Origin of the sequence: Streptomyces sp. M92, from assembly GCF_028473745.1 — a bacterium.
Lineage (GTDB): Bacteria > Actinomycetota > Actinomycetes > Streptomycetales > Streptomycetaceae > Streptomyces.
The window spans coordinates 5351421-5408073 of sequence record NZ_CP101137.1 but is presented as its reverse complement, the minus strand read 5'-3'; the positions used below and the strand labels follow the sequence as shown (position 1 = coordinate 5408073).

The window sequence follows — 56653 nt, the reverse complement described above, 5'->3', positions numbered from 1 at the left end:
TGGCCGAGGTCGTCCGTCGCCATCGAGATCCGCTTGACGTTGTCGAGCGTCTTGAGGAACGGGTTGGTGGCCTGGCTCGCGAAGTTGAACGGGATGTGCTGGACGACCCGTTCGGGCACCCGGTCGGCGCCCGGCGGGCGGGTCATGGCGTTCCGGTGAGCGATGGCGGCGTCCTGCCAGTCGACGGCGGCGTCGCCGTTGGCGTCCGCGGCGAGGACGACGGTGGTCCTCGGCAGCTCGTAGCGGGCGACCCGCGGGTCCGTGGCGCCCTTGGGCGCGTACGTGTAGGCGCCGACGGACAGTTCGGCGCGGCGTGCGCCGTCACCGGCGTCCACGATCCGTGACTGGAGCCGGGTGTTCCAGTTGTCGTTGCTGCCCTGCGCGGAGTCGTCGGTGGCGTTGGTGATCAGCCCCGCCGCCAGCCCGTCATGGGACACGAAGCCGTAGGGCGTGCCGATCGGCCCCTTGTCGGGCTCGGTGGCGCCGGTGATGTCGACGAACCGGTCCGCCGTCGTCGTGGAGTCGGTCGAGATCCTCGTACGGGCCAGGCTCGCCCCGCGGTCGGCGGAGTCGACCGAGACGAGTGACTGGCCGGGTACCGACAGCTCGTTGACGTCCGCCGCGGCGCCGCCGGAGATCTTCTCGACGGCGAAGACCACGGTGCGCCGGTCGGTGACCGTGATGCTGGAGGTCAGGGTGAGGTCCGGCAGATCGGCGAAGGTGGAGGTGTAGGTGGCCCGGTGCCGGTTCGCCTTCATCGTCGTGCGGGCCTTGTAGGGCTTGCCGTTGACGGTGAAGGTGTCCAGGACCTCCGCCTTGCCGTCCAGCCGGCGGCCGTCGAGGTCGTACGAGACGACCTGCGGGAACTCCTCGGCGACCCGCACGGTCAGGCCGGCGCGCGACAGCGCGACGGGGGTGGCCGGGTCGTCGGGCTCGGGCGGCGGGACCGGCGCCCACGCCGCGGCCGCGTCCGCGGGCGAGGCAGGGGTCCCGCCGTCCGCGTGGGCCGGTATGGCAGCGGTCGACAAGGCGCTCACGACCAGCATCGCGCCGACCGCGGCCGCCGCGCCCGGTCTCCACCGGGCCGTACGCCTCGAAGGCGGGAGCACGGGTGTTGGTGACGGCCGGGGTGTTCGGGGTTCTCGCAGGTTCATCGCTACCATCCAGCGGCTCCTCGGGACGGCCGGCTCCGCCGACCGGAGAACACGGGGACCATAGTGGAGATGGCATCGATAACACCAGGGTGCGTCACGGGACGCGATGAGATTCGGTGGCGTATCGGGTCCGCACTGGTATGACACGCATCATCGCGGACATCTCCGTCTCTCTCGACGGCTTCGTCACCGGTCCGGATCCCGGCCCGGAAAGCGGTCTGGGCACCGGCGGCGAGGCCCTGCACACCTGGGCGTTCTCCGACGACCCCGACGACCGGCGGGTCCTGCGGGAGGCGACCGCCCGTTCGGGGGCCGTCGTCCTCGGCCGCCGGCTCTTCGACGTGGTCGACGGGCCGCAGGGCTGGGACGACACGACCGGCTACGGCGCCCACGAGGTCGGCAGACCCGCCTTCGTGGTCGTGACGAGATCGCAGCCCGAGGCGGTGCGGCTCGCCGGCCTCGACTGGACGTTCGTCACCACCGGCCTGCCGGATGCCGTCGCCGCCGCCCGCGAGCGCGCCGAGGCGGCGTCGGCGCGCGGCGGCGAGGATCTCGACGTCGTACTCATGGGCGGCGGGGCCACCGTCGGCTCGGCGCTCGACGCTGGACTGCTCGACACGCTGACGCTGCACCTCGCGCCCGTGGTGCTGGGCTCCGGGACGCCCCTCTTCACCGGCCGGGCGCGGCGGACGCTGGTGCAGCGCCGCGTGACCGCGACGACCACGGCCACGCACGTGACCTACGACGTCCTGTGACGCTGGTGCCTCAGGTGCCTCAGCCGAGGGCGCCCGTGCGGGCCTGCCGCCACAGGTCGACACCGGCGACGGCCACCGCGTGCTTGTCGATCTCGGCGAGTTCCTCCTCGCTGAAGGAGAGGTTGTCCAGCGCGGCCACGTTCTGCTCCAGCTGCTCGGTGCGGGAGGCGCCGATGACCAGCGAGGTCACGCGCGGGTCGCGCAGGGCCCAGGCGAGCGCCATCTGGGCCAGGCTCTGCCCCCGGCGGGCCGCGATGTCGTTCAGGGCGCGCAGCCGTCCGAGCGTGTCCTCGGTGAGCCAGTCGGCGGTGAAGGACTTGCCCTGGGTGGCGCGGGACCCGGCGGGGACCCCGTCGAGGTAGCGGCCGGTGAGCAGGCCCTGGGCGAGGGCGGTGAACCCGATGACGCCGAAGCCCTCGTCGGCCGCCGCGTCGAGCAGGCCCTCGGTCTCGATCCACCGGTTGAGCATGTTGTACGACGGCTGGTGGATCAGCAGCGGGGTGCCCAGTTCGCGCAGGATCGCCGCGGCCTGCCGGGAGCGCTCGGCGTCGTAGGAGGAGATGCCGACGTAGAGGGCCTTGCCCTGGCGCACCGCGGTGTCCAGCGCCGTCATGGTCTCCTCCAGCGGCGTGGAGGCGTCCAGGCGGTGGGAGTAGAAGATGTCGACGTACTCCAGGCCCGTGCGCCTGAGGGACTGGTCGAGGGAGGCGAGGAGGTACTTGCGCGAGCCGCCGCCCTGGCCGTAGGGGCCGGGCCACATGTCCCAGCCGGCCTTGGTGGAGATCACCAGTTCGTCCCGGTACGGTGCCAGGTCCTGGCGCAGGATCCTGCCGAAGTTGGTCTCCGCGGCACCGTAGGGCGGGCCGTAGTTGTTGGCCAGGTCGTGGTGGGTGATGCCGAGGTCGAAGGCGCGCAGGGCGATCTCCCGCTGCGTCTCGAACGGCTTGTCGTCACCGAAGTTGTGCCAGTAGCCGAGCGACAGCACGGGCAGGTCGAGACCGGAACGTCCGGTGCGCCGGTACTGCATCGTGCCGTCGTACCGGCCGGGGTCGGCGACGTGGTTCATGAAGGTTCTCCGTGTTGCTGAGGAAGCCGGGTGGTCCGTGACGACGGACGTCGCGTCATCATCGCGCGAGGTCGGTGCGGCCGTCCAACAAGAACGGCTCATGGCATTGAGCACTGTCGTTTCTCGACGCCGGCCGGGTTCCGGGCCCACACTCCCGCCTTTTCGGCCGGCCCGCCCGGGGAACACGGTCGCTGACTTCGCCGTACGACACTCAGGAGGCCGACGTGGCGAACGACCAGCGGGACCCGACCGACGAGTACCCCCGCCCCGACTTCCCCGCCCAGGACCAGCCGCACCCCGGCTGGAGCGGGCCGATGGACCCGCCGCCCGACCACGGTGAGGAGTCCTACCGCGGGTCGGGGCGGCTGCGGGGCCGCAGGACCGTCATCACGGGCGGTGACTCGGGCATCGGCCGCGCGGTGGCCCTGGCCTTCGCCCGGGAGGGCGCCGACGTGCTGTTCACCCACCTCGCGCAGGAGGAGGACGAGGCACGGGAGACGTCGCGGCTCGTGGAGGAGGCCGGGCAGAAGGCCGTGGCCGTCTCCTGCGACATCCGTGAGGAGGACGACTGCCGGTCGCTGATCGGCCGGGCGGTGTCGGAGTTCGGCGGCATCGACGTACTGGTGAACAACGCGGCGTACCAGATGGCGCAGCCGGACGGCATCGAGGCGATCCCGACGGAGCAGTTCGACCGGGTGATGCGGACCAACCTCTACGGCATGTTCTGGCTGACCAAGTTCGCGCTGCCGCACATCCCCGCCGGCGGCAGCGTCATCAACACCACCTCGGTCCAGGCGTACAAGCCCAGTCCGCACCTGCTGGACTACGCGATGACCAAGGGCGCGATCGTGACCTTCACCCAGGGGCTCGCCCAGATGGTCGCCGAGCGCGGCATCCGGGTGAACGCGGTGGCGCCGGGCCCCGTGTGGACTCCGCTGATCCCGGCGACGCTGCCGGACACGGTGGAGTTCGGCAAGCAGAGTCCGCTGGGCCGCCCCGCCCAGCCGGCCGAGCTGGCACCGGCGTACGTCTACCTCGCCTCCCAGCAGGCCGGCTACGTCACCGCGGAGATCCTCAACGCGACGGGAGGGACACCGCTGCCCTGAGCCGCGGGCTGCGGGCTGCGGGCTGCCTGCCTGAGCGCCGCCGTCTCAGGTGCCGCGCGTCGAGGCGCGCCGGGCGTCCAGCGCCTCGACGACCTCGTCGTCGTCCACCTGGTCGAAGTCGTCGTACCAGAGGCCGACCGCCCGGAAGTCCGGCGGCTGCCGGAGGCAGACCACGTCGTCGGCCTCCGAGCGCATCTCGGCAGCGGTCTCGGGTGCGCCGACGGGGACGGCCAGGATCAGCCGGCCGGGTCGCAGCGGGCGCAGGTGGCGGAGGGCGGCGCGTGCGGTGGCGCCGGTGGCCAGGCCGTCGTCGACGACGATCACGGTGCGGTCCCTGACGTCGGGCGCGGAGCGGTGCCCCCGGTAGAGCAGGGTGCGGCGTCTCAGTTCGTCACGTTCGCGGGCCACGTCGGGGGCGAGCCGGTCCTCGGTCAGACCGAGCATCTCCAGGGCACGCTGGTCGAACAGCGGCGGGTCGTCGCCCACGACGGCTCCGATGCCGGTCTCCGGCCGGCCGGGAAGGCCGATCTTGCGTGCGACCAGTACGTCCAGTGGTGCGCCGAGCGCCTGGGCGACCTCGGCGGCCACCGGTACGCCGCCGCGGGGCAGCGCGAGAACGACGGGCCGGAGGAACTCGCGCTCCGAGGCCCGCTCCATGAGCCGGAGACCGAGTTGCCGGCCGGCTTCCCGGCGGTTGTGGAATCGCATGACCGCTCCGCCTGTCTGCTTGTGAGTGTGGAAGGCTGTCACTCCGTGGGCCGTCCGGGAGAGTCCCGGCCGGAGCCCCGGTCGACTGCTCCCTCGGTCAGGTGCGCACGGAACCAGTCGGCGGCGACCTCGGTGACCTCCTCCAGGGCACCCGGTTCCGGGAAGAGGTGGGTGGCGCCCGGCACCACATGAGTGCGGTGGGGCGCCGGCAGTTTCCGCGCCGCCTCGCGGTTGAGACCGAGGACAGCGGCGTCGTCGCCGCCGACGACGAGCAGGACCGGTGCGGCGACCAGGGGCAACGCGTCGCCGGCCAGGTCCGGCCTGCCTCCCCTCGACACCACCGCGCGCACCCGCCGAGGCCGCTCCGCGGCCGCCCTGAGGGCCGCGGCCGCTCCCGTGCTCGCGCCGAACAGGCCCACGGCCAGGCCGGCCGTGTCCGGGCGCCGCTCCAGCCAGTCGACGGCGTCCGCCAGGCGCCGGGCCAGCAGGGTGACGTCGAAACGGTGGCTGCCCGTGGCGGCGTCCTCGCGTTCCTCGTCCTCGGTCAGCAGGTCCAGCAGGAGCGTGCCCAGCCCGGCCCGCCGCAGACCGGCGGCGACCGCCCGGTTGCGGGGGCTGAGACGCGAGCTGCCGCTGCCGTGCGCGAACAGGACAAGGCCCCGAGCCCCGGCGGGGGCCGTGAGGTCGCCGGTCAGGGTCACCGCTGCCGAGGGCACCCGTGCGGTTTCGGAGACCATCGTGCTCACATCCCGGAGGCCGGCCGTTCGCCGCGGACGGGTACCCGGAGGGAGAAGCGGACACACCCCGGCCCGGGTGCGGGCGTGCGGAGGCCGGCGCGCGCCCCTCGGAGGGGGCGTACGCCGGCCGGTCGCGCTCGAGGGGTGGGGAGCTCTAGCAGGCCCCGAGGTCTTCCCAGACGCCCCACTCGCCGGTGGTACCGGGCTCCTCGCCGGTCACCCACCACTTCGCCCGCCACGTGTGGCCGCCGTGGGAGACGGTGTCGCCGCCGTTGTAGACGTTCCCGGCGTTCCAGGCCGCCGCGACGCAGTCGCCCGGTTCACCGTCGCCGCCGCCGTCACCGCCACCGTCGCCGCCGCCGGTTCCGCCGATGTTGACGTCGATGCAGGAGTAGAAGGCGTTGCCGGTGTCCGCGACGTTCCAGACGGCCAGCACCTTCTGCTTGCCGGTGAAGCCGCCGAAGTTCACCTGGTGGCTCACGTCGGGGGCGGGCTGGGCGCCGTTGCCGTCGAACTCGGCGACCTTCTGGTTGCCGATGAAGTACTGCCAGTTGGCGGTGGCGTGCCGAGCCGTGTGGTGCCAGGTGAAGGTGTGCGTGGAGCCGACCGGCGTGACCCGCCAGCCCTTGCTGTCGTCGTCCAGTTCGGCGAACTGGGCGTTGCCGCCGCTGCAGCTGTTGAGTCCCTTGGGGCCCTCCACGCTCTGCGGCTCGTACTTGATCTGACCGCAGTCCACGACGCCCGCGGCGCACTGGTCCTGCCGGCTCCCCGGCGACACCACCCAGCCGTGAGCGCTCGCGGAGGGCGCCGGAAGGCTCACGGCGATCACCGGAGCGACCAGAGCTCCCACGGCGACAGCGACTCTTCTTTTCATGCGCATGACATCTCATTCCCTTCGATCCACGCGGTCCGCACCGGACCAGCCCGCCCCGGCTCACGACGTCACCGGCCAGTACCCGAATTAGGTCTAGACCTTCACCTCGCAGGTCTAGACCTTAGCGGCAGATGAGGGGGCGTCAAGGGGTTGGGCACAGGCAACCGCCGGGCAGCCAGGACCCTCTCGCCGCGCGCTCGCGGGCGGCCGGACCACATGAACCCCCCTGGAAGGACGGCCTCTCGCGGGCGGCCGGATCACATGAACCCCCCTGGAAGGACGGCCTCTTGTGCCCGACGGGACCCTGTAGTGAGCTGTGGCCCATGAGGACGACAAGCATGGCGGCGCTCACCGCCGCCCTGGCCGTGGCACCGCTCCTGGCAGCGGGCGTGCCGGGCCATCGTGCGGTGGCCGCCGAGCCCACCGCGTCCGGTACCGGCGTCTCGTCGGCCGCCGCCGAGGCCGCGCTCGTGCGCGGGGTGGACCTGGACACGGTGACGATTCCCGAGTTGCAGGAACACATGCGGCGCGGGTCACTGACGTCGTACCGGCTGACCCTCGCCTACCTCCGGCGGATCGAGGCCGTCGACCCGACGGTCAACGCGGTACTGCGCACCGACCCGACCGCGCTGCGTCAGGCGGCCGCCAGCGACGTACGGCACCGCCTCGGCCGGACCCGCGGCCCGCTCGACGGCATCCCGGTACTCCTCAAGGACAACATCGACACCCGGGACATGCCGACGACCGCCGGATCGCTGGCCCTGACCGGGAGTCCGCCGGCCACCGACGCCGCACTGGTGAAGAGGCTGCGGGCGGCCGGCGCGGTGATCCTCGGCAAGACCAACCTGTCCGAATGGGCCAACTTCCGCGCGGCGAAGCCGACCTCGGGGTGGTCGGCGGTGGGCGGCCAGACGCACAACCCGTACGTGCTGGACCGCAATCCCTGCGGCTCCTCCTCCGGCTCGGCCGCCGCGCTCGCCGCGTCGCTGGCGCAGGTGGCGATCGGCACCGAGACCGACGGTTCGATCGTCTGCCCGGCCGGGATGAACGGCGTGGTCGGCCTCAAACCCAGCCTCGGGCTGGTCAGCCAGTCGGGCATCGTCCCGATCTCCGCCGAACAGGACACGGCCGGCCCGATGGCACGCAACGTGACCGACACCGCTCTCACCCTCTCCGTGATCACCGAGGACGGCAGCGGCAACGAGGCCGGCGGGGAGCGCGCACGGCAGCTCAGGGATGCCGCCACCCGGCCAGGCGCACTGCGCGGCAAGCGGATCGGGCTGTGGCGACTGCCGTCGCTCGGCTCGGAGGTGGACGCCCTGATGACCCGTACCGCGGCTGACCTGCGTGCCGCGGGAGCACACATCGTCGAGGTGACCCCGCCCTACCAGGAGCGACTCGCCGAACTCGAGTTCCCGGCCCTGCTGAGCGAGTTCCACCGGGACATCGACGCCTACCTCACCACGCGCGACGGGCCTCAGGACCTCACCGAGCTGATCGAGTTCAACCGCACCCACCCGGCCGAACAGGCCTGCTTCGCCGGCCAGGAACTGTTCGAGCAGGCCCTGGCCGCGCCGCCGACGACCGACCCGCGGTACCGGGCGATGCGCGCCGAACTGCGGGACCTCTCCCGGCGGTCCATCGACGAGACCATGGCCGAACACGGCTTGGACGCCATCGCCGCCCCGACGAACCCGCCCGCGTGGACCACCGACTGCGGGCGAGGGGACGACGACGTGATCCCGTCCTCCACGCCCGCCGCCGTCGCCGGGTACCCGTCCCTGTCCGTGCCCGCCGGGTTCGTCGGCGAACTCCCGGTCGGCCTGCTCCTGATGGCCGGCGAACACCAGGACGCCGGACTGCTGGCCCTCGGTGCGGCGGTGGAGCGCCGGCTGGGCGCCTGGCGAGCACCGGCGTACCTGCCCACCCTGCCGTCCGGGGACGCGCACTGAGCCGACGGTCATGGGGGAAGCGCCACGCCGACCCGGTCAAGGGGTGGCGCGAGCGTGCTCGTGCGCGTGGTCCGCCCTCCGGTCGGGCCCGAACCGGAGGCGGAGGGACCTGACCAGGGAAGGCCCTCCGCGAAAGCACCACAGGGCGATGACCGGATCGCAGATCGCGCAGGCGAGGGACGAGTCGTGGTGGAAGGGCAGGATCGGGTTGCCCTTGAGGTGGTGGACCACGTCCCAAGCGGTGTGCAGCAGCCAGCCGACACCGATGAACGTCCAGGAGTCCAAGCCGCGGTAGGCGATGTAGGCCACGAGCGCGACGAACGGGAGCTCCCAGGGGCCGAAACCGCCTCCGCTCAGATACGCGGCACCGGCTCCGCCCACGATGACCGCGTTGAAGCGGCGCCGGTGCGGTTCTTTGATCAGGGACATCAGCAAGCAGAAGACGATGCCCACGAGCACCGGTGACACAAGGTTCATGAAGGGCTGTCTCCTCGATTTCTGTCGGACAACTCCGAAGTCAACCGGGTGTCACCGCGGCAGCCCATCGGCATCAGCGACGCAAGTGAACGGATTAGTGCCAGGGGCGGCACCAGCCACCGGGACCGCTGGATCGGCCGCGTTCTGGAACCTGTGGGCAGTGCCGCCTGTCAGGACGGTTCCGTCAGGAAGGCCAGCACGGCGGTCAGGAACTCGGCCTGACCTTCGACGTTCGCCATGTGCACCGTGGGCAGCACGGTGAACCGTGCGCCGGGAACGGTCGCGGCGAGTTCCTTCCCGTGCTCGGCGGACGTGACGGTGTCGTGCTCACCCGCTACGACCAGCGTCGGACTGTCGATGAGGGCGGCCGTGCGGCGCAGGTCGTAGTCGCGCACCGCGGCCCAGCTCCCGGCCACGCCCTCGCGCTCCGTGACGAGCAGGGTGCGGCGGAAACCCTCGACGACCTCGTCGTCGCCTCGCAGCATGCGGGCCGGGAACCAGTTGCTCATGAACATCTCCGTGGTGTCCCGCATGTCGGGGGCTGCCAGCAGTTCGGCGATGGGGCGGTCCCATTGATTCGCCGGGCCCAGGTACGCGGCGGTGTTGGAGAGCACCAGGCGGTCGACACGCTCCGGGACGTGGATCCCCAACCACTGCGCGACGATGCCACCCAGGGACAGGCCCAGCACGTGCACCCGCCGCAGCTTCAGGGCATCCAGCAGCTCCACCACGTCGCGCCCCAGCCGGTCCAGGGAGTACGGGCCGCTCGGGACGTCGGAGGCGCCGTGGCCGCGCGCGTCGTACCGCAGCAGCCGGAAGTGCTCGGTCAGAGCCGGCACCTGGCCGTCCCACATGTGGAGGTCGGTACCGATGGAGTTGGAGAGCAGCAGTACCGGCTTGCTCCCGTCTCCGTCGAATCGGTAAGCGATACGGACGCCGTCGCCGGTCGTGATGGTGGTGGTACGGGTCGGAGAAGTCATGCCAGCTCCAGTTGTCCAGCGGTTGTGTGCCCAGCCTATGGACGCCGTTTGCAGACTTCTATTACAAAAACTGGAAGTACTCTGTAGGTTGTCGGAACAATGTCGAACTTCACGCTCCACGAGTTGCAGTGCTTCAACGCCGTCGTGCTCCACGGCGGTTTCCAGGCCGCCGCCGAGCGGTTGCACCGCTCGCACCCCTCTGTGTTCGCGGCGGTCGCCAAGCTGGAGCGCCAGCTGGGGCTGGCCCTGCTGGATCGCTCGGGCTACCGGGTCCAGCTCACCGAGGCGGGCCGTGCCTTTCACCGCAAGGTCCGCTTCCTGCTGCACGAGGCCGAGGAACTACAGACCTACGCCACCCAGTTGGCGATGGGCGAAGAGGCCGAACTGCACGTGGTCGTCGGGGACCTGTGTCCGCTCCCACCGGTGCTGGAGATGCTCAGCCGCTTCTTCGCCTCACACCCGCAGACGCGGCTGCACCTCCAGTTCGAGACGGTCACGGGCCCCTGGGAGCGGCTGCTGGAGGACGAAGCCGACCTCATCGTGCACCGCGTCCCCAAGAGCGACGTGCGGATGGAATGGATCGATCTCGGTCGCGTGGCGGCGGTGCCCGTCGTGGCACCCGGTTTCCTGCCCTTTCCTCCGGACACCGACATCACGCCGCAGCGGATGCAGCCCTTCACCCAATGCGTGATCCGGGATTCGGCGCGGCATCCGTCCGAACAAGGCCATTTCCTGGTCGAAGGCGCGCCCCGGACCTCCGTTCCTGATCACCTCATGAAAAAGGAACTGATCCTGCACGGCATGGCGTGGGGACACGTGCCGCGTTTCCTGATCGAGACCGAGTTACGTGACGGGAGCCTGCTTTCCATCGCCGGACGGCACTTTCCCGGTGTGGTCGAAGAGCTCTCCGCAGCTCGCCGACGCGACCGGCCTCACGGACCGGTCGCCGACCAGCTGTGGGCATTCTTGGCCCGCCATGCCCCGGTCCTGCGGCCTACGCTGGGCCGTGTGCCCACGGCGGACGGAGCCTCGGAACACCACGGCTGACGCCGGTGAGGGCGGCAAAGGCGCGGCTGAAGCCGAACGCGGTCGCCGCAGGATGTCAGCGCGCCCTTCGTCGCGGTTTCAAGGGCGCGTTCGGCAGTTCCGGCGCGGGCAGCGGAGCTCCGTCATAGCCGTGCACCTCGCCGAAGCGGTCGCCCTTCATCCAGTCCTCACGCGCCTGCACTATCTCGTCGTGCGACCGTCCGACGAAGTTCCACCACATAGCGAGCTTCATCGACGTTTCCGCAGTTCAGAGGCGTGTCGAATGCCTGACGGTCAGCAAACTGTCAGTTTCAGTCGTGGGAGTCGGCGCGACGCGGCTGATGCACCGGCTCGGCTTCAGTCCGCAGGTGCCCGCACGCAGGGTTGCCGAGCGCGACGAGAGGGCCGTCACCGTGTGGAGGGAGGCGACCTGGGCGGAGGTAAAAGAGCCCGGGCGGCCTGCGGGGGGTACATCTGCTTCGAGGACGAAACTGGGTTCACCCGTCGGCCGCCCCGGGGACGCACCTGGGGCCGGCGCGGAGTGACTCCGCGGGTGACGGTGAGCGGCCGCCGCTCCTGTCCGTGGCCGGACTGATCGCCATGCGGCCCGGCTCCCGGGCCCGGCTGTGCCACCGCCTGCGCGTTCACCGAGCGGGCAAGAACACACGCCGCCGCATGGGCGAGCGGGACTTCATCGCGCTGATCGACGGCGTCCACCAACTCGTCAAGGCACCCATCGTGCTGGTCTGAGACCGGCTGAACACCCACGTCTCCCACGCCATGGGCAAGCTGATCGCCGAGCGTGCATGGCTGAAGGTGTTCCTCCTGCCCGCTTACTCACCTGACCTCAACCCCGTCGAGTGGGTATGGGCGCACGTCAAACGCAGCCTGGCCAACCTCGCCGTCGTCGCCCTCGACCGGCTCGAAGCACTCGTACGCAACCGGCTCAAGCGCCTTCAGTACCGGTCCGGCACCCTCGACGAACCAGCCTCACCCTGACGAGCCGAAATCAGTACGTGCACTGTGGGCGTTTGCGTGCGCGAGTCTGACGCACGCAGCCAAGGATGCTACTTGCCAGTACAGGGCTTGGTTCCGCCAGCGCGATGTCCTTCTGACTGACCCGACGGTGGAACCCACCGTACCCTCAAGGACGACGGTCGGGCGTGAACTTGGCGGTTTCAGGAACAGTCACAACACGGATGAGGGGCCCGCGCACTTGCGATGGTCACGGCGCCGCGGAAGCTGTCCGGCGCGTGGGTGGACATCATGTCGAGCGCGGTGTCCGGGACGGGCAGCAAGTGGGCGTCGAGCCAGGTGTCCCCCGTCGCCGTGTTGGCCCATGGATCGTCGATCACGAGGGCGCCCGGCACTGCGCCGTGACAGAGCACCCAGTGCGGTACGTCGAACCCGAGCATCGCGTCGAGCGAGATGAGGAGCAGTACATGTTCCCGGCGTTCGACTGCGGCGCGGATGGCGGTCATGGGGAGGCGGTCCGGGTCGACCGGGACGCCGGTCTGTTCCGCCTCCGTACGCGAGGTCCGCTGGAGGATCGCGCGCCACTCTTGTTCGTGTTCGGGGAGGTGGCCGAGGAGGACGGGCCGGTCGGTGTCGAGGTGGACCGTGACGGAGGACGATGGCCAGGCTCGGCGTACGGCGACGCCCAGTCCGACGGGTTCGCAGGCGGGGAAGTTGGTCGCGCCGCGCCAGAACGACAGCTCTGCGCGGCGGTCGAGTGCCTCCCGGGATACTTGGCCCGCATGTGTCTGGGCGACGAGGGCGGTGACGGCACCGCAGGTGAAGTGGGTTGTCTGGCCGTAGTACGGGGGCGGGGCCGGTGTCCCGTCGCCCAACCAGAGCACGTATCCCGTGGTGGGTCCCGCCGTCTCCTCCCCCTGCTCGACTCCCTGACCGAGCGGCGGGCGCAGTGCGGTGAAGCCCGCTGCGGCGGCGTCCTCGGGACTCACCGTCCAGCCTTCCCACTTGACCTGCGCCAGGCCCTGCCGACGGGCATGGTCGACGACCGCGGCGACGACCACCCGTACGTCACCGACGGCATCGACGATCTTCAGGTAGGCCGCCTGCGGACGCGCCGTCACGAGCGCGGCGGCGGTCCACTCAGTACCGTCGTCCCCCACGACGGCCACGATGTGCGGGTGGTGCGCCGAGCGGTCGACCGCGTGCCAGCGCTTCGGCACCTCGTGCCGGCCGACGGGCATTCCGGCCTCGAACGGTACGACGACGCTCATGACCGGCGTCTCCTGCTGGATCGGCATCCGGTGCTCCCGGGGGTGAGGGAAGGGTGGGTGGGTGTCAGGCGCGGGACTGCCGGAGCACCCAGACGAAGTACGGTGCGCCGGCCAGTGCGATCATCAGTCCCGCCGGTACCTGGGAGGGTGCGACGACCGTGCGGCCGAGGGCGTCGGCCGCACAGACCAGTACGCCGCCAAGCAGCATCGCGACCGGGATCGAGCGGCCGTGCCGGGCGCCCACGAGGGACCGGGCGAGGTGCGGGGCAACGAGACCCACGAAACCGACGACGCCGACGGCGACCACGCTGAGCGCCGCGAGTACGGCCGCAATTGCCAGCACGAAGATGCGCGTGCGCTCCACCTTGACGCCGACTATGCGCGGGGTGTCCTCGTCTACCGCGAGCAGGTCGAGGCGGCTGCGCATGGCGAGCAGTACGGGCAGTGTGAGCGCCAGGGCGACCGCGACCGGTAGGACATCGGGGAACGTGCGGCCGTACGTGGTGCCCGAGAGCCAGGTGAAGATGCGGGGTGTGTTGTACGGATCGGCGCGCAGGAGGAGGAAGGTGGTGACGGAGCTGAGTCCGTAGCCGCAGCCGATGCCGATCAGGACGAACCGGTCGGGCAGGAAGCCGCCGCGCCAGGACAGCAGGGCGATCGCCCCGAACGTGGCGAGCCCCGCCGCGATCGCCACCACGATGAGTACCGTCCGTCCGCCGGACAGGCCCGACGTGACGACGCCCGCCGCTCCCAGTCCGGCGCCGGCGGTGATGCCGAGGATGCCGGGTTCGGCAAGGGGGTTGCGTACCGCGCCCTGCACGACGCAGCCGGCCAGTCCGAGTGCCGCTCCGGCGACGACGGCGGCGGTCACGCGCGGCACCCGGTCGTCGAGCGCCATGCCGATGAGGTCCGGGGCCGACCCCTGGAGCCACAGCACGACGTCCCCCGTACGCAGCCAGAGACTCCCCGCCAATACCCCTACGACGGCCGCGGCCGCCAGAAGGACAACTGCGGCGAGCACGACGAGGAGGTACTTGCGCGGCGACCGTGCGAAGACCCTCGCGTGCGCCGCGCGCGCGACCTGGCCGGTGTCCCGCAGGCGCAACGCGAGGACGACGATGACGACCGCGCCGAGCAGCGCGGTCGGCACTCCGGTCGGGATGGAGGCGGCGCCGTCCGCGCCCTGCACGGCGCGCAGGACGGCGTCTGCGAGGAGAATGAGCAGCGCGCCAACCAATCCGGCCGCTGGTACCGCGTACAGATGCCGACGCAGTGCCCGGACCCGGCTCGCGATCAGGCGTACCAGGACAGGGGCGCCGAGACCGACGAAGGAGATGGGGCCCGCGAGCGTCACCGCCATACTGGTGAGCAGGACCGCGCAGAGGACGGCGGTCACACGAGTGGTGCGGATCGGCACACCGAGCGTGAACGCGGTGTCGTCACCGAGGTTCATCACATCCAGCCGCCGGGACAGGGCCAGGGCGAGACACAGCACGACAGTGACCAGCGGCCACGCACGTAGCGACGCGTCGATGTTCACCTGTGCGAGCGAACCGCTGCCCCAGGCGAAGAGGCCGGTCGTGTTCTGATTGAACAGGATGAGGAGCGTGCCGGTCGCCGCGTCCAGCGCCATCGCGATCGCCGATCCGGCGAGAATCAGCCGGGTGCCTGCGGTGCCCGCACCGCGGCCCGCGAGGAGCAGGACCAACGCCGCCGCGAGCAGACCGCCGGCGAAGGCGACGGCGCCTGATGCCCACAGCGGGACGGCCAGGCCGAAAGCCGCGACGAGGGTGAGGGTGAGGTGGGCGCCAGCCGTGACCGCGAGGGTATCGGGCGAGGCGAGGGCGTTGTGCGTGACGGACTGGAGCAGCATGCCGGCGGTGCCGAGGGCGAAGCCGACTGCCACGCCCGCCAGGAGCCGCGGTAGGCGCGACCCGGTGATGATCTCACCGACCGGCGTGCCTCCGGTGCCGTCCCGGTCCCCGAGGAGGTACCGCACCAGGTCGCCGACGCCGACACCCGACGTCCCCTGCGTGACGTGCCACATGCCGACCAGGACGGTCACGGCGGCGAGCGCCACGAGGATGGCGCCCCCGGCAGGGCCGCCGCCGCGCCCGGCGCGCCGCAGCCGTTCCCCGCCAGGTGCCGGAATCCCGGACGCACTCACTTCTTGCGATGCGCTCACTTCTCGCGGTGTCACTTACTTCTTGTCAAGGACGTCGACGTAGGCGTCGATGGCCTGCTCGCAGGAACGCGGGCCGCCGGCGCCCCACACGCGCGCCGGGAAGGAGTGCGCGCGGCCTTCCTTGACGGCCGGGAGGGTCTTCCAGATCGGGTTCTTCTTCAGCGCCTCGACGTAACCGCCGGCACCCTCGTCGTTGGCGTAGAAGAGGTTGGCGTCGCCGACTGCGGTGAGACCCTCGACGTCGGTCTGGGCGAGACCGTAGGACGGGTCGACACCGCCGTCACCGTGGTCCTTGTTGATCGCGTCGGTCCACGCGGGTGTCATGCCCAGTTCCTTGCCGATCTCCGTGAACAGGGCGCCGTCGCTGTAGGGACGGACGGTGAGGTTGCCGCCCTGGAGCCAGCCGTCGAAGAACAGGAAGTCCTTCGTCGGCAGGTCGGCGTCGGTGACCTGCTGCTTAGCCTCCGCGAGGTGCTCGTCGAACTCCTTGAGCACCTTGTCGGCCCGCTCGGTGCGGCCCGTCGCCTCGCCGATCATGCTGAACACGTTCCGCATGTTGCCGATCGGGTCCTTCGGGTCTGCGCCCTTGGTGACCATGACCGGGACGTTCCGCCTCTCCAGCTTCTTGACCGTCTCGTCGTCGGCATCGAACGCCTCCACGACGATCAGGTCGGGCTTGGCCGCGTAGAGGGTGTCGAGGTCGGGCTCCTCACGGGTACCGATGTCCGTCACCCCGCTGGGCAGCTTCTCCGCACTGACCCAGGTGCTGTACCCCTTCGCGTCGGAGACGGCGATGGGGGTGACGCACAGGGTCAACGCGTCCTCCACCTGCTGCCACTCCAGAACCGCGATGCGCTCGGCTGGCTTGTCGAGCTTCACGGTCCGGCCCACACCGTCCTTGAAGGAGACTGGACCCGTCGATGTGGTCGTCGTGTCCTCGGCGCAGTCCTTCGACGCGGGCGAGGCGCTGGCGGCATCGGCTTTGGCGTCGACGTCGGTCGTGCCGCAGGCCGTTGCGGCGAGGAGCACGAGCCCCGTGGAGGCTGCCGCCGCCAGGTGACGGGCACAGTTCATGAAGGGTTCCTCTTTCTTGCTTACTTATATGAGGTGGTGTGGGGGGCAGGGTTCCGCGTCATGCGGGGTGCCGTCCGATGGGGTCGATGCGGAGGCGGCCCGTGCGGGGGTCGACGGCGACCTCGACCCGGATGTCGTAGACCTCGCCGATGTTCTCGGCGGTGAGGACGTCGACGGGGGCGCCCGCCGCGTGCACGCGGCCCGAGCGCATAAGGACCAGCGTGTCCGCGACGCGGGACGCCTGGTCGAGGTCGTGGAGCACGATGCCGACCGCGATGCTGTGGTCGCGGACGAGGTCTCGCACCAGGTCGAGCGTCTCGATCTGGTAGCGCAGGTCCAGGTGGTTGGTGGGTTCGTCGAGCAGGACGACGCCGGTGTCCTGGGCCAGGCATGCGGCGAGCCAGACGCGCTGCATCTCACCGCCGGAGAGTTCGCCGACCGGCCTTCCGGGCATGTCCCGTACGCCCGTGACGCCCATGGCACGGTCGACGGCGGCCCGGTCCTCGGCGGTCAGTCCCGCGAAGCCGCGCCGATAGGGGTTGCGTCCGAACGCCACGACCTCCGCGACCGTCAGGCCCTGCGGCGCCGGCCTCGACTGAGAGAAGAGCGTGACCTCGCGGGCGAACTGGCGGGCGCTGAGCAGCGTCGCGTCCCGCTCGGGCTCGCCTTCGGGCGCGCCGAGCGTCACCCGACCGTCGTCCACTCGGTGCAGCCGGGAGAGTGCCCGCAGCAGAGTGGACTTCCCGCTGCCGTTCGGCCCCACCAGGGCGGTTGCCCGGCCGGGCGCCAGGCCGATGGAGACGCCGTGGACGACGGCCCTGCCGCCATGGCTCAGCTCCAGTCCGTGCCCGTTGAGAGCGGCAACCGGCGTGGTGGGGTCGGCAGCCGGGCGGCCGGTGTGCCGGGAGAGGCGTGTGAACATCGATGAGTCCGGGTGGTCGCAGGGGCGAGGTGTGCGGCACCCTCTGTCCGGCCATCACCGGCCGAGCCGCGCACTCTGCCGCGAACTCTTCTGCGTACGGGCAGCACGGTCCACGTCGAGCAACAACTAAGGGTTACCTAACTGAGAGAAGGCTATATTCCGCTCGCCAGGTCGACAATCAGGAGTTATGGACAGCCGATACGGGATTCCGGACATTCCCAGGGGTGGTGCCCATGACCCGCCGGAACGCGGCGATGAAGGAGCTGGGCTGCGCGTAGCCGAGCGTCTCGGAGACCGTCATCACGTCGAAGCCCTCGGAGAGGAGCGCCAGCGCGCGGTGGACCCGCAGCAGTTGCCGCCACTGCGCGAAGGAGAGGCCGGTCGTCTGGCGGAACGCACGGGTGATCGTGCGGTCGCTGATACCCAGCGCCCGTGCCCACTCCTCCAGTGACCGGCGGTCGGCGGGGTCGGCCAGCAGAGCCTCGGCAATAGCGTCGATCCGGCCGTTGCTGGGCGGCAGCGGCAGGGCGAACTGCTGCTCCGACGGCTGGAGCACGTCGAACACGACCGACTCCGCCCGCGCCCTGGCCGCGTCGTCGAGATCCGTACGAGCGAGATGGGTCAGCAGTGACTCCAGGAGCGGCGTCATCGTGATCGTCCTCGGCCCCCCGAACGCGAACGGCGTACGGTCGGGGGCGAAGAAGGCGTCGTGGAACTCCGCGCCCGCCGTGGCCCGCCCTCCGTGCACCACTCCGGCGGGCATCCACAGCCCGTACCCCTCGGACACGGTGAAGACGCGGTCCTGTACGCGGGAGGTGACCGTGCCACCGCGGACCCAGACGAGTTCGTGGGAGGGGTGGGAGTGCGGCGCCCACTCGGTGGGCACGCACGGTACGTGGGAGCCGGCCGTTATGGCGCCGCTCGCCGCCTGCTCCGGAAGGGCGAGGGCCCGCCGTATGATGGTGCCGGCCTCACGCCGCCACATCCCGGGGTTCCCCTCTGCGGCAGCGCGAGACGTTCGGGCCATACGGGCGAGTCTATCTCGCGTGGTGAGGGGCCCTCCGGGGCCCTCGTTCGCCGGCGTCGTCGACGTCAGGAAACGGGGAACCAGGCCTACAGGCGCTTGGCAATTGACGGTACATCGACGTGGTCCTGTGCGCCGTCCTCGACGAACGGCCCGGCAACGGAAACGGGCGGCGGGACGGTACTGGGGCTGACGCCGTTGAACCGCAGGAAAACACGCATGGCGAGCCAGGCGGTGCGCTCGTTGCCGTCGATCAGCGCATGATTGCGGGCGACGGAGTGCAGCAGTACCGCAGCCTTCTCTGGCAGCGGGGGACGTCCGGGGCGCTCGATCGCTGACACCGGAAGGCCCATGTCGCGCACCCTGTGCTCGGTGCCGTTGACCGTGCGAGCGATGGCCAGGATCTCGCCCGAAGCCTAACGGAGTCCTCCTTGGCCCGGGCAGGCCGTCGGGACGCGCCCGCGAAGATCTCCTGCCGGTCCGCCTCGGGCAGTCCCCCCAGGATGTCCTCGGTAAGAGCCCGCAGCTCGGGCAGGGACTGTTCGGCCGCTGGCAGGTTCAACTTACAGGCGATCCGTCCGGCGCCGAACGCCTCGACGACCGGTGTGAGGAAGTCACCCTCCCGGTCGCCGGCGTCCTTGATCCGCTTCAGGTTGCGGTGGGTGAGCTTCTTGAGGTGCAGACCGGGCTGCTTGCCGAGGGCCGCGACCTCGGCGCCGGCGCGGGCGGGGGACGCAGCGATGTCGGGGTAGCCGATGTGATCCAGGAGCACCTTCACGTCGGGAAATCGCTCCAGGAGCTCCACCAACTGCCCAGTGGCCGCGCCGAGGCGCATCTGTAGGCAGACCGGCAGGCCCAGTTCCGCAGCCTGTTCCCAGGGGAACGCCTCCGGAGCGACGAACCGCTCCCCCTGGGCAGATACGGTGCTGCCGCTGGTGGACAGCCGGACACCTGACAGACCACCCTCACCGACCGCGGCCTTGAGGTTCGCAGCGGCGTCGGGACGCAGCGGGTCGACGGTGCCGACGGCGACAAAGCGTTCGGACCAGTGGTGGCTGCTGTCGAGAACGTAGGAGTTGTCGTAGCCGTACTTTGTCACCTCCGGTACCACCCAGTGCCTCCTGCACTCCTTCTACGGCCACTCGCTGAGCTGGCTGCCCGAGATCAGCGCACTGGAGCCGGAGGAGGAGAGCACCCGCGCCCCGGAAATCCCGGAGGCCCCGCCATTCCGGACGCGGTCGCCCACGCCATGTGGGAGGCATTGCGCGCCGATGGGCGGGGCACCCTGACCGATCTGCAACGGGTGACCGGCCTGTCCGGGACCGCGGTGCGCAAGCGCCTCGAACAACTGCGTGCCACGGGGGGTGCGGCACATCGCCGTCGAGTACGACCGTGAACCGCTCGACCAGAGCGTCGAGGCACTGGTCCGGCTGACCGCCGCTCCCCACGGCCTGGCCGGAGCGGCCCGGGCGCTCGCCACCCGGCGGGAGCTGCGGTCCGCCGCCGCGGTCACCGCCCCGCACCGATCTCATGTTCTCGGTGCTCTACCGGACACCTCCCGATTCCTTTCGCCTTTCTTGACCGAGCAGATCAGTGCGCCGTCCGGTGTTCAGGTGGCGGAGGCAATGCTCACCCTGCGCACGGTCAAAACCCACCGTCGGCTGACGGCGCGCGCCTCGTGGCCGTCAGCCGTCAGCTTGTCTGGCGGGGGGCCGGTTGGGAACATTGCCCAGATAGCCGTGCGCGCCGGCTGCCAGGCACGCGCGACGTGCGGCCCGCGAGACGTCACTCCGCCCGGTAGGCCCCGCCGGGCTCGCCGCCGTCGCGCAGCCATTCCACCACCAGCTCGTCCTTGGTGCCGAAGCGGACGAGATGGCGTCCGACGACCGCCTCCAGCCGTTCCAGAGAGCCACCCTCCGCCTCGACCGTCAGCAGCAGCGCGCTGTCCCCGGCGGAGAGGGTGCCCACGCCGTCCTGGAACAGCAGCCGACCTTCGCCCCTTTCGTCGTCCCATGAGGTCTCGGCGCGGCGGCCGAGGTGGCTCACGAGCTGCTTGGCGTAGCGGTGCGGCCGCTCGGTGACCACCCGTGCCGTGGAGCGGGCCCGCTCGCCGGCGAGGGCGGGCAGGGCCACGCCGAGCTCGCCGGCAGCCTCGGTCAGCTGCTTCCACACCTTCGGGGCGACCGGGATGCCGTTCGCGGACCGCTCGGCGGCGACGGCGGCACTGCGTTCGCCGGGGTAGTACACGCCTTCGGCGCCGTCCGCCGGGGTCAGGGTCTTGAGGGTGGCCAGGGTGGTCTCGACCGACTCTGCGAACGGCTCGGCGCCGCCGAAGGCAGCCGGGTCGACGGCGATCAGCAGGGCGTTCTGGCGGTGCTTGCGGCCCTTGGGGTCGCCGGAGTGGAAGTCGGCGAAGATGGGCGCGCCGACCAGCACGCTGGTCAGCAGCTCGAAGGCGAGTGACATCCCGGACCCCTTGGCCCCGCCGAGCGGCAGCGGCATCACGGCCCTCTCGGGGTCCGTCGTCGGAGTGCCGTCCTCGGTGGCGGCGGCGCCCTCGGGCAGCGGGGTGCCGGACGCCTTGGCCTGGCGGATCTTCCCGAGGGCGATGGTGGCGGTGGCCATGTCGAGGAGCAACGGGGCGCGGCCGTCGGCGGGCACCGCGATCGCCAGCGGGCTGGTGGCCACCGCGGCGCCCTTGACCCCGGTGTACCCCATGTTGGGCATGCCGGCGACGAACGCCAGGCCGACCAGGCCCTGTTCGGCGATCCTCGACACGTAGCGGCCGATGGCTCCCGTGTGCACGGTGCGACGCACGCCGACGGCGGCGATGCCGGTGGTTCTGGCCCGCGTCACGGCCTCCTCGGCGGCCGCGGTCAGGGCCACCGGACCGGGCGCGCGGTCGGCGTCGAGAACGACGGCGGCCGGCGTGGAGGACTCCAGCCGTATCTCGGGGCTGGCGTTGGCGATGCCCTTGGCAAGCAGTTCCAGGTAGGCGGGGACGCGGGCGATGCCGTGCGAGTCGACGCCGCGCTGTGCGGCCCAGACGAACACCTCGGCGGTGGTGCCGGCGTGGTCGGGGCTCAGGCCGCCCTTCTGGAGCAGGGCGGCGGCGAAAACCCGCAGGTTCTCCGCGGGAACCAGGACCTTGCCTGGCTTGGGGTTCGGTGAGTCGGTCATGCTGGCGGGGACCTCCTGGATCAGCGGGTGACGAGGACGTCGACGACGGCGGTGGTGCCGTCCGCCACAGCCTTGAGGGCGCGCTCGAGAGCGGGAGCGAGCGCGTCTGCGGTGTCGACGGTCTCGGTGTGCATGCCGAAGGGTTCGGCGAAGCCGGCGAGCCGGGGCAGCCGGTGCAGGTCGGTGCCGAGCCACTCGCCGGTGTCGGCAGCCGCGCCCTCGGGGTAGAAGCGGCGGTGGTTGAGGTTCATGGACTTGTAGACACGGTTGTTGAAGACCACGATCAGCACCGGCAGGTCGTAGGCCTTCGCCGCGTCGTACGACGGGATAACCGGGTTGTAGGTGAAGGCGCCGTCGCCGATGGTGAGTACGACGGGGCGTTGCTTGACGGCCAGTTTCACGCCGAGGGCGACCGCGATGCCCTGGCCGAGTCCGCCCTGCACGTAGAAGTACGAGTCGGGGTCGGCGGTCTGCACGTGCCGCTTGACGACGCGACTGTGGGTGATGGTCTCGTCGACGACGACGCCGCCGGAACCGGCGAGCAGTTTGCGCAGGTTGGCGGCGACCAGGACCGGGTCGACGCCCTCGGACTGTGCCGCCTTCGCCTCGGCTGCGGCGATGGCGGCCTGCTCGGCGGCGTGGCGTTCCTCCTGCGCCGCACGGCGTGCGGTGACGGTCTCCTCGTCGAGGTCCTTGGCCCGCTTGGCCAGCTGGCGCAGCGTGTTGGCGACGTTGCCCTCCAGGTAGACGTCCGCGAAGAGCACCTGGTAGACGATGTGCGGTCGCTGCGGCACCTGGTCGATGACGACGATCTTCGCCTTGGCCGGCCTGCGGCTCGGCGGGTAGAAGGGGGCGCGGCAGTTGACCAGGAGGATCAGGTCCGCCTCGTCCATCCACGGTCCGATGTCGTTGCCGGCGTGCAGGGGGTGGGTGCGCGGGAAGTTGCCGCAGACCGCCGAGTCGGGCTCGACGACCGGGATGTTCCAGGCCTCGGCGAAGGTGACCAGTGCTTCGAAGCCGCCCGCCTCGCGGCCGGCCGTCTCGGTGACGATCACGGGGTTCTTCGCCTCGCGGATCATCGCCGCGACCGGGTCGACCTCCTCGGGCGAGCTGTGCATGGAGCCCGGCTGCACGATGGGCTTGGCCTCGCGGCCGTCCCACTCCTCCAGAAGGATCTCCAGCGGGACGTTCAGGTAGGCGGGGCCCGCCGGAGCCCGCCAGGCCAGCTCCGCCGCCCGGGTGATCATGGTGGGCAGTGTGTGGATGCCGGCGGCCTCGTTGGACCACTTGGTGAACGGCTGTGCCACGTGGTGCGGTCCGCCCACGATGGAGAGGTTGCGGTACCACTGCCCGCCCGGGTCCTGCCCGGGGCCGTCGCCGTACGTGGTCGACTCCGAGGAGGTGACCACCATCGGGACACCGGCGAGAAGGGCGCCGTGCACCGCCATCGAGCCCTGGAGCAGGCCCGGGGCGGCGTGCAGGAGCACGCCCTGCGGGCGGCGCTCGACCAGGCCGTACCCCGTGGCCATGCCGACCGCCACCGTCTCGTGGGTCAGGTCCAGGTACTCCGGCGCCGGCTCACCGTCGCGGTGACGCCGGGCCAGCGACTCCCACACCGGGGCCCACTCGGACCCCGATGAGCAGAAGATGTAGTCGGCGCCGACGGCCTTGAAGGCGGAGACGACGGCGTCACCGCCGTCGACGCCCGGCCTGTTGTTGCTGTCCGTCATCTCGTGTGCTTCCTCAGCCCTCGATCGGCCAGTTCAGGACCTCGGAGATACCTCGGCCCATGATCCATTCAAGCTCCTCGGGCGTGAAGTCCCAGTGCTTGGTGAACTGCTCGATCGTGTCGGTGTAGGTGATGCCGTGCCCGAGCAGACGGGTGATGTCGGTGCCGTAGAAGCACCGCTGCGGTCCCATCTTGTCGACCATTTCGCGGACGTACTTCTGGATGTTGTTGTTCGGGAAGGGCTGCGTCGAGTAGCCCGGGAGCGCCGAGACCTTCACGTAGATGTTGGGGTGGGCGGCCAGGTCGGCGGTCTCCGAGACCCAGTATCCGATGGCGTCGTCGACGCAGCGGGCCATGATGCCCATGTGGTCGATGATGATCTTCAGTCCGGGGTGCTTGGCGGCGATCTCGCCCAGCTCGCGCTTCCAGATCGGGGCGTGGACCATGGTCGGGATGCCGAGCTGTTCGGCGATCGGCCAGTACCAGTCGTTGGTGCCGTCGATCATCCAGTTGCGGTCCTGCGGGCGGTGGAAGGTGAGCCGGGTGCCCTTGATGTGCGGGTTCTGGGCGAAGTCCTTCAGCATCGCCGTCCCCTCGGCCTCGTTGTCCTGCGGGACGCGGGCCATGATGCCGAAGCGGTCCGGGTGTGCCTCGCACGCCTCCAGGGCGTAGTCGATGCGGTTGCCCTCCCAGGACGGCGGGAGGATCAGCGCCCGGTTGACGCCGGCCTCGTCCATCAGCTCCAGGGCCTCCTCGTACGAGAAGGGGTCCTCTCGGTGGCCGTTGAGGCGGATGCGCTCACGGGCGCCCGGGACCCAGGGGCGGTCCGGGGTCTCTTCCTTCCAGATGTGGATCTGGGTGTCGACGACGAACATGTCGTGAACTCGCTTTCTCGAAGGGGCTGGTGAGTGCTGTGAGAGAGACGCTATGCGGGCGTCGGGGTCTTGCCGAGAGCCTGGGATGCAAGCTGTTGTTGCGCGAAAGTGCGCTGTGAACAGGGCGTTCTCGGCGTGTGTCAGGCCCCGCCGAAGACGGCGCCGACGATGTGCTCGGCGATCGCCATGGAGGCGGTGGCCGCCGGCGAGGGCGCGTTGCGCACGGCGGTGATCCTGCCCACCTGGTGGATGCGGAAGTCGTCCACGAGGGTGCCGTCCCGGTCCAGGGCCTGGGCCCGTACGCCGGCTCCGCCGCGGACCACGTCCCCCGCGCCGACGCCAGGGACGTAGAGGCCCGCGTCCTTCATGAAGGCTGTGGTGGACAGCGAACCGCGGTACTCCTTGACGCCGGTGCGCCAGTGCTGGGCCGCCATCCTCCAGGAACCCGGATAGGCGGCGAGGCCGAGCAGGTCCTTCGGGGAGATCTTGGTGAGCTTGTAGCCCTCCCTGGCGAGTGCCAGAACGGCGTTGGGCCCGACCTCCACCGTTCCGTCGACCCGGGGGGTGAAGTGGACCCCGAGGAACGGGTATCGGGGGTCCGGCACCGGGTAGACGAGGCCGCGGACGAGGTGGGTGCGGTCCGGCTTGAGCAGCATGTACTCGCCCCGGAACGGGATGATCCTGGGTTCCTGTTTGTCCTGGGCGAGCCTGGCCACGGAGTCCGACTGCAGGCCGGCGCACAGGATCAGCCGGTCCACTTTGAGGCGCTGTTGTCCGGAGGCCACCTCGATGCCGCCCGGCACGTTGGTGATGCCGGTGACGGGGAAACCGAGCTTGACCTCGCCGCCCGCGTCGGTGATGTCCTTGGCGAACTCCCGAGCGATCGCCGGGTAGTCGGTGATCGCGGTGCGCGGGGAGTGCAGGGCCGCGATGCCGCCGGCGTTGGGCTCCAGCTCCTTGATCTCGTCCTTGGAGACCCTCCGCAGGTCGGGCACGTGGTTGTTCTTGGCCCGCTCGTAGAGGTTCTCCATACGGCCCAGCTCGTCCTGGCGGACCGCCATCACCAGCTTGCCGATCTCCCGGTAGGGCAGCTCCCGGCCCTGGCAGTACTCGCGCAGCAGTGCCACACCGCGCACCGTCAGGTTCGCCTTGAGGCTGCCCGGCGTGTAGTAGATGCCCGCGTGCACGACGCCCGAGTTGTGACCGGTCTGGTGCAGCGAGACCTGCTGCTCCTTCTCCAGCACCACGACACGGGCGCCGGGGCGCCTGAGCGCGATCTCGCGACCCGTGGCCAGACCCACGATGCCGGCGCCGACGATGCCGATCGTCTCGTCAGCCATCGGCATCCTCCTCTCTGTTCTTGCCGCTCCCCCGCCGTCAGGCGCCGAAGTTGATGGCGACCGTCTTGACGCGGGTGGAGAAGCGCAGGACCTCTTCGCCCTGTTCCTTGTAGCCGGTGCCGGAGTCGTGGAAGCCTCCGAAGGGCAGGTGCACGTCCCAGCCGGGCGTCGGATGGTTGACCGCGATCTGGCCGCACTCCGCCTCGTCGACGAAGCGGTAGGCGGCGCCGATGTCGCGGGTGAAGACGGCTGCGGCAAGGCCGTACACGGAGTCGTTGACGGCCTGGACGGCCTGTGCGAAGTCGTCGACGGCGCGGACGGCGAGGACCGGACCGAAGACCTCGTCGCGCCAGACGGCCATCTCGGGGGTGACGTCGCCGAGCACGGTCGGCCGCACGTAGCAGCCGTGCGCGTGGTCTCCCTCGGTGTCGGCGTCGCCGCCGGTGAGGACCACCGCGCCCTCTTCGACCGCCTTGTACAGGTCGGCGAGGACGCTGTCGCGCTGCTTGGGGCTGGACAGCGGGCACATGGTGGTCGCCGGGTCGCTGCCCGGACCCACCTTGAGCTTCTCGACCTCGGCGACCAGCAGCCGGGTGAACTCCTCGTACGCCGGCCGCTCGACGACCACCCGGCTGGTGGCGGTGCAGCGCTGGCCGGCCTGGCCGAAGGAGCCGGCGACGACGCTCCTCGCGGCAGACGGCAGGTCGGCGTCTTTCAGGACGACGGAGGCGTTCTTGCCGCCCAGCTCGCCCTGGAAGCGGACGTTGCGGTCGCCGAGGCGGCGGCGGATGGAGTTGCCGACCTCGTTGGAGCCGGTGAAGGTGATGCCGGCGATCCGCGGGTCGTCGAGAAGCGCCTCCTCGATCTCCCGGGTGCGGCCGGTGACGACGTTCAGCACGCCGGCCGGCAGTCCCGCGTCGTGCAGGGCGCGCGCGAAGTGCAGTCCGGACATCGGCGTGTCCGTGGCCGGCTTGAACACGGCCGCGTTGCCGGTCGCGAGCAGCGGGGCGAGCTTGCGGGCCGGGGTGATCAGCGGATCGTTCCAGGGGCTGATGACCAGGATGACGCCGATGGGCTCGCGCTGGGTGTGCGTACGGGTGTCGGGGCGGGCGTCGTGCAGGAGGGTGCCGTAGCCCTGGCGGGCGAGGCCGGCGTAGTAGTCGAGGAAGTCGGCGGCCTTGCCCGCCTCGCCGCGGGCTTCGGCCAGCGTCTTGCCGTTCTCGGCGGTGACGTCGGCGGCGATCTCGTCGAGCCGCTCGCGGATCAGGCGGGCGGCCTCGGTGAGGACCCGGGCCCGCTCGAAGGGGCTGGTGCGCTTCCAGACGCCGAAACCCTGCTCGGCCTGGTCGTAGGCCCCGGCGACGTCTTTGGCGGACAGTGCCGGGACCCGGGCCACAGGGGCGCGGACGTCGGCCGGGTCGTGGACGTCGATCCACTCACCGGTCGTCGCCCACTCTCCGCCCAGGAGTGTTTCCAGTGTGCGCATCGGATCACTTCTTCCTTCGTCGGCCGCGGTGCTGGTGAAGATGACGACACACCATGCGGTGGTGGGTTCACCAGGCCTGCGGCGGAAGGCATTGGTTGCATCGCGCGCAGGCCGTCCGGGCGGTGATCCATGCTGGAATCGGCAGGCCGGACGGTGCGCACGGCACCGCCGGGAGCCGAGGAGTGACCGAACATGGCTTACGCAGTCGTCGCCCACTACCGCTGCGCGCCCGCCGACGAGGACGCGGTGCGTGCCGCGCTGCTGAAGGCGCGCGAGGCGACCCGCGCGGAACCGGCGAACCAGCTGTACGAGGTGCACGCCGTGGCCGAGCAGCCCGGCGGGTTCCTGCTGTACGAGCGGTACGACGACGTCGCCGGGTTCGAGGCGCACAAGGCTGCGCCGCATTTCGAGGAGCAGATCGTCGAGACCGTGTGGCCGCTGTTGACGGACCGGTCGGTGACCTTCGCCGAAGTGTTGTGACCAGCAGTGGTGTGAGCACAAGTCCGCAGGGCCGGGAGGCGTCCGCTCCCGGCCCTGCGGCCGTCTCAGAACTCGTTGCCCCAGCAGTAGCGAGCGACCGTCTCCACCAGGACGAGCTTCCTGCGCTGGTCCTCGGCGCTCAGCAGCGGCCGGTCCGCGACGTCGGCGAAGCCGCGGGACGGGGAGACCGCGGCGTCCTCCAGGTCCTTGAACGCCTCGAGCGGGTCGATCCGGGACATCACCGTGTCGACGTCCTCCAGTTCGGGCCGGGTGGCGTCTACCACGCCCAGGCAGAAGTCCCGCTCCTCGGGCAACGCCCGTACGAGATCCACCTCGGCCTCGGTGCCCTGGTCGAAAGGCAGTACCCAGCGGTCCGCGGGGACGGCCGTGTACAGCCGCTCGGCGCGGCCCCGGTCCACGGCGGCCGGCGCCGCCCAGCCGGGCGCCACGCCGATCCGCACGCCCTCGGGGCGCTCGTCCAGCCGTACCGCCAGGGCGTCCACCGCAAGGGCGTCCTCGAAGGACAGCGCGCCGGGGGCGGCGGCCGGATCGGCGGCGACCTGGTCCAGCAGGAGCGGGTTGTTCAGCTGGATCAGGCGGACTCCCTGGGAGACCAGCAGTGCGATCTCGGCCCGGACGATCTCTGCCAGCGCTTCGCCGAGTTCCCGGGCGGAGGTCACGCCGAGGCCGTCCTGGTACGTCGTCGCCGCGAGGTAGGCCGGGGACGGCAGCGTGGCCTTGGGGGCGATCACCGTCAGCCCGGTGAGCCGGCTGCCGTAGTCGGGCAGCAGCGGGCCGTTGACCTTCGGCAGGGACTCGGCGACCCAGCGGACCAGGCCGTCGGGGCCCGCCTCGTCGGTACGGCGGAAGCCCGAGACGGTGCCGAGCACGGCGCCGCGGAAGTCCTCGCGGGGGTGGTCGCCGTCGGTGACGACGGTGGAGCGCAGCTTGCGCTGGAGGATCACCGCCTCCTCGACCGCCGCGGTCTCGGCCTCCTTCAGCGCCTCCGGGTCACCGGCCGCGCGGGCGGCGGTGAGTTCGGCGGGGCGCACCAGGCTGCCGTGGTGGTCGATGCGGTAGTTGAACGTGTCCGCCATGGGTCAGTCCTTCCCGGCGTCGGAAGCGGAGGGAGCGGGCGTGGCCGCGACGCCCCAGGCGGCGAACTCCAGCTCGTAGCCGAGGGCTTGCAGGACCTCGTCGGCGATGACCTGGTCCTCGTCGGCGGTGCCGCCGGCGATGCCGAGGCCGCCGATGATCTCGCCGTCCTTCTTGATGGTGACGCTGCCCTCGGTGGCGAGGATGGGCATCGATGCGCCGGGCAGCTGGGAGAGCTGGGAGAAGAAGACGGGCTGGCTCTCCTGCCACTTCTTCAGCATCTTGCCGGGACGCTGCATGACGGCCGCGGTGTACGCCTTGGCACGTGCGATGTCGGGAGTGAGCGGGCGGGCGCCGTCGGGTCGGCGGACGGCGACGACGAAGCCTCCGGCGTCGACGACGGCGACGCTCACAGCCTTGCCGATCTGCTGGGCCCGCTTCTGGGCGGCGGCGATGATCTCCTCGGCGGCGTCGAGGCTGATGTTGCTCATGCGGCTTCCTTCGGTGCGGTCAGGGTGCGGCGCAGGCGGGCGACGGCCGCGTTGTACGGCTCGGGCGTCTCCCAGTACATGGAGTGCGGAGCACCGGGGACGATCTCCAGGTGCGATCCCTCCACCAGTTCGTGGGCGCGGGTGACGGTCTTGACGCTCAGGACGGCGTCCTTCTCGCCGGCGAGGAAGGCGACCTTGACGCCCGACTCCCGGATCTCCTCCAGGCTGGGGCCGTCGGTGTCGAGGTTGCGCAGGTCCTGCATCCTGGCGACGTTGAACGTGCCCATCTGCTGGAACAGGAAGGTCAGGTCGGCGCGGCCGGTCTGGAACTCCTTGGTCAGCAGCCGGTCGATGACCGGGAGCTTCACGGCCTCGGCGCGGTCGGCGGCGGCCAGCTCCTTCAGCTCGGGGTGACTGATGCCGCCCAGCGAGTGGCCGAGGACGACGGAGGAGACCCGGCCGCGGCGCAGCAGGCCGGCGCGCAGGGCGGCGACGGAGCCGATGGACTGACCGACCAGCATGGCGTCGGTGAGGTCCTCGGCCTCCAGGACCGCGACGACGTCACCGGGGAAATCCTGGCCGTCGAACTCGGGCATGGAGCTGTCGGACTTGCCGAAGCCGCGCAGGTCGACGGTGACGACGGTGAACTCGTCGCGCAGCGCGGCGACCTGCTGCCACCAGGCCGCGTGGTGGCCGCCGCTGCCGTGCACGAACACGATCGCCGGGCCGCTGCCGTGGCGCTCGTAGTAGATGGAGGTGCCGTCGGAGTCGGCGTAGGGCATGGGGTGTAACTCCTCAGCAGAAACGCTTAGTTGGGGCGCTTGGCGTGGTAGACCAGCTCGATCATGGTGTGGTCCGGGTCGTGGATGTAGCAGAACTTGGACTGGTTCTCGGGGCGCTGGATGGGGCGGGTGTGCCGGATTCCCAGCTCCTTGAGGTGGGCGAGGAAGTCGTCCCAGTCGTCGACCTCGACGGCGAAGTGGTAGGGCGCCATGCGCTCCATCTCCTCGACCGGGGTGAAGTGCAGGTCGAAGTTGCCGCGGGTCATCAGCACCACGCGGGTGTTGGACTTGGGCTGGATCCGCTTCATGCCGAAGACCCTGGAGTACCACTCGGCGGTGCGGTCCGGGTCGGTGGTGGGGAAGTTGACGTGGTGGATGTAGCGGGGTTCTGCGCTCATGACTGGTTCCCTTCGAGGAGTACGGGGTTGGACAGCACGCCGATGCCGCCGATCTCGACGTCCACGGTGTCGCCGGGCTCGATCTGGCAGACGGACTCGGCGCCCATCCACAGCACGTCACCGGGGTGCATGGTGATGTGCTTGGTGATCTCGACGATGTGGTCGTAGGGGTCGAAGACCATGTCGCCGGTCGGGAACTCGGCGCGCGTCTCGCCGTTGACGCGAAGGATGGTGGTCTGCGCGAGGGCGTCGACGTCGGTCTCGATCCAGGGGCCCATCGGCTTGAAGGTGTCGCTGTTCTTGCTGCGCCAGAAGGTGCGGTCCTGGTGCTGCCAGGTGCGCGCGCTGACGTCGTTGCCGATGGTCCAGCCGAAGACCGACTTGCGGGCCTCGTCGTGGGTGGCGCGGCGCAGGGTGCGGCCGATGACGGCGACGAGTTCGGGCTCGGCCTCGAAGCGGCCCGTCACCTCGGCGGGCTTAACGATCGGCGAGAGGTGGCCGGTGAGGGCGTTGTTGGCCCGGTAGCCGACCTCGGGGCGCTCGGGGGTCGCCACTCCCGCGTGCTCGATGTGCCGGGGGTAGTTCATGCCGACGGCGTAGAAGACGGACGGGACTACCGGCGGCAGCCACTGCGCGCGGGCGCGCGGGACCGTGCCGATGACGTGGACGTCGGTCTCGTCGAGAGGGGAGCCGGAGAGCAGTTCGACGTCGTGCTGCCCGACGCGGCCCCACACCGCCCGTCCGCCGACGGAGACGCGTGCGTACCTCATGGCGCCAGCAGGTGGGAGACGCGCTTGGTGACCAGGTAGGCGTCCAGGGCCTCCGGTCCGCCTTCGCGTCCGTAGCCGCTGTCCTTGACGCCGCCGGAGGGGGCCTCGTGGACGGAGCCGCCGCAGTGGTTCAGGGAGAGGATGCCGGCCTCGAGTTCCTCGGACAGCTTCTCGGCGGTCGCGGCGGAGTCGGTGAAGCCGTAGGCGGCCAGTCCGTAGGGGAGCGCGTTGGCGGTCGCGAGCGCCTCGTCGAGGTCGCTGAAGGGAACGATGGGCGCCAGCGGACCGAACGGTTCTTCGCTCATCAGCTCCGCGTCCTCGGGCACATCGGTGAGGACGGTCGGCGCGAAGTAGTAGCCGGGGCGGTCCAGGCGCTCGCCGCCGGTGAGCACCTTGGCACCGCGGGCGACGGCGTCGGCGGTCAGGCGCTCCATGGCCTTCAGCCGGCGCTCGTTGGCGAGGGGGCCCATGGTGGTGCCGTCCTCCAGTCCGTCGCCGACCGCCACGGCCTCGGCGGCCTCCACGAACTCGGCGGTGAACTCCTCCACGATCGACTCGTGGACGAGGAAGCGGCTGGGTGAGGTGCACACCTGTCCGGCGTTGGCCCACTTGGCCTGGGCTGCCCTGCGGGCGGCCTTGACGGGGTCGGCGTCCGCGCAGACGATCACCGGGGCGTGGCCGCCCAGCTCCATCAGTGACGGCTTCATGACCTCGCCGGCCTTGCCGGCAAGCAGCTTACCGACCGGGACGGAGCCGGTGAAGGCGATCAGCCGGGTGGCCGGGGAGGCGATCAGGTGGTCGGAGACCTCCGCGGGCTCGCCGAAGACGAGGTTGAGCACTCCGGCCGGCAGACCCGCGTCGGCGTAGCAGCGGACCAGTTCCATCGCGGTGGCCGGGGTCTCCTCGGAGGCCTTGATGACCAGGGAGCAGCCGGCCGAGAGCGCGGAGGAGATCTTCCGGTTGGGGCCGCCCACCGGGAAGTTCCACGGCACGAAGGCGGCGACGGGTCCGATCGGCTCGCGCCGCACGGTCAGGACGGTGCCGGGGGCGGAGGGGATGATCCGGCCGTAGGCGCGGCGGGCGTCGTCCGCGTGCCAGCGCAGGGTCTCGGCGGTGCGGCGGGCCTCGCCGGTCGACTCCCTGAGCGGCTTGCCCTGTTCCCGGGTCATGACGCGGCCGATGTCGGCGGCGCGCTCGGCGATGAGGTCTGCGGCGGCGTGCAGGATGCGGGTGCGCTCGGCGACGGGGGTGTCCCGCCAGACCCGGAAGCCCTCGGTGGCGGCGTCGAGCGCGCGGTCGAGGTCGGCGGGGGTGGCCAGCGGTACCTCTCCGATCACCTCCTCGGTGGCCGGGTTCACGATGGGGGCGGTACGTCCGGTGCCGCCCTGGCACCACTCGCCCGCGATGTGCATGCGGACGGCGGGGTAGCCGTGATCGGTGGTCATGGGTGGGTGCCCTCTCAGGCTGGCGGGGGTGGTGGTTCGGGGCTGTCCGGGCTCAGGAGGCGGGGGCGTCCTGGTCGCGATTGGTGCGCAGTGCCCAAATGTGGTGCGGTGGGGTGGTTTCGTGCACGCGGGTCTCGTAGGTGTCGTCGACCCGGTCCATGTCTGTGGCGTACTCGACGCGGCCGCCGCAGGGGGCGTGCAGGAAGCGGAAGACGTTGGAGCCGATGGTGTGCCGGCCCAGCTTGCGGGCCTCCCGCCAGCCCCGCTCGATCATGAAGTTGCCGCCCTCGATCACGTCGTCGAAGCCGGGGACCTCGTACGCGATGTGGTTGATGCCGGTCCGGTCGGGGCGGTGGCACAGCAGCATGGTGTGCTGGTCGTCGTCTCCGGGGGCCTGCATGAAGACGCCCATGGGCTCGACGACGTCGGTGGGGCGGAAGCCGAGAAGGTCGGTGTAGAAGGCGACGGCCTCGTCCTTGCCCTCCTTGGCGATGTTGAGCGCCACGTGGCACATGCGCAGCGGGTGGGCGCGGGTGATCGGTTCCAGTGCCTGGTTCCAGCGGCCCACGTGGCCCAGCGTGTTGGCGGGGCGGGGGGCGGCGGCCGCCTTCTTGGGCCGGGCGAGGGTGAGGCCCACGCCGAAGCCGCTGCGGTCGACGGTGTGGTGGACGCCGTCGGCGCTCTCGCGGACCGTGTGGTCGCGGCCGACGGCGGCCAGCAGGCGGTCCAGTTCCTCGCGGGTGTCGACGCCCCAGACGACCTCCCGCAGCGTGGGCCCGTTCTCCACGGGGGCCGGCAGCAGCGGGCCGGGGCCGGTGTCGAGATGGAGAGTCTGTCCGGTGAGCGTCTCGAACACCGCGTGCTCGTCGGTCCGCTCCAGCAGGAAGAGGCCGAAGTCTTCGAAGAACCGGATGCATTCGCCGAGGTCGTCGATGCTGTAGGTGACCGATTCGATTCTCTGGATTCCCATGAATTCCTCGTTTCCGTCTCGCCTGGTGAGCGTAGGTTTGCGGGCGCGGGGGCCTCAATGGCCCGAGGTCTCCCGGGTTCGCAATCGTTTCTTGCGCGGCCGGGCCGCGTTCAGGTGCGCACGGCGGGAATGGGGTTCTGGGAGAACCATGCGGCGAGGAAGTCCAGGAACACGCTGACCTTGCGCGGGGTGTCCTGTCCCGGACCGTAGATCGCGTACAGCGGGCGGTCCGGCACCGCCAGCTCGGGCAGCAGCACCTGGAGGGCGCCGGAGACGAGGTCGTCGTAGACCGGACGCTGGGGCAGCAGGGCGATGCCGCGGCCGTGCACGGCGGCCTTCTGCAGGGCGATGTAGGAGTTCGACGAGAAGGCGATGTTGCGGATCTTGTGCAGGGTGCTGGCGTGACCGTGGCCTATCCGCCACACGGGGTCGTTGACGTGGACCAGGCAGTCGTGGGCGGCGATGTCGTTCGGGTGGTCGAGACCGCCGCACCGCGCGATGTACCCCTCGGACGCGCACAGCACGAACGGCAGCGAGGCGATCTTCTTCAGCCGGACGCCGGAATCGCGGAGATCGCGGGTATGGAAGGCGATGTCGAAACCGCTGTCGAGGAAGTCGTAGGTGCGGTCGGACATGCCACCGAGTTCGAAGCGGACCTGGATTTTCGGGTGCTCCGCCGAGAACGCGGCGATCGCCTCGCCGAGGTCGAGGCTGCCTATCCACTTCGGGCAGATGATGCTGAGGGTGCCCTCGGCGCGGTCGTGCAGCTGGGAGATGGAGGCGTCCTCGGCCTCGATCTCGTCCAGGATGCGGGTGGCGAAGTCGGCGTACCGCTGGCCCGGTTCGGTGAGGCTCACCGACCGGGCCGTGCGGTTGACGAGGCGGACACCCACCTGCCGTTCCAGCTCGGCGACGTGCCGGGACACCAGGGAACCGGACGAGCCCAGCTTTTTCGCGGCACCGCTGAAGCTGCCCACCTGGGCGACGGTGACGAAGCTGTGCATGAGGAGTAGGCGGTCCACGGTTTCCTCCTGGGCCCACGGCGGTCAGACGACGCTGCCGCCGGCTGCGCGACGTGCTGGTGAAGGACGCGCCCGGAGGGGGCCGGAGAGGCTGCTCCCTCTCATGGCGGGCACTTCAGATTAAGAGATCTCTCCGCTGAGTAAAGGGGTTCTGACCTCACAGTTTCATGTGGTATCCGGAGACTTGCGGTGGGCGGCGCGGCGGGCCCTGCGGTGTTCGCGGCCCTCTGGGTCGGTGGCCGGGATGGCCGCCAGCAGCCTGCGGGTGTAGGGCTGCTTGGTCGTGCGGAACAACTGCTCGGTCTCCTCGAACTCCACCAGTCGGCCGTGCTGCAGGACGGCTAGGCGCTGCGAGATGTGGCGCACCAGGCGCAGGTCGTGCGTGATGAACAGAAAGCTGACCCCGGTGGACTCCTGGAGGTCGGCGAGCAGGTTGACGATCTGGCTCTGGGTGGAGACGTCCAGCGCGCTGACCGCCTCGTCGCAGATGACCAGCCGGGGCTTCAGCGCGATGGCGCGGGCGATGGCCACCCGCTGCCGCTGGCCACCGGACAGTTCCATGGGGTAGCGGGTGAGCAGGGCCGGGTTCAGGCCGACCATGTGGAACGCCTCGGCGGCGGCCTCCTCCCGTTCCTTGCGCGAGCCCCTGCCGTGGCGGCGCAGGGGCCCGGTGACGGCGTCGCGCACGATGTGCCGGGGGTTGAGCGAGGAAGCCGGGTCCTGGAAGACGGCCTGCACGTCCCGTCGGTAGGACAGCGGGGTGGACCGGCCGAAGGCGGTGACCTCGCGTCCGTCGAACGTGATCGTGCCGGACACCGGGTCGATGAGGCGCAGGATGGTGCGGCCGATGGTCGACTTGCCGGAGCCGGACTCGCCGACCAGGCCCAGGGTCTCCCCGGGCCGGATGTCGAAGCTGACGCGGTCGACGACGGGGGTGTCGGTGTGCCGCCAGGAGGCGGCCCGTCCGGTGCGGTAGCTGACGCTGAGGTCGCGGACTTCCAGCAGGGGGGCGTCGTCCGGCCCCGGGGCGGCGGACTCGGTGAGGGGTGCGGTCTTCACGGCTTGGTCACCTCCAGGACGAGGTCGTCGGCACGGATGCAGCGGACGTTCTCCGCGAGGTGCACGGGGTGCTCACGGCAGCCGTCCTCGGCGAAGGAGCAGCGGTCGGCGAAGTGGCAGCCGACGGGCCAGGAGCCGGCCGGCGGCACCTGGCCGGGAATGGTGGCCAGGCGTCCTCCGGTGACCTCTCCCGAGGGGCTGGACGCCATCAGGGCGGCGGTGTACGGGTGGCGGGGCCGGTGGAGCACGCCGGACACCTCGCCGACCTCCACGATCTGGCCGGCGTACATGACGGCGACCCGGTCACAGGTCTCGGCCACCACACCCAGGTCATGGGTGATCATGATGATGGACATGTTGAACTCGTCGCGGAGTTCCAGCAGCAGGTCGAGGACCTGACTCTGGGTCGTCACGTCGAGCGCGCTGGTCGCCTCGTCGGCGATGAGCACCTTGGGCCCGGCCGCCAGCGCCATGGCGATGGCCACGCGCTGGGCCATGCCTCCGGAGAACTGGTGCGGGTAGTCGTTGAGCCGTCCTTCGGCGTCACGCACCCCGACCCGGGTGAGCAGTTCGACGGCACGGGCCCTGGCCTGCTCCTTCGACATGCCGAAGTGCAGCCGCAGCGGCTCGCAGAGCTGCCTGCCCACGGTGTGCACCGGGGAGAGCGCGGTCATCGGGTCCTGGAGCACCACGGAGATGCCGGAACCGCGGTGGCGCCGCATCTCCTTCTCCCCGAGGCCCGCCATGTCCTCGCCGCCCAGCCGCACCGACCCCGCGGTCACATGGATGCCGCGGGGCAGCAGACCGAGGACGGAGCGGGACAGGATCGACTTGCCCGAGCCGGACTCGCCCAGCAGGCCGAGGACCTCTCCGTCGCGCAGGGTGAGACTGGCGTCCTTCACCAACGGGACGGGTCCGTCGGAACCGTCGAGGGCGACCGTGACGTGCCGCACGGCAAGCACGGCGTCGGAGTCGTCGAAGCTGTCGCCGTCCCCGACGTCATTCTTGGTCCTGTCCTGCCGCGCCGTGGCGCCGGCGGCGGACGCGGCCGCCGCGGCCTTGAGGGTGCCGCGGAACCGGCGGCTGACGGAGGTTCGGCCGCCGCCCATGAGGGCGTCGTTGATGCCGTCGCTGATCACGTTGAACGCGAGCACAGTGATCACGATGGCGATGCCGGGCGGGAACGGCAGGAAGGTCTGCTCGGCCTGGTGCTCCGCGGCGAGGGAGAGCATCGCCCCCCAGGAGGAGGTGTCGGACTCCAGGCCGAGGCCCAGGAAGCTGAGGACGGACTCGATGACGACGGCGTGGCCGAGGAACCCGGCGGCCTGCACGGCGAGCGGCCCGGTGAGGTTGGGCAGCACGTGCCGGAAGAGGATCTCCGGTGTGCGCAACCCGGCCACCTGCGCGGACTCCACGTACTGGCGTTCGCGTTCGGCAAGGGTCACGGCACGGGTGAGCCGGGCGAAGCTCATGCAGAAGATGAGGCCGACCGCCAGCATCAGGGAGAACAGGCCGCGGCCCAGGATCGCGATCACGGCGAAGCCGACCATGATGCCCGGCAGCGCGTCCGACACGTCGAGGAGCCGGGAGCCGAGCCGGTCGGTCCACCCGCCGCGGTAGCCGAGCAGCAGTCCGATGGGCACGCCGATGAGCATGGCGATGCCGACGGCGCCGACGGAGACCAGCAGGGCGACGCGGGCGCCGTACAGCAGCCGGCTGAGGGTGTCACGGCCCAGGTCGTCGGTGCCGAGCCAGTGTCCGGCGCCGGGGCCCTGGAGGACGGCGTCGTAGTTGTGCGCGACCGGGTCGTGCGGGGCGAGAAGCGGGGCGGCAGCGGCGATCAGGACCACCAGCAGCAGTACGCCCACGCCGGCGACGGTTCCCGGCTGCCGCAGCAGGCGGGGCACGAGGCCGTGGCGGTTCTGCTTCCTCGGCGGTGCGGGCTCGGTCTTGCCGGGCGCCGGTGTTTTCTCGGTCACGGTCATTGGGGGCGAACCTTCGGGTCGAGCAGGCCGTAGCCCACGTCCAGAACGAGATTGACGCCGATGACGAGGACGGCGACCACGAGGACGGCACCCTGGACAACGGGGAAGTCCTTGCCGATCACGCTGTGCAGGAGCAGTTCGCCCAGGCCGGGAACGGCGAAGACCGTCTCGACGACGAAGCTCGCGCCGATCAGGATGCGCAGGGTGAGGCCGGTGGAGGCGAGCACGGGGATCATGGCGTTCTTCAGGGCGTACCGCACCACGACTCGGGTGCGGGGCACGCCGACCGCGGTGAGGTTGTCGATGTAGGGGGCCCTCAGGGACTTGGCCATGGCACCGCGGGTCTGCCGGGCCACCATGGCGGCGGCGGGTGCGCCGAGCGCGACGGACGGCAGGATCATGCCGGTGAACCAGGCGGCGGGGTCCTCGACGAGGGGCGTGTAGGCGACCACCGGCACCCAGCCCAGCTGCACGGCGAAGACCAGCGACAGGATCAGCCCGAACCAGAACTCCGGGATGGCCAGACCCAGGGACGTCACGCCGTTGATCGCCCGGTCCAGGGGACCGGGCCTGAGCGCGGCGAGCACGCCGAGCAGGATGCCGAAGACACCGGCGAAGACCAGGCCGCCGCCGACGAGGGAGAGGGTCGCGGGGAGCCGTTCGGCGATCAGGTCGCTCACCGGCAGGCTGTTGGAGTACGACAGTCCGAGGTCGCCGGTGAGCGCGGCCCCGAACCAGTCCACCAGCCGCTCGGCGAACGGCTGGTCCAGTCCTAGGTCGGACTCGACCTGGGCGAGGCTCTCCGGGGTCGCGCCGGCGCCGAGGATGGCCGCGGCGGGGCTGCCGGGCACCAGGTACGTCAGGAAGAACACGAGCAGGGAGACCAGGGCCAACTGCGGCAGGACCAGGGCGAGGCGGTAGGCGATGAGCTTGCCCATCATCGCCTCCGACCCGCGCGGGCCCCGCGCCCGTCAGCGGTGCGGGCGAAGGTCATGTCAGATCACTTTCCGGCCGGGCGCAGGGCCTTGTAGTCGATGGCGTTGGTCTCCCACGGCTGGGTGGAGGGCTTGACGTCGGTGACGACCTTGGTGTTCCAGGCGATCAGCTCCTCACCCGCCACGTGGGCGCAGGTCAGGGCCTCATCAGAGATGATCTTGGTGACGTCCTGCCAGAGCGCGTCCGCCTCGTCGGAGGCGCCGGCGGCGATGGCCGCGTCGGCGGCCTTCTTCAGCTCGGCACTCTCCACGTGCGCGGGGTTGCCGGGGGCCTCCTCGGCGAACCACGCCTGGTACCAGTCGTAGGGGGTCAGCTCGTCGTTGGAGCCGAGGCCCAGGCCGTAGCGTCCGCTGTTCCACTGGGAGAAGTACTGCGGCGGGGCCGCGGGCTGCACGGAGACCTTGATGCCGATCTTGCCGAGCTGCTCGGCGTACACCTGCATCTGCTTCTCGTTGAACGGGGCCGCGATCATCTCGACCTCGACCTCGGGGTTACCGGCTTCGGCCATCAGCGCCTCGGCCTTGGCGAGGTCGTGGGTGTAGCCCGTGACGTCCGGGTTGTAGCCGGGCTCGCCCTCGCTGAAGTGCTGGCTGCGGACCTTGAAGTCGGGCTCCAGCTTGGCGATCTCCTCGGTGTTGAGGGCGTAGCAGGCGGCCTGCCGGACCCTGACGTCCTCGAAGGCGCCGCCCTCGCCCCGGTCGAAGAACATCGGGTTGTTGCGGATCGCCGGGTAGGACAGGTGCTTCAGGCTCGCGTTGGACTCGATGCGGCTGAACTGGGTGGTCTCGGTGTCGGTGAGGGAGATCTCGCCGGTGGCGAGCGCGCCGGTGGCCGCGTTGTCCTCGGGTATCGCGTACAGCTCGACCGTCTGGAAGCCGACGCTGTCCGCGCCGCCCCAGTAGCCGTCGTAGTACTCGAACGTCATCCGGGTGCCCTTGGTGGAGGACTTCGCGTCGTACGCCCAGGGGCCGGTGCCCACGGGGGTCTGGGCGATGGTGCCGGCCTTGATCGCCTTCGGGCTGCCCATGGGAGCGCCGCGGGTGGAGAGCTGGGTGATCAGCGACGGGCTCGGCTCGGAGAGGTTGAGGCGGACGGTGTGCGCGTCTACGGCGTCGACCGACTCGATCACCTTGAGCGGACCGGCGTAGGCGGTCTTGCCGTCACGGATGGACTCCAGGTTGACCTTCACGGCGTCGGCGTCGAAGGGAGTGCCGTCGTGGAAGGTGACGCCCTCGCGCAGGGTGAGGGTCAGCGCCTTGTCCGTCTGCTCCCACTTGGTGGCGAGCATCGGTGTGATCTCGCCCTGACCGTCGAGGGCCACCAGGTTCTCGTACGGGACCCGCATATAGCCGGCTTCCATCTCGGCGCCCGGCGCCCAGCTCTCCGGAAAGCCGCCCCAGTTCGCGGCCAGGGTGCCGGAGGTGGACTTGTCCTGGCTCGCGGCGTTGCCGGAGCAGCCCGCGAGGACCATGACGGCCGCCACCGAGGCCAGGGCCAGGGCTTTGGGCTTGGTGCTGTTCTTGCTGCTTTTCATGGGCTGAGCGCCTCCTTGCGCCGAGCACTGCGGGGAAGATCGCGGATGGAACAGGAACACGCACCGTTGAGCGCGGTGGTGCCGTGGGGCAGGGGCAGCGGGGGAAGGACCGTCAGGGCGACGGGGCGTCCTGGCCGGGTTCGACGCGCCCGTAACCGCGGATGTCGGGGAAGGGCGGCTCCCTGTCGGCCTGAAGGTCCACCTGGAAGGTGTTCAGGCACATTCCCAGCATGGTGAAGTTCCCGAGCGCGCCGATGGTGTCGACCAGCCCCTTGGCGCCGAAGTGGGCGTGAGCGCGGGCGAAGGTCTCGTCGGTGACGAAGTGGTTTTCGAGGACCTCCCGGCAGAACTGGTAGAAGGCCTGGTCCCCCTCCTCCTCGAAAACGGCCTCGCGCTGCTCGGCGATCGCCTTCACGGCCGCCTCCGGGACGCCCGCCTCGATCGCCTGCTGCACGTGGGCGTTCCAGGAGTACTGGGCATCCCAGTTCCGGGCGGCCATCAGGAGCGACAACTCGCGCAGGTGCTTGGGGAGGCTGCAGTCGAAGCGGGCGAAGGCACCGAGGGACTCGGCGCGTTCACACATCTCCGGACTGTGCAGCCAGACCCGGAACGGCCCGCGGACGGCTCCGCGGCGGCCGGCGATCCGCGCGGCCAGCTCCTGCTGCCGCGGATCCATTTCCTCATCGGTGAGAACGGGAAGCCTCATCTGACTGTTACCTGCCTCTTCTTTCCGGTGCGTTTCAGCCACGGAACAGACGCCGTGCGATGCCAGGTGACGGTACAACCGGCCGGAAGGAAGCTCACCCCTCCCGGAGTGCAAGGTAAAGCTGCATGCCGGAGGGCACCCATTCGTCCGGCGCCGACCTACCGTCGTTCGACGCACCCCAGAAGGAGAGAGTTTCGGATGACCACGATCATCAAGGCCACGTCGGTGCCTCCGCTCGACCGTGGTGGCGCCGTTGTGACGACACCGCTGATCACGACGCCCTCGGCGGGCGGGGAGAACCGCATCACCAGTGGGATGAGCGTCTATCCGGTGGGCTCGGGTGCGCCGCTGCACTCCCACAACTGCGACGAGCACGTGACGATCCTGGACGGCGAGGCGGAGGTATGGGTCGACGGCGAGGTGACGAGGTTGGAGCGGTTCGACACCACGTACATCCCCTCTCCGATTCCGCACCTCTTCCGGAACATCGGGGACACGCCGTTGCGCATCCTGTGGGTGTACTCATCGGGTCATGTCACGCGTACGTTCACGGAGACCGGCCAGACGGTTGAACACCTCTCGGCGGAGGATCTGATGGGCCGCGATTGAGCCGGCCGCAGCTTCTACCGGCCCTGGCCGGCCCCTTCTGGTCGCTCCCACGAACTGTCCCGCTGAATCACATCGCGGGTCACCTTTGCCGCACGCCGACGTGCTCAAGACGGCGTCGAGTCGCATGATTCCGCACCCTGTGTGTCCGCATGAGGTCACACAGGGGGATCGCGCCGCTCCAGCAGCGCGATACGCCCAAGCCGACGCTCTCCTGCAGACGCGCGACGAGGTGGAAGTGCTCCAGCTACTGGACGCCCCTGACCGGACGCAGCGCCGCACAGCCGGCTGACGCTCCACCCATCGCAAACCGTCCCTCTGCGTCTGACGCGCCCGGCAAACGTCGAACCGGGCACGATCGATCCAGTCCTGCCTGACGTCACGGCCTGGCCTCCCGCCCGGCCCTCCGCGCGCAGCACCACGGCCCCACAACTCAGCGACGCCTCACACCCGACGCCCACGCCGACCGAGGTCCCGTCGCCGCTGCACCATCATCGCCACACTGCTGGCCGTACTGTGCCATGGCATGGAATGCCAGTTCGTACGCCGACGCCGGCCACTGCGCCCTCGCAGTGGCCGGCGTGCGTGCCCGCGCCGTCTGAGGTGGTCATTGAGCGCCGGTCATTGAGCGCCGATCATTGTCCGCTCGCTCATCCCGGTGGCGACCGTCCGCCTCGCTGTGCGCAGGGCCGCGACGCCGATGAAGACCATGGACGAGAAGCCGGCGAGGGCGAAGGCGGTGAAGCCCCAGTCGCCCTTGTTCGCGGCGAGCAGCTGGCCGCCCAGCCAGGGGCCGAAGACGGCGCCGAAGCGGCCCATGCCGGAGGTCCAGCCGACGGCGGTGGCGCGATTGGCCGCGGCGGAGCCGATGGAGACGGTCGCGTAGACCATGGTCTGCGCGCTGTTGAGGAAGACGCCGGTGAGGAAGACGACCACGAAGGTCAGCGCCAGCGGCATGTGGACGCTGAGCAGGAACACACCACCCGCGGTGAGCGCGAACCAGATCGCCGAGATGCGCGGGGCGCCGAAACGGTCGGAGGCCCGGCCGGCGACCAGCATGCCGACTATGCCGCCGAGGTTGAACAGGACGACGAAGGTGAGGGCGGAACCCAGCTCGTAGCCCTCGCTGCGCATCAGGGTGGGCAGCCAGGTGGCGACGCCGTAGACGAGGAGCAGGCCGCCGAAGGAGGCCAGCCAGTACAGCAGGGTCTGGAGCCACTCGCCGCCGCGGAACAGGCCCAGCAGGTTGGCCCAGCGGGCGCTCGCGGCCGGCTTGTCGGAGGCGGCGGGCAGTTCGACGTCGTAGCGGCCGGCCAGTTCGCGGGCCTCGGCGGTGCGCCCCTGGGCCACGAGGAAGCTCAGCGACTCGGGGAGCCACTTGGCGAGCACCGGGACGAAGAGCAGCGGCACCACGCAGACCCAGAAGGCCGCACGCCAGCCGAGCGGTTCGACGATCCACAGGGCCACGTAGGCGGAGAGGATGCCGCCGGCGTGGTGGGCGGTCATCAGCAGGCCGATGGTGAGGGCGGCTCGTCCGCGCGGGGCGTAGTCGGAGACCATGCTGATCGCGGTCGGCAGCAGGCCGCCGAGGCCGACGCCCGCCAGGGTCCGGCCGAGCCCGAAGACGGCGACGCCGTTCGCGACCGCGCACAGGCCGGAGGCCAGTGAGAAGAGCGTGACGCAGGAGACCATCAGCTTCTTGCGGCCGATGCGGTCGGCGACCGTGCCCGCGGCCAGCGCGCCGACGAGCATGCCGAAGGTGGCGTAGCTCCCGAGGTCGCCGGCCTGTCCCGAGGTGATGCCGAGCGCCTTCTCCTCGAGCATGTGAGGCAGCACCGAGCCGTAGATGAACATGTCCAGGCCGTCGAAGAGCACGGCCAGCCAGCAGAGGCCGACGACCAGGAGGGCCAGTCTGCTGCCGCGGACGGACAGCGCGGCGGGTGAGGAGGACATCGTTGTTTTCCTCTCGTCCAGGAGGCGGTGCCTGGAGGGGACGGGGTGATGGGGCGACGCTAAGGACCGCACTCCTGGAGTGTCAACACTTTTGTTAACAATCTCAGCAACGATTGGAGGGTGGGTCCGCGCACCGGCATGCGCGGACCCACCCCCCGGTGGTGCGGGCCTCGGTCAGGCGACCGGCGGAGTGCCGTGGGTGTGGAACGACTCGATGGTCTTCAGGCCCCAGGCCTGGCCCTTCTTCCGCTCTTCCTCGGTCCAGGTGATCAGCGGCCAGTCGGGCGCCAGCACCATGCGGGTGAGCGGGTTGCAGAGCTCGACTCGGTTGCCGCCGGGCTCGTAGACGTACAGGAAGAACGTCTGCTGGATGGCGTGCTTGTGCGGGCCCGTCTCGATGAACACGCCGGTGTCGATGGCGAGGTCGGCGGCGCGCAGGATGTCCTCGCGGGTGTCGGCCGCGAAGGCGATGTGGTGCAGTCGGCCCGAGGTGCCGGTCCAGTCCTCGGTGTAGACGACGTCGTACGACTTGTTCGTGAAGGTCAGCCAACGGGCCGCGATCTTCCCGGAGTCGAGCCGGATCTGCTCGGTGGGCCGGGCACCGAGGAGGTGTTCCTGGAACTCGGCGTTGGCGAGGACGTCGGCGGCGAGGAAGTTGACGTGGTCCAGGCGGCGTACGCCCACGCCCCGGTTGGGCTTGGCCTGGGGCTGGTTCTTCAGCGCGGGCTTCAGCCCGTCCGGGGCCCGGTAATGCTCGCTCTCCCAGTACAGGGCGTGCTCGTGCCCGTCCGGGTCGGCGGTGAGGTAGAGCCTGCCGATGCCCGGCTCGTCCTCGACCCACTTCCCGCCGCGGCCGGCCTCCTCCAGCGCCCTGACGCGCCGCTGGAGGGCGTCCTCGCTGGAGGCGCGCAGGGCGAGTCGGCCGAGGCCGGGCGCCTCACGGGCGGTGAGGACCAGGCTGTGGTGCTCGTAGTCGTCGAAGGTGCGCAGGTAGACGGTGTCGCCGTCCTGCCCGTTGACCGTCAGGCCGAGGTAGTCGGTGAAGAAGGCGACGCTCCCGTCCAGGTCGGGCGTGAACAACTGGGCGTGACCGATATGGGCGATGTCACCGAGCGGCGGAGTCATGGTGGCCTCCAGAGGGTTGTGCGGGTATCGGTGCCGTCTCGGCGGACCGCGGGAAGACGGTCCCGTCGAAGATCTTCCGTGCGGTGCGCACGACGGCGGTACGGCGGACCACCGGGGGCGTGTCACCGGTTCCGGGGTCGACGTCGGTCTCGACGTCGAGGAATCCGGTGGGGTGCTCGACGCGGACGCGGCCGCCCGTCCCGGGCAGCTTCGCTATGCCCTCCCCCACGCCACCGGGGAGGCGCAGTCCTGCGGCCACGCTGGCGGCGCCGAGGACGCCGATGGAGGTGTGGCAGCGGACGGGGATGAAGGTGCGGGTGGTGACCGCGCCGCCCGCCCGGGGTGGTGCCAGCAGGCTGAGCTTCGGAACGGTGGCGCCCTCGACGTCGCCGAGGCCCATCATCCGGCCTGCCTCCAGCCGGATCTCTCTCAGCCGGTCGGCTAGGGTGACGTCCTCCTCCAGGTCCCCGGGCTCTTCGTACCCTGTGGTCTTCAGGGCACCGGCCGGGATCAGGACGACCGGCATGCCGTTGTCGACACAGGTCACCTCGACGCCGGCGACGACGTCCCGGACGTTGCCGGTGGGCAGCAGCGGGCTGTCGCCCTGCGGGAACTCGATGACGACCGCGGCGGCGGTGCCAGGCACGCCCGATATCGCGGCGTCCCCGGCGTAGTCGACGCGTCCGCCCGGCGTGGGGAACGTGGCGACGGCGAGTTCGCCGGTGTTGAGCATGCGGATGCGTACGGAGGTCTCGGCGTCGCCGGCGGGCACCAGCCCGCGTTCGACGGCGAACGGGCCGACCCCGGCGAGGATGTTGCCGCAGTTCTGCCGGTCGGTGACCTCGGGACGGTCGACGGCGACCTGGAGGAACAGGTAGTCGACGTCGGCCGCGGGGTCGTCCGAACGGGAGACCACGGCGACCTTGCTGGTCAGCGGGTGCCCGCCGCCCAGGCCGTCGATCTGGCGCGGGTCGGGACTGCCCATGATCCGCAGCAGCAGGTCGTCACGGGCGCCGGGGTCGGCGGGCAGGTCCCCGGCCAGGAAGTAGGCGCCCTTGGAGGTGCCGCCGCGCATCAGCGTGCAGCGCACCTCCTCGGGACCGGTCACGGCTGTTCCCCGGCGGTGTACTCCTCGTACGACCGGTAGGTGACGCCGAGCCGATCCAGCTTCTCGCGCAACCCGTAGCGGTCCAGGCCGAGTTGCCCCTCGATGAACGCGGCGCGGGAAGCGGCCTCCTTCTTCTCCCGGGCCTCGGACGCCTCGGCGACCTGCCGGGTCTGCTCGCGCGGTACGACGACCACGCCGTCGTCGTCGGCGACGATCACGTCACCGGGGCGGATCACCTGGCCGTCGACGGCGACCGGCACGTTGACCGAGCCGCCGGTGGCCTTCACGGTGCCTTGCGCGGAGACGGCCCGGGACCAGGCGGCGAAGCCCATCTCGCGCAGCTCCTGGGTGTCGCGGATGCCCGCGTTGATGATCAGGCCGCGCACGCCGCGCCGCTGGAGGGCGGTGGCGAAGAGCTCGCCGAACATGCCGTCGGTGGACGGCGAGGTGGTGGTGACGACCAGGATGTCGCCCTCGCCGCACTGCTCGACGGCGGCGTGGATCATCAGGTTGTCGCCGGGCCAGCTCAGCACGGTGACCGCGGTGCCGGCGATCCGTACGCCCTGTTGGACGGGACGTATCCCCGGCCCGAGCAGGCCGGTGCGGCCCATCGCCTCGCTGACGGTGGCCACGCCGTACCCGGCGAGCGCCGCGACGTCCTCGGCGTCGGCCTTGGGCGGGTTGGTGACGATGACGCCGCTCATGCCAGCTCCTGCGCGATCTGCGGGTAGGGGCGCATGTACGCCTCGGCCATGGTCCTGTGGGCCAGGCCCAGGTTGGGGCCCGCGTTGCGCTTGAGCTGGACGCCGCGGCGGACGGCCAGGTCGGTGTAGTAGTCCCACAGGTGCCGCTGGGCGGCGAGGCACTCCATGGCCTTGCGCTTGGTCTCCCACACCTGAGTGATGTCGAGCAGCACCTCCGGCTTGAAGCCGCTCATCTCGGGCTGGTGCGGCTCGAAGTAGAAGACGGGCGGGGCTCCGATGATCTCGCCCTCGCCCGGATAGCCGATGGCCTGGGCGAGGACCCTGGCCTCCAGGGCCATGCGGTTGGCGGCCGGATGGTCGCCGTTGTACGGGTCCTCGACCGGGTGGGTGAGCACGACGTCGGGCTGGGTGGCGCGGTAGACCTCGACGAGCCGGTCGGTCAGCTCGGGCGTGACGAGCAGCGGGTAGTCCCCGGCGTCGAAGAAGCGGACCTCGGCGCCGAGGGTGACGGCCGCCTTCTCGGCCTCCTCCCGGCGGATCGCCTTGATCTCCTCCAGCTTCTTCCCCTCCCGCCAGGCCTTGGCGGACTCGCCGCGCTCGCCGAAGGTCAGGCACGCGATGGTGACCTTCTCTCCGCGCGAGGCGGCCAGGGCGATGGCGCCGCCCGCCCGCCACACGAAGTCCCCCGCGTGCGCGGTGACGACGAGTGTCGACCGTGGGGTGGCAGCGGGCGCATTGCCGTGCGTCATGGGTGAAATCTCCTTGGTGGACAGGTGACGCCCGCCTCGACGCGTGTGTCAGTCGCGCAGCGCCTCGATCACACTGGTGAGGTGGGCCCGGACGGCCGCCTCGGCCGCCTGCGGATCCCCGGCCTCGATCGCCTCGATCATGGCCAGATGCTCATTCAGGGATTGCTGCGGACGCCCCGGGCGCAGCGCCAACTGGAAGCGGTGACGCACCAGCTGGGCGTTGAGACGCTCCAGCAGCTCCACAGCCGTCCGCTGGCCGGAGAACTCCCGGATCCTCGCGTGCAGTTCGTGGTTGAGATCCGAGTAGACCAGCGGCTCGCCGCCGGCCACGGCCTTGCGCATCGCTGTACCCAGGTCCTTCAGTTCGGCGAGCTGCCCGTCGTCGACGGCCGCGGCGGCCTTGGCCGCGCAGAGTCCCTCGAGGACCAGTCGGCACTCGGTGATGGCGACCGCCTCCTCCACGGTCACCACCCGCACCCGGGAACCCCGGTTGCGGATCCGCTCCACGAGCCCCTGCGACTCCAGATCGATCAGCGCGGCCCGGATACTGGCCCGGGTCACACCGAACTGCTCGGCGAGCTCGTTCTCCACCAGCCGCTGGGCCGGTGCCATGTCACCGCGCAGAATCGCCTGCCGCAGTTGCCCGAGCGCAAGCTGTTTCGCCTGCTCCCCGGTGCTCGGACGGGCTTGGTTCGGCATGGTTGCCCTCCCTGAGTGAGTGCCTGTCGAACGTAAATCTAGCCAAACAAGATTGTCAACAATTTTGTTGGCTAGATTTCTTCCCGAGGAAGGGTTCTGACATGCACCGGCAGCACCCGAGACGCGCTGATGACACGCCTGAGCCGGTGGTTCTCCCTGGAACCGCCCTGGCAGGTGATGCGACCGGCCCCTCGGGTGAGAAGGTCATGGGCCTGTCGGCAGAGGCGAGGCCCTCGGTCAGGCCATGGTGGTCCATGGCCATGAGAGGAGGGGGCGGATTCCGTCCGCGCTCGGCGGCACCGCACCCCTGGCCCGGCCACCAACACGGTGAATGGTCCAGTCAGCTTCACCGACCAGCCGCAGTGCCGTTGCGACTACTCGCCCGGCAACGCCCGGCCGTTCCCTGCTGCGCCGAACGCTGCCCGCCCTGGCATCTGCCAGACGCGTCCTCTCGGGATGCCGAAGCACCCACCGGGCAGGCGGCCGTCCGGTCGGGACGCCCGAGCGATGCCGCCCCACCGCTCCCGTTGCCGCACAGTCCGCGTGTGGTACGACGCCTACGAGCCGAGCAGCGTGACTGGCTCCCGCGCGCACTCGGGGGCACGCTGAGCCGACGCAGGAGGGCGGCCGCGGCCCGTCCTGAGGCATGCCGACAGGTGATGCGAGGGAGCGCCTGCACGATGTCGGTCTCTTCCGAGAGATGGACCGCCGGTGGGGGTCCCGGGGCCCCGCAGCGCGTAGCGTTCGGCTGAGTCGGCCCCATTGACGGCCGGCCCCCGGTCACAGCCGGGAGTCCCGACGCTCGGCGCGCAGCAGCCAGGCCAGGTAGGCCCCGCCGGCTACGCCGGTCACCACCCCGACCGGCAACAGGGCGGAGCCAGTCAGACGCTGGGTGACCAGGTCCGCGACGGTGACCAGGAACGCTCCCGTCCACCCGGCGGCCAGGACGTTCGGGCCCGCCGCCCGCGTCACCCGACGGGCCACCTGCGGGGCGGCCATCGCAATGAACGGAACAGGTCCGGCCGCGGCCACCGCCATGGCGGTGAGGCCCGTGCCCGCGCCAAGCAGCACCAGACGGCTCCGCTCGGGCGGCACCCCGAGCGCGGCGGCGACGTCGTCGCCCATCTCCAGCAGGGTCAGCCGTCGTCCGTACGCCAGAACCACTGGCGCCAGCAGCGCCAACCCCAGTGCGGCGACACGGACATCGTTCCAGTCCCGGGCGTTGAGCGAGCCGATCGTCCAGGCGGCGGCCTGCGCGGCCTTGCCGATGTCGGCACGCAGGTACAGGAAGCTGGTCGCCGCACCCAGCACCGACGAGGCGCCGATGCCGACGAGGACCAGCCGGTAGCCGTGCACCCCGCGTTTCCAGGCCAGCAGGTAGACGGCAGCGGCCGTGCACACCCCGCCGCACACCGCGCCGACGGCCGTTCGCGCGGCGCCCGCGTCGAGGACGATGATCGCCACGAGCGCGCCGGCCGAGGCGCCGTTGCCGAAGCCGATGATGTCGGGGCTGCCCAGCGGGTTGCGGGTCAGGGACTGGAAGACCGCGCCCGCCATGCCCAGCCCGAAGCCGACCAGCGCGGCCACGAGGGCCCTGGGGAGGCGCAGGTCGAGCACGACGAAGCCGGCGCCCGGCGGTCCGTCGCCGGCGAGCGTGTTCAGCACCTCGGCCGGGGACAGTTCGTAGGTTCCCGTGCCGATGGCCAGCACCATGGCGCTCGCCGCGGCCGCGGCGAGGAGTACGCAGACCAGGAGGGCCCGGGTGTCGTAGCGCAGCGACCAGCGGGCGGTGCGCAGCAGTCCGCGCCGCACTTCCACGCGGGCCCGCGTGGAAGCGTTCTTCACAAGGCTCACAGCTGGGCCACCTTCCGCTGCCGTACGAGATGGATGAAGAGGAGTCCGCCGAGGAACGCGGTGACCGTGCCGACCTCGATCTCGGACGGCGGCATCACGACGCGCCCGATCACGTCGGAGACGAGCATCAGCACCGGCGCGTACAGCGCGCAGAACGGGAACATCCAGCGCGGGTCGGGCCCGCAGAAGGCGCGGGCGGCATGCGGGATCATCAGACCGATGAAGCCGATCGGCCCGCACACCGCGGTGGCGCCGCCGCACAGCAGGGTGATGGCGACGACGGAGAGCACCCGCACGCGCCGCACCCGGGTGCCCAGCGCCCGCGCGTGATCCTCGCCGAGGGCGAGGGCGCCGAGCGGCCGCGCCAGGGCGAAGGCGAGCAGCGCGCCGGCCACGAGCAGCGGCGCCACGGTGAGCAGCAGGGACACCTCGCGTTTGGCGAGGGTGCCGACCGCCCAGAACCGCATCTCGTCCAGCGTGCTCAGATGCCACAGCGACAGCCCGTTGACGTAGCCGAACAGGGCCGCGTTGGCGGCGGTTCCGGCCAGCGCGAGCCGGACCGGCGTCGCCCATCGGCCGCCCCCGAGGGCGTTGACCGCGGTGGCCGCGAGGGCGGCTCCGGCGAGGGCGAACCACAGATATCCGGTGAAGGACGTGATGCCGAGGACCCCGATCGCGGTGACGACCGCCGCGGACGCGCCCGCGTTGACGCCGAGGAGCCCGGGGTCGGCGAGCGGGTTGCGGGTCAGGGTCTGCATGACCGCACCCCCGAGGCCGAGGGCGGCGCCGACCGCGGCACCGATGAGGGTGCGGGGCAGTCTCAGGTCCCGGACGATCGCGTCGTTCTCGGTGCCGGACGGGTCGAACAGGGCGGCCCAGACCTGGTCGGGCGGAATCTGCCTGGCGCCTACGGCCAGGGAGAGGGCGGCGGCGCCGGCGAGCAGGAAGACGCCGAGGAGCAGGCCCCCCGCGGGTCGGGACGCCCTGAGGCCGGGCTTCTCCGCGCGCTCCTGACCCGTGGCGGTGGCCACTGTGGTCCTCATGAGGCGGCCGTCCGGGGGGCGAGGCGCCGGACGACGGGCGCCGGAGCGACTAGGTGCATGGCACATATTCCGATGGACATGTGCTTAGCTTAGGCTAGCCTTACCTTGGCTGTTGACGATTTCGTCGGCAGTCCGGGGCCTGCCTTGCCCTCCGACCAGCAGTTCACGGAGAAAGCCGATGACCACGCTCACCCGTTTCACCCTTCGCGGTGCCACCGCGCCGGACGCCCGCCCGGTGCGGGTGACGGGGCCGCGCGTCGCTCGGCTGCTGGATGCCGTGGAAGGCGCTGACGACACCCGACGGGCAGCCCTGGCCGCCCATTTCTGGAAGACGGCAGAGGGTCTGGGCACCCCGCTCGTCGAGGAACTCGACGGCTCGCCCGGCCATCGGGTGGTCACGTTCCTGTGGCGGGGGCATCGCGCCACGCGGTACGTGCTGTTGTGCGGCAACCGCCTCGCCGACCCCGCCCACCTGGCCGGTTCCCTGCTGGAACGGGTACCCGGCACCGACGTCTGGCACTTGGGGCTCCGGCTGCGCGCCGACCACCGAGGCTCCTACCGGCTGGCCGCCGACATCTCGCTCAAGGAACCGCCGCCGGACCCGGGCGGCCTCCAGCAGCGGTTGCGGTCGCTGACCGCGTTCGCCGCCGCCGATCCGCTCAACCGCCGTACTGTCGCCACCCGCCGGCAGGAGTCCGACGCCTCGGTCTTCGCCCTGCCCGACGCCCCCGCCCAGCCGTGGGCCGAGCGGCGGGGCACGGTGCCGGCCGGGCGGGTCGAGCGGCACCGGGTACCGGGCTCGGCACCGGTCGGCGACCGGGACGCCTGGGTGTATCTGCCGCCGGGTCACGAACGCGGCGCCGGCGCGCCCCTGCCGGTCGTGGTGTTGTGCGACGGCGACATGTGGTTCGGGCGCCTCGGCCTCGGCGACACGCTGGACGCGCTGATCGCCGACGGCGCGCTACCACCGTTGGCGGTGGTGGCGCCGGACGCCGTGGACCGGCGGACCCGTTGGCGCGACCTCGGCGGTCGGGAGCCGTTCGTCGGCTTCCTGGCCGACGAGTTGCTGCCCTGGGCGGCCGGACGCTGGCCCCTGGCCACGGACCCGCGACGGACCGTGGTCGCCGGGCAGAGCCTCGGCGCCATGACCGCGCTGTACGCCGCGTATCTGCGGCCCGACCGGTTCGGCAACGTCCTCGCCCAGTCCGCCTCCCTGTGGTGGCGGCCCGGGCTGCCACCACCGGCCGGACCCAAACCGCCGGTGCACGGCACGCCCTGGCTCGTCACCCGCTTCGCCGCCGGCATCGCCCGGCCCCTCCGAGTCCATCTGGATGTCGGACTGCACGAGGGCGCCATGGTCGACCACAGCCGCGCCCTGTACGACGCTTTGCGCACCACCGGCCACCGGGTCACGTACGACGAGTTCAACGGCGGTCACGACTACGCCTGTTGGCACGGCGCCCTGGCGGACGGCCTGGTCCGTCTGCTGGGCGGCCCCGCTTCCTGACGCCTCGCGCGGCTCCGTCCCCCTCCGTAGTCCGGATCCCTTTCCGTACTTCGGCTCCCCTTTCCTGTCCCACCACCCTTCCGAGGAGCGACCCTTCATGTCCCTTGCACGTGCCTCCCGCAGAACCGTCCTCGCCTCCACCGCCGCCGTGGCCACCGGGGCGCTGCTCCTGACCGGCTGCGGTGACGACGGCGGCGACAGCGCGGGCGGCAACGCGGCCGGCACTCGTCAGGTCACCGACGCGACGGGCCGCCAGGTCGACGTGCCCGCCGAGCCGAAGAAGGTCGTCACGCTCAGCGAGCCCACCCTGGACGCGGCCCTCGCGCTCGGCATCGAGCCGGTCGGCGCCACCGCCGGGCGTGGACAGAAGGGCGTGTCCGCGTATCTGGCCGACAAGGCGGGCAAGGCGCAGGTCGTCGCCACGGTCGCCGAGGCCGACATGGAGAAGCTGGCCGCGCTCCAGCCCGATCTGATCCTGCTCGACGAGACCACGGCGGTGAAGGGCGAGGTCGCCAAGCTGGAGTCCATAGCCCCGACCGTGGTCACCGCCAAGCTGAACGAGGACTGGAAGAAGGCGTTCACCGCCACGGCCGACGCGCTGAACCGGAAGGCCGAGGCCGACGAGTTCCTCACCGGCTTCGACGCCGACGTGGCGGCGACCAAGGCGAAGCTCGGCGACAACGCCGGAGCGGTCGTCAGCGTGATCCGCTGGCAGAACAAGGCTCCGTCGGCGGTCGGCCGCGGTGTGGGCCACGTGGGCGCCACCCTGACCGCCCTGGGCCTCGAACGGCCCAAGGACCAACAGGGCGTGGGCACCGGCCACAGCGAGCCGGTCAGTCTGGAGAAGCTGTCCACCATCGACGGCGACTGGCTGTTCTTCGGCACCCTGGGCGAGAAGGCCGACGGCGAGAAGGCGTACGCCGAGGCCCGGAAGGTGCCCAACTTCAGCAGGCTGAAGGCCGAGCGGGAGGGCCACGTCGTGGTCGTCCAGGGCTCCGCCTGGAACAGCGCCGGCGGCCCGCTGGCCGCCCGGATCGTCCTGGACGACGTGACGAAGGCGCTCGCCCCGTGACGCCCGGACTCGACGGCCGGCTCGCCCTCGTGACAGGGGCGGGCCGGGGCATCGGCGCGGCGGTGGTCACCGCCCTCGTCGACGAGGGCGTCCGCGTGGTCGCCACGGACCTCGACCGCGCGGGAGTGGAGACACTCGCCGCACGGCACGGTGAGCTGGTCACCTCCCGGCAGCTGGACGTCACCGACGCCACCGCGGTGGAGACGCTGGTGGCCGAGACCGAGGACACCCTCGGCCCGCTGGACATCGCCGTCAACGTGGCCGGCATCCTGCGCGACGGGCCCGTCGCCGATCTCTCCGACGACGACTGGGCGTCGCATTTCGCCGTCAACACCACCGGGGTGTTCCACGTCTCGCGCGCCGCCGCCCGCCGGATGACCGGGCGCGGCCGCGGCAGCATCGTCACCGTCGCCTCCAACGCGGGCGGCATCCCCCGCGCGGGCCTCGCCGCCTACGCCGCCTCCAAGGCCGCCGCGGTCATGTTCACCAAGTGCCTGGGCCTGGAAGTCGCGCGGCAAGGCGTGCGCTGCAACACCGTCTCCCCCGGCTCGACCATGACCGGCATGCAGCGCGCCCTGTGGACCTCGGGCGAGGAGGAGGCGTCCGCCCGGCGGGTGGTCGAGGGCGACCTGGTGTCCTACCGCACGGGCATCCCGCTCGGCCGGATCGCCGACCCCTCCGACATCGCCGACGCCGTCGTCTTCCTGGCCTCCGACCGCGCCCGGCACATCACCATGCACGACCTGTACGTCGACGGCGGCGCCACCCTGCGGGCCTGAACCGGGCCCGCGGCACACGTCCTCCCCCTGGAGACAGCCATGTCCCTTTCCATGCACGAACCCCTGCACGAAGTCCTGCACCGGCCCACCGGCACACCAGTCACCCCCGGCGCCGCCACCGCGCTGCTGGAGTCCTACCGACCCCCGACCGACCGCTTCCTCTCCACCCCCCACCGCACACTCCTCGGACGCGGCACCGCCGCCGAGATACCCGACGACTCGCGCCCGCCGGCCAGGCGGGTACGGGAAGCACTGGAGGCGCTGCGCCGCCCGGGCTCACCCGCGCCGGTGGTCGTGGGAGCACTCCCCTTCGCCCCTGACGCCCCGGCCGCGCTGGCGGTGCCCGACTCGGTGCGCTGGGCGCCGCCGCTGCGCGAGGACCCGCTGATCGCACTGCCCGTCCCCGAAGACGCAGACCGTCCCGAGTGGCAGGTCCGAGAGGTCCCGGCCGCGGAACGGTACGGCGAGGCGGTCGCCGCCGCGGTGGCGCGGATGCGGGCCGGGGAGTTCGACAAGGTCGTCCTCGCCCGCACCCTGGAGCTGACCTCCGCCCGGGAACCGGACCTGCCGGCCATGCTGCGCCGCCTGGCCCGCCGCGACCCCGCCGGATACACCTTCGCCGTGCCGAGCGGTCCCGGCCGCACCCTGATCGGCGCCAGCCCCGAACTGCTGGTCTCCCGCCGGGGCGGCCGGCTCATCGCCAACCCCCTCGCGGGCTCCGCGCCACGCAGTACGGACCTCGCCGAGGACGTGCGGCGCGCGGTCGCCCTGCTGGAGTCCGAGAAGGACCTGCACGAGCACGCCGTCGTCGTGGCCGCCGTACAGGAGGCGCTGGCACCGTTCTGCACCGCGCTCGACGTGCCCGCGCGGCCCACGCTGGGGCGCACCGCCGCCATGTGGCACCTGTCGACCACGGTCACCGGCGAGGTCTCCGCCCCGGACACCACCGCCCTCGACCTGGCGTCCGCTCTGCACCCCACCCCGGCGGTCTGCGGCACGCCCACCGAGCCGGCCCGGCGGGTGATCGCCGAGTCGGAGCCCTTCGACCGCGGCGCCTACACCGGGATGGTCGGCTGGCAGGACGCCGACGGTGACGGCGAGTGGGTGGTGACGATCCGCTGCGCCGAGGCCGAGGGCACCACCCTGCGGCTCTTCGCCGGTGCCGGGGTCGTGGCCGCGTCCACACCGGAGGCCGAGACGGCGGAGACCGCCGCCAAGTTCCGTACCTTCCTGCACGCCGTAGGAGCAGCGCTGTGACCCTCACCCCCGGCGTGGACGCCCCCACCTGGCCCTCCGAGTTCGCCGACCGCTACCGGGCCGCCGGTCACTGGCGCGGTGAGACCTTCGGCGGCATGCTGCGCGAGCGGGCCGCCGCCCATCCCGACCGGATCGCCCTGGTCGACCCCGCACCCGAGCGGCGCACCTGGACGTACCGCGAGCTGGACGCACGCGCCGACCGCCTCGCCGCCGGGTTCCTGGCCCGCGGCATCGCCAAGGGCGACCGGGTCGTCGTACAGCTGCCGAACATCGGCGAGTTCATCGAGGTGGTCTTCGCCCTGTTCCGTATCGGCGCGCTGCCGGTGTACGCGCTGCCCGCGCACCGCGACACGGAGATCTCCCATTTCTGCTCCTTCACCGAGGCCGTCGCCTACGTCGTCCCCGACACGCACGCCGGTTTCGACCACCGGGACCTCGCCGCGCGGATACGGGAGCGGACACCTGGCCTGCGGCACGTCTTCGTCGCCGGGGACGCCGGTGAGCACACGGCGCTGAGCGAGGTGCCGTGCGAGCCGTCCGGCCCGTTCGACGGGCCACAGCCGCACGAGTTGGCGTTCCTCCAGCTGTCGGGCGGGACGACGGGTCTGAACAAGCTGATCCCGCGCACCCACGACGACTACATGTACTCGCTGCGGGGTTCCGACGAGATCTGCGGCGTGGACGGCGGCACCCGCTTCCTCGTCGCGCTGCCCGCCGCGCACAACTTCCCGATGAGTTCACCGGGCTGGCTCGGCGTCCTGTACGCGGGCGGCACGGTGGTGCTCGCCCCGAAGCCCGACCCGGACACGGCGTTCCCCTTGATCGAGACCGAGCGGATCACCATGACGGCCCTGGTGCCGCCCTTGGCCCTGGTGTGGACCGAGGCCGCTCCGGCCGCCGAGCACGACCTGTCCAGCCTGGAGCTGACGCTGGTCGGCGGCGCCAAGTACAGCGAGCAGGCCGCCCGCCGGCTCGAGCCCGCGCTCGGCTGCCGACTGATGCAGGTGTTCGGCATGGCGGAGGGGCTGGTCAACTACACGCGGCTGCACGACGACACCGAGACGGTCGTCACCACACAGGGCAGGCCGATCTCCCCGGACGACGAGATCCGCATCGTCGACGACGAGGACGAGGACGTCCCCGAGGGCGCGTTCGGGCATCTGCTGACCCGCGGCCCCTACACCATCCGCGGCTACTGGCGGGCCCCCGAGCACAACCGGCGGTCCTTCACCGGGGACGGCTTCTACCGCACCGGCGACATCGTGCGCCGACTCCCCGGCGGGCACCTCGTGGTGGAGGGCCGGGCCAAGGACCAGATCAACCGGGGCGGCGAGAAGATCGCGCCGGAGGAGGTCGAGAACATCATCCTCGCCCACCCGTCGGTGCACGACGTGTCGGTGGTCTCGGTGCCCGACGCGTACCTCGGCGAACGCTCCCTCGCCTACGTGATCCCGCGCGGGGACGCCGAACCGCTGAAGCCGGCCGCGATCAAGAGGTTCGTCCGCGAGCGCGGCATCGCCGCCTACAAGGTCCCCGACCGCGTCGAGTTCGTCGAGGAGTTCCCGCAG

At 71.0% G+C, this 56653-nt stretch carries 50 protein-coding genes and 3 pseudogenes (2 of these 53 only partly in view); 12 read left to right on the top strand and 41 right to left on the bottom strand.

Features of this window, described 5'->3' with window-relative positions; translation table 11 throughout:
* Positions 1–1046: the beginning of an endo-alpha-N-acetylgalactosaminidase family protein gene (locus M6G08_RS24325; protein WP_272589290.1), read on the bottom strand. 2947 nt of this gene lie to the left of the window's left edge; only the first 1046 of its 3993 coding nucleotides appear in the window; its start codon is at positions 1044–1046; its stop codon lies beyond the left edge, outside the window.
* Between the two features lie 248 nt (positions 1047–1294).
* Here M6G08_RS24325 and M6G08_RS24320 point away from each other — a divergent pair, with 248 nt between their 5' ends.
* Positions 1295–1909 carry a dihydrofolate reductase family protein gene (locus M6G08_RS24320; protein WP_272589289.1) on the top strand — a complete coding sequence of 205 codons (615 nt, stop codon included), beginning with the start codon at positions 1295–1297 and terminating at the stop codon, positions 1907–1909.
* A gap of 19 nt (positions 1910–1928) precedes the next feature.
* Here the strand turns inward: M6G08_RS24320 and mgrA are convergent, their stop codons facing one another.
* Entirely contained in the window at positions 1929–2975 is a 1047-nt protein-coding gene (gene mgrA, locus M6G08_RS24315; RefSeq protein WP_272589288.1) for an L-glyceraldehyde 3-phosphate reductase, read from the bottom strand.
* A gap of 224 nt (positions 2976–3199) precedes the next feature.
* Between mgrA and M6G08_RS24310 the strand changes: the two genes are divergently transcribed.
* Entirely contained in the window at positions 3200–4081 is an 882-nt protein-coding gene (locus M6G08_RS24310; protein ID WP_272589287.1) for an SDR family oxidoreductase, read from the top strand.
* 45 nt (positions 4082–4126) lie between these two features.
* On the opposite strand, the gene M6G08_RS24305 is transcribed toward M6G08_RS24310, so the two are convergent.
* The 3 genes from M6G08_RS24305 to M6G08_RS24295 all read right to left on the bottom strand — a co-directional run bounded on the left by M6G08_RS24305 (position 4127) and on the right by M6G08_RS24295 (position 6406).
* Positions 4127–4789 (bottom strand): phosphoribosyltransferase, encoded by a 663-nt coding sequence (locus tag M6G08_RS24305; RefSeq protein WP_272589286.1) that lies wholly within the window; start codon positions 4787–4789, stop codon positions 4127–4129.
* Between the two features lie 38 nt (positions 4790–4827).
* Positions 4828–5526: a dienelactone hydrolase family protein gene (locus M6G08_RS24300; protein ID WP_272589285.1), complete on the bottom strand. Its 699-nt coding sequence runs from the start codon at positions 5524–5526 to the stop codon at positions 4828–4830.
* A 154-nt stretch (positions 5527–5680) separates the two neighbouring features.
* A complete protein-coding gene (locus M6G08_RS24295; RefSeq protein ID WP_272589284.1) occupies positions 5681–6406 on the bottom strand; it encodes a lytic polysaccharide monooxygenase in 726 nt (241 codons plus the stop codon).
* A gap of 317 nt (positions 6407–6723) precedes the next feature.
* Between M6G08_RS24295 and M6G08_RS24290 the strand changes: the two genes are divergently transcribed.
* Positions 6724–8352: an amidase gene (locus M6G08_RS24290; protein ID WP_272589283.1), complete on the top strand. Its 1629-nt coding sequence runs from the start codon at positions 6724–6726 to the stop codon at positions 8350–8352.
* A 36-nt stretch (positions 8353–8388) separates the two neighbouring features.
* Here the strand turns inward: M6G08_RS24290 and M6G08_RS24285 are convergent, their stop codons facing one another.
* The gene (locus M6G08_RS24285) at positions 8389–8829 is read right to left on the bottom strand and encodes a DUF6010 family protein (RefSeq protein WP_272589282.1); all 441 of its coding nucleotides are present in this window, start codon (positions 8827–8829) and stop codon (positions 8389–8391) included.
* Between the two features lie 170 nt (positions 8830–8999).
* On the bottom strand, positions 9000–9809 hold the full coding sequence (locus M6G08_RS24280; RefSeq protein ID WP_272589281.1) for an alpha/beta fold hydrolase: 810 nt from the start codon (positions 9807–9809) through the stop codon (positions 9000–9002).
* A 99-nt stretch (positions 9810–9908) separates the two neighbouring features.
* On the opposite strand from M6G08_RS24280, the gene M6G08_RS24275 reads away from it, so the two are divergent.
* Positions 9909–10856 (top strand): LysR family transcriptional regulator, encoded by a 948-nt coding sequence (locus M6G08_RS24275; RefSeq protein ID WP_272589280.1) that lies wholly within the window; start codon positions 9909–9911, stop codon positions 10854–10856.
* A gap of 55 nt (positions 10857–10911) precedes the next feature.
* Here the strand turns inward: M6G08_RS24275 and M6G08_RS24270 are convergent.
* Positions 10912–11085 (bottom strand): annotated as a pseudogene (locus tag M6G08_RS24270) (pirin family protein); the annotation flags it as partial.
* A gap of 67 nt (positions 11086–11152) precedes the next feature.
* On the opposite strand from M6G08_RS24270, the pseudogene M6G08_RS36040 reads away from it, so the two are divergent.
* Positions 11153–11834 (top strand): annotated as a pseudogene (locus M6G08_RS36040) (transposase); the annotation flags it as partial.
* A 179-nt stretch (positions 11835–12013) separates the two neighbouring features.
* On the opposite strand, the gene M6G08_RS24255 reads toward M6G08_RS36040, so the two are convergent.
* The 12 genes and pseudogenes from M6G08_RS24255 to M6G08_RS24200 form a co-directional block, all read right to left on the bottom strand.
* Entirely contained in the window at positions 12014–13108 is a 1095-nt protein-coding gene (locus M6G08_RS24255) for a peptidase C39 family protein (protein ID WP_272589278.1), read from the bottom strand.
* Positions 13109–13145: 37 nt separating this feature from the next.
* Complete coding sequence (locus M6G08_RS24250) at positions 13146–15248, bottom strand: iron ABC transporter permease (protein ID WP_272591417.1); 2103 nt, start codon at positions 15246–15248, stop codon at positions 13146–13148.
* A 33-nt stretch (positions 15249–15281) separates the two neighbouring features.
* Positions 15282–16340, bottom strand: a complete 1059-nt coding sequence (locus tag M6G08_RS24245) for an ABC transporter substrate-binding protein (RefSeq protein WP_272589277.1) — start codon at positions 16338–16340, stop codon at positions 15282–15284.
* Positions 16341–16398: 58 nt separating this feature from the next.
* Positions 16399–17262, bottom strand: coding sequence for an ABC transporter ATP-binding protein (locus M6G08_RS24240; RefSeq protein ID WP_272589276.1), 864 nt, complete (start codon positions 17260–17262; stop codon positions 16399–16401).
* 178 nt (positions 17263–17440) lie between these two features.
* A complete protein-coding gene (locus M6G08_RS24235) occupies positions 17441–18289 on the bottom strand; it encodes a helix-turn-helix domain-containing protein (RefSeq protein ID WP_272589275.1) in 849 nt (282 codons plus the stop codon).
* A gap of 86 nt (positions 18290–18375) precedes the next feature.
* On the bottom strand, positions 18376–18690 hold the full coding sequence (locus M6G08_RS24230) for a type II toxin-antitoxin system death-on-curing family toxin (protein WP_272591416.1): 315 nt from the start codon (positions 18688–18690) through the stop codon (positions 18376–18378).
* A 179-nt stretch (positions 18691–18869) separates the two neighbouring features.
* Positions 18870–19385 (bottom strand): annotated as a pseudogene (locus M6G08_RS24225) (amidohydrolase family protein); the annotation flags it as partial.
* A gap of 686 nt (positions 19386–20071) precedes the next feature.
* Positions 20072–21466: an Ldh family oxidoreductase gene (locus M6G08_RS24220; protein WP_272589274.1), complete on the bottom strand. Its 1395-nt coding sequence runs from the start codon at positions 21464–21466 to the stop codon at positions 20072–20074.
* A gap of 20 nt (positions 21467–21486) precedes the next feature.
* Complete coding sequence (locus tag M6G08_RS24215) at positions 21487–23196, bottom strand: thiamine pyrophosphate-dependent enzyme (protein ID WP_272589273.1); 1710 nt, start codon at positions 23194–23196, stop codon at positions 21487–21489.
* A gap of 13 nt (positions 23197–23209) precedes the next feature.
* Positions 23210–24070 (bottom strand): amidohydrolase family protein, encoded by an 861-nt coding sequence (locus M6G08_RS24210; RefSeq protein WP_272589272.1) that lies wholly within the window; start codon positions 24068–24070, stop codon positions 23210–23212.
* 140 nt (positions 24071–24210) lie between these two features.
* The gene (gene lhgD, locus M6G08_RS24205; RefSeq protein WP_272589271.1) at positions 24211–25410 is read right to left on the bottom strand and encodes an L-2-hydroxyglutarate dehydrogenase; all 1200 of its coding nucleotides are present in this window, start codon (positions 25408–25410) and stop codon (positions 24211–24213) included.
* Positions 25411–25447: 37 nt separating this feature from the next.
* The gene (locus M6G08_RS24200) at positions 25448–26896 is read right to left on the bottom strand and encodes an aldehyde dehydrogenase family protein (RefSeq protein WP_272589270.1); all 1449 of its coding nucleotides are present in this window, start codon (positions 26894–26896) and stop codon (positions 25448–25450) included.
* A gap of 192 nt (positions 26897–27088) precedes the next feature.
* Here M6G08_RS24200 and M6G08_RS24195 point away from each other — a divergent pair, with 192 nt between their 5' ends.
* Positions 27089–27376 (top strand): putative quinol monooxygenase, encoded by a 288-nt coding sequence (locus tag M6G08_RS24195; RefSeq protein WP_272589269.1) that lies wholly within the window; start codon positions 27089–27091, stop codon positions 27374–27376.
* A 65-nt stretch (positions 27377–27441) separates the two neighbouring features.
* Here the strand turns inward: M6G08_RS24195 and M6G08_RS24190 are convergent, their stop codons facing one another.
* The 13 genes from M6G08_RS24190 to M6G08_RS24130 all read right to left on the bottom strand — a co-directional run bounded on the left by M6G08_RS24190 (position 27442) and on the right by M6G08_RS24130 (position 40629).
* Positions 27442–28473, bottom strand: a complete 1032-nt coding sequence (locus M6G08_RS24190) for a uroporphyrinogen decarboxylase/cobalamine-independent methonine synthase family protein (protein WP_272589268.1) — start codon at positions 28471–28473, stop codon at positions 27442–27444.
* Between the two features lie 3 nt (positions 28474–28476).
* The gene (locus tag M6G08_RS24185; RefSeq protein WP_272589267.1) at positions 28477–28962 is read right to left on the bottom strand and encodes a GlcG/HbpS family heme-binding protein; all 486 of its coding nucleotides are present in this window, start codon (positions 28960–28962) and stop codon (positions 28477–28479) included.
* Positions 28959–29744 carry an alpha/beta fold hydrolase gene (locus tag M6G08_RS24180; protein WP_272589266.1) on the bottom strand — a complete coding sequence of 262 codons (786 nt, stop codon included), beginning with the start codon at positions 29742–29744 and terminating at the stop codon, positions 28959–28961. The genes M6G08_RS24185 and M6G08_RS24180 overlap by 4 nt, the downstream gene beginning before the upstream one ends.
* 26 nt (positions 29745–29770) lie before the next feature.
* A complete protein-coding gene (locus tag M6G08_RS24175) occupies positions 29771–30142 on the bottom strand; it encodes a VOC family protein (protein ID WP_122619512.1) in 372 nt (123 codons plus the stop codon).
* The gene (locus M6G08_RS24170; protein ID WP_272589265.1) at positions 30139–30912 is read right to left on the bottom strand and encodes a fumarylacetoacetate hydrolase family protein; all 774 of its coding nucleotides are present in this window, start codon (positions 30910–30912) and stop codon (positions 30139–30141) included. The genes M6G08_RS24175 and M6G08_RS24170 overlap by 4 nt, the downstream gene beginning before the upstream one ends.
* Positions 30909–32357 (bottom strand): NAD-dependent succinate-semialdehyde dehydrogenase, encoded by a 1449-nt coding sequence (locus tag M6G08_RS24165; protein ID WP_272589264.1) that lies wholly within the window; start codon positions 32355–32357, stop codon positions 30909–30911. Before M6G08_RS24165 ends, M6G08_RS24170 begins: the two co-directional genes overlap by 4 nt.
* A gap of 52 nt (positions 32358–32409) precedes the next feature.
* Positions 32410–33327, bottom strand: coding sequence for a VOC family protein (locus M6G08_RS24160; protein ID WP_272589263.1), 918 nt, complete (start codon positions 33325–33327; stop codon positions 32410–32412).
* Between the two features lie 110 nt (positions 33328–33437).
* Entirely contained in the window at positions 33438–34349 is a 912-nt protein-coding gene (locus M6G08_RS24155) for a LysR family transcriptional regulator (RefSeq protein WP_272589262.1), read from the bottom strand.
* 165 nt (positions 34350–34514) lie between these two features.
* Positions 34515–35408: an ABC transporter ATP-binding protein gene (locus M6G08_RS24150; RefSeq protein WP_272589261.1), complete on the bottom strand. Its 894-nt coding sequence runs from the start codon at positions 35406–35408 to the stop codon at positions 34515–34517.
* Positions 35405–37393, bottom strand: coding sequence for a dipeptide/oligopeptide/nickel ABC transporter permease/ATP-binding protein (locus tag M6G08_RS24145; protein WP_272589260.1), 1989 nt, complete (start codon positions 37391–37393; stop codon positions 35405–35407). The genes M6G08_RS24150 and M6G08_RS24145 overlap by 4 nt, the downstream gene beginning before the upstream one ends.
* Entirely contained in the window at positions 37390–38334 is a 945-nt protein-coding gene (locus tag M6G08_RS24140) for an ABC transporter permease (RefSeq protein WP_272589259.1), read from the bottom strand. The genes M6G08_RS24145 and M6G08_RS24140 overlap by 4 nt, the downstream gene beginning before the upstream one ends.
* 59 nt (positions 38335–38393) lie before the next feature.
* The gene (locus M6G08_RS24135) at positions 38394–39923 is read right to left on the bottom strand and encodes an ABC transporter substrate-binding protein (RefSeq protein ID WP_272589258.1); all 1530 of its coding nucleotides are present in this window, start codon (positions 39921–39923) and stop codon (positions 38394–38396) included.
* A gap of 112 nt (positions 39924–40035) precedes the next feature.
* Positions 40036–40629: a carboxymuconolactone decarboxylase family protein gene (locus tag M6G08_RS24130; protein WP_443048907.1), complete on the bottom strand. Its 594-nt coding sequence runs from the start codon at positions 40627–40629 to the stop codon at positions 40036–40038.
* A gap of 198 nt (positions 40630–40827) precedes the next feature.
* Between M6G08_RS24130 and M6G08_RS24125 the strand changes: the two genes are divergently transcribed.
* On the top strand, positions 40828–41238 hold the full coding sequence (locus M6G08_RS24125) for a cupin domain-containing protein (RefSeq protein WP_272589257.1): 411 nt from the start codon (positions 40828–40830) through the stop codon (positions 41236–41238).
* A 618-nt stretch (positions 41239–41856) separates the two neighbouring features.
* On the opposite strand, the gene M6G08_RS24120 is transcribed toward M6G08_RS24125, so the two are convergent.
* The 8 genes from M6G08_RS24120 to M6G08_RS24085 form a co-directional block, all read right to left on the bottom strand.
* Positions 41857–43188, bottom strand: a complete 1332-nt coding sequence (locus M6G08_RS24120; protein ID WP_272589256.1) for an MFS transporter — start codon at positions 43186–43188, stop codon at positions 41857–41859.
* Positions 43189–43362: 174 nt separating this feature from the next.
* Positions 43363–44313 (bottom strand): catechol 2,3-dioxygenase, encoded by a 951-nt coding sequence (locus M6G08_RS24115; protein ID WP_272589255.1) that lies wholly within the window; start codon positions 44311–44313, stop codon positions 43363–43365.
* Positions 44294–45421: a 4-oxalomesaconate tautomerase gene (locus M6G08_RS24110; RefSeq protein WP_272589254.1), complete on the bottom strand. Its 1128-nt coding sequence runs from the start codon at positions 45419–45421 to the stop codon at positions 44294–44296. Before M6G08_RS24110 ends, M6G08_RS24115 begins: the two co-directional genes overlap by 20 nt.
* Positions 45418–46125, bottom strand: coding sequence for a 4-carboxy-4-hydroxy-2-oxoadipate aldolase/oxaloacetate decarboxylase (locus tag M6G08_RS24105; RefSeq protein WP_272589253.1), 708 nt, complete (start codon positions 46123–46125; stop codon positions 45418–45420). Before M6G08_RS24105 ends, M6G08_RS24110 begins: the two co-directional genes overlap by 4 nt.
* Positions 46122–46874 carry a PIG-L deacetylase family protein gene (locus M6G08_RS24100; RefSeq protein ID WP_272589252.1) on the bottom strand — a complete coding sequence of 251 codons (753 nt, stop codon included), beginning with the start codon at positions 46872–46874 and terminating at the stop codon, positions 46122–46124. The genes M6G08_RS24105 and M6G08_RS24100 overlap by 4 nt, the downstream gene beginning before the upstream one ends.
* A 48-nt stretch (positions 46875–46922) precedes the next feature.
* Positions 46923–47573: a GntR family transcriptional regulator gene (locus M6G08_RS24095; RefSeq protein WP_272589251.1), complete on the bottom strand. Its 651-nt coding sequence runs from the start codon at positions 47571–47573 to the stop codon at positions 46923–46925.
* A gap of 780 nt (positions 47574–48353) precedes the next feature.
* The gene (locus M6G08_RS24090) at positions 48354–49418 is read right to left on the bottom strand and encodes a FecCD family ABC transporter permease (protein ID WP_443049018.1); all 1065 of its coding nucleotides are present in this window, start codon (positions 49416–49418) and stop codon (positions 48354–48356) included.
* A gap of 5 nt (positions 49419–49423) precedes the next feature.
* Entirely contained in the window at positions 49424–50470 is a 1047-nt protein-coding gene (locus M6G08_RS24085) for a FecCD family ABC transporter permease (RefSeq protein ID WP_272589249.1), read from the bottom strand.
* A 178-nt stretch (positions 50471–50648) separates the two neighbouring features.
* Between M6G08_RS24085 and fes the strand changes: the two genes are divergently transcribed.
* From fes to M6G08_RS24060, 5 genes are all read left to right on the top strand, one after another.
* Positions 50649–51977, top strand: coding sequence for an enterochelin esterase (fes, locus tag M6G08_RS24080; protein ID WP_272589248.1), 1329 nt, complete (start codon positions 50649–50651; stop codon positions 51975–51977).
* Positions 51978–52074: 97 nt separating this feature from the next.
* A complete protein-coding gene (locus M6G08_RS24075) occupies positions 52075–53049 on the top strand; it encodes an ABC transporter substrate-binding protein (protein WP_272589247.1) in 975 nt (324 codons plus the stop codon).
* Positions 53046–53828 carry a 2,3-dihydro-2,3-dihydroxybenzoate dehydrogenase gene (locus tag M6G08_RS24070; RefSeq protein WP_272589246.1) on the top strand — a complete coding sequence of 261 codons (783 nt, stop codon included), beginning with the start codon at positions 53046–53048 and terminating at the stop codon, positions 53826–53828. Before M6G08_RS24075 ends, M6G08_RS24070 begins: the two co-directional genes overlap by 4 nt.
* A gap of 39 nt (positions 53829–53867) precedes the next feature.
* The gene (locus tag M6G08_RS24065) at positions 53868–55085 is read left to right on the top strand and encodes an isochorismate synthase (RefSeq protein ID WP_443048904.1); all 1218 of its coding nucleotides are present in this window, start codon (positions 53868–53870) and stop codon (positions 55083–55085) included.
* Positions 55082–56653: the 5' portion of a (2,3-dihydroxybenzoyl)adenylate synthase gene (locus M6G08_RS24060; RefSeq protein ID WP_272589245.1), read on the top strand. 57 nt of this gene lie beyond the right edge of the window; only the first 1572 of its 1629 coding nucleotides appear in the window; the start codon lies at positions 55082–55084; its stop codon lies beyond the right edge, outside the window. The genes M6G08_RS24065 and M6G08_RS24060 overlap by 4 nt, the downstream gene beginning before the upstream one ends.

Excerpts from the sequence above, each read along its gene's own strand:
- M6G08_RS24320 (WP_272589289.1), top strand. The coding sequence starts at position 1,295 with ATGACACGCATCATCGCGGACATCTCCGTCTCTCTCGACGGCTTCGTC.
- mgrA (WP_272589288.1), bottom strand. The coding sequence starts at position 2,975 with ATGAACCACGTCGCCGACCCCGGCCGGTACGACGGCACGATGCAGTAC.
- M6G08_RS24305 (WP_272589286.1), bottom strand. The coding sequence starts at position 4,789 with ATGCGATTCCACAACCGCCGGGAAGCCGGCCGGCAACTCGGTCTCCGG.
- M6G08_RS24300 (WP_272589285.1), bottom strand. The coding sequence starts at position 5,526 with ATGGTCTCCGAAACCGCACGGGTGCCCTCGGCAGCGGTGACCCTGACC.
- M6G08_RS24295 (WP_272589284.1), bottom strand. The coding sequence starts at position 6,406 with ATGCGCATGAAAAGAAGAGTCGCTGTCGCCGTGGGAGCTCTGGTCGCT.
- M6G08_RS24290 (WP_272589283.1), top strand. The coding sequence starts at position 6,724 with ATGAGGACGACAAGCATGGCGGCGCTCACCGCCGCCCTGGCCGTGGCA.
- M6G08_RS24285 (WP_272589282.1), bottom strand. The coding sequence starts at position 8,829 with ATGAACCTTGTGTCACCGGTGCTCGTGGGCATCGTCTTCTGCTTGCTG.
- M6G08_RS24280 (WP_272589281.1), bottom strand. The coding sequence starts at position 9,809 with ATGACTTCTCCGACCCGTACCACCACCATCACGACCGGCGACGGCGTC.
- M6G08_RS24275 (WP_272589280.1), top strand. The coding sequence starts at position 9,909 with ATGTCGAACTTCACGCTCCACGAGTTGCAGTGCTTCAACGCCGTCGTG.
- M6G08_RS24255 (WP_272589278.1), bottom strand. The coding sequence starts at position 13,108 with ATGCCGATCCAGCAGGAGACGCCGGTCATGAGCGTCGTCGTACCGTTC.
- M6G08_RS24245 (WP_272589277.1), bottom strand. The coding sequence starts at position 16,340 with ATGAACTGTGCCCGTCACCTGGCGGCGGCAGCCTCCACGGGGCTCGTG.
- M6G08_RS24240 (WP_272589276.1), bottom strand. The coding sequence starts at position 17,262 with ATGTTCACACGCCTCTCCCGGCACACCGGCCGCCCGGCTGCCGACCCC.
- M6G08_RS24235 (WP_272589275.1), bottom strand. The coding sequence starts at position 18,289 with ATGGCCCGAACGTCTCGCGCTGCCGCAGAGGGGAACCCCGGGATGTGG.
- M6G08_RS24220 (WP_272589274.1), bottom strand. The coding sequence starts at position 21,466 with ATGACCGACTCACCGAACCCCAAGCCAGGCAAGGTCCTGGTTCCCGCG.
- M6G08_RS24215 (WP_272589273.1), bottom strand. The coding sequence starts at position 23,196 with ATGACGGACAGCAACAACAGGCCGGGCGTCGACGGCGGTGACGCCGTC.
- M6G08_RS24210 (WP_272589272.1), bottom strand. The coding sequence starts at position 24,070 with ATGTTCGTCGTCGACACCCAGATCCACATCTGGAAGGAAGAGACCCCG.
- lhgD (WP_272589271.1), bottom strand. The coding sequence starts at position 25,410 with ATGGCTGACGAGACGATCGGCATCGTCGGCGCCGGCATCGTGGGTCTG.
- M6G08_RS24200 (WP_272589270.1), bottom strand. The coding sequence starts at position 26,896 with ATGCGCACACTGGAAACACTCCTGGGCGGAGAGTGGGCGACGACCGGT.
- M6G08_RS24195 (WP_272589269.1), top strand. The coding sequence starts at position 27,089 with ATGGCTTACGCAGTCGTCGCCCACTACCGCTGCGCGCCCGCCGACGAG.
- M6G08_RS24190 (WP_272589268.1), bottom strand. The coding sequence starts at position 28,473 with ATGGCGGACACGTTCAACTACCGCATCGACCACCACGGCAGCCTGGTG.
- M6G08_RS24185 (WP_272589267.1), bottom strand. The coding sequence starts at position 28,962 with ATGAGCAACATCAGCCTCGACGCCGCCGAGGAGATCATCGCCGCCGCC.
- M6G08_RS24180 (WP_272589266.1), bottom strand. The coding sequence starts at position 29,744 with ATGCCCTACGCCGACTCCGACGGCACCTCCATCTACTACGAGCGCCAC.
- M6G08_RS24175 (WP_122619512.1), bottom strand. The coding sequence starts at position 30,142 with ATGAGCGCAGAACCCCGCTACATCCACCACGTCAACTTCCCCACCACC.
- M6G08_RS24170 (WP_272589265.1), bottom strand. The coding sequence starts at position 30,912 with ATGAGGTACGCACGCGTCTCCGTCGGCGGACGGGCGGTGTGGGGCCGC.
- M6G08_RS24165 (WP_272589264.1), bottom strand. The coding sequence starts at position 32,357 with ATGACCACCGATCACGGCTACCCCGCCGTCCGCATGCACATCGCGGGC.
- M6G08_RS24160 (WP_272589263.1), bottom strand. The coding sequence starts at position 33,327 with ATGGGAATCCAGAGAATCGAATCGGTCACCTACAGCATCGACGACCTC.
- M6G08_RS24145 (WP_272589260.1), bottom strand. The coding sequence starts at position 37,393 with ATGACCGTGACCGAGAAAACACCGGCGCCCGGCAAGACCGAGCCCGCA.
- M6G08_RS24140 (WP_272589259.1), bottom strand. The coding sequence starts at position 38,334 with ATGATGGGCAAGCTCATCGCCTACCGCCTCGCCCTGGTCCTGCCGCAG.
- M6G08_RS24135 (WP_272589258.1), bottom strand. The coding sequence starts at position 39,923 with ATGAAAAGCAGCAAGAACAGCACCAAGCCCAAAGCCCTGGCCCTGGCC.
- M6G08_RS24130 (WP_443048907.1), bottom strand. The coding sequence starts at position 40,629 with ATGAGGCTTCCCGTTCTCACCGATGAGGAAATGGATCCGCGGCAGCAG.
- M6G08_RS24125 (WP_272589257.1), top strand. The coding sequence starts at position 40,828 with ATGACCACGATCATCAAGGCCACGTCGGTGCCTCCGCTCGACCGTGGT.
- M6G08_RS24120 (WP_272589256.1), bottom strand. The coding sequence starts at position 43,188 with ATGTCCTCCTCACCCGCCGCGCTGTCCGTCCGCGGCAGCAGACTGGCC.
- M6G08_RS24115 (WP_272589255.1), bottom strand. The coding sequence starts at position 44,313 with ATGACTCCGCCGCTCGGTGACATCGCCCATATCGGTCACGCCCAGTTG.
- M6G08_RS24105 (WP_272589253.1), bottom strand. The coding sequence starts at position 46,125 with ATGAGCGGCGTCATCGTCACCAACCCGCCCAAGGCCGACGCCGAGGAC.
- M6G08_RS24100 (WP_272589252.1), bottom strand. The coding sequence starts at position 46,874 with ATGACGCACGGCAATGCGCCCGCTGCCACCCCACGGTCGACACTCGTC.
- M6G08_RS24095 (WP_272589251.1), bottom strand. The coding sequence starts at position 47,573 with ATGCCGAACCAAGCCCGTCCGAGCACCGGGGAGCAGGCGAAACAGCTT.
- M6G08_RS24085 (WP_272589249.1), bottom strand. The coding sequence starts at position 50,470 with ATGAGGACCACAGTGGCCACCGCCACGGGTCAGGAGCGCGCGGAGAAG.
- fes (WP_272589248.1), top strand. The coding sequence starts at position 50,649 with ATGACCACGCTCACCCGTTTCACCCTTCGCGGTGCCACCGCGCCGGAC.
- M6G08_RS24075 (WP_272589247.1), top strand. The coding sequence starts at position 52,075 with ATGTCCCTTGCACGTGCCTCCCGCAGAACCGTCCTCGCCTCCACCGCC.
- M6G08_RS24065 (WP_443048904.1), top strand. The coding sequence starts at position 53,868 with ATGTCCCTTTCCATGCACGAACCCCTGCACGAAGTCCTGCACCGGCCC.